Source organism: Thioalkalivibrio sp. ALMg13-2 (genome assembly GCF_000381185.1).
Taxonomy (GTDB): Bacteria; Pseudomonadota; Gammaproteobacteria; order Ectothiorhodospirales; family Ectothiorhodospiraceae; genus Thioalkalivibrio; species Thioalkalivibrio versutus.
The window spans coordinates 1-57671 of the sequence record NZ_KB906104.1 but is presented as its reverse complement, the minus strand read 5'-3'; the positions used below and the strand labels follow the sequence as shown (position 1 = coordinate 57671).

Annotated in this window: 46 protein-coding genes, 1 tRNA gene and 1 pseudogene; 20 read left to right on the top strand and 28 right to left on the bottom strand. The window is 66.4% G+C overall.

The features are described from left to right. Positions 1-110 precede the first annotated feature (110 nt). A complete protein-coding gene (ettA, locus tag F618_RS0104925; RefSeq protein WP_019567927.1) occupies positions 111-1778 on the bottom strand; it encodes an energy-dependent translational throttle protein EttA in 1668 nt (555 codons plus the stop codon). A gap of 369 nt (positions 1779-2147) precedes the next feature. Between ettA and F618_RS0104920 the strand changes: the two genes are divergently transcribed. After that, positions 2148-2795 (top strand): biliverdin-producing heme oxygenase, encoded by a 648-nt coding sequence (locus F618_RS0104920; RefSeq protein ID WP_019567926.1) that lies wholly within the window; start codon positions 2148-2150, stop codon positions 2793-2795. A 40-nt stretch (positions 2796-2835) separates the two neighbouring features. Beyond that, positions 2836-4863, top strand: coding sequence for a sensor domain-containing diguanylate cyclase (locus F618_RS0104915; protein ID WP_019567925.1), 2028 nt, complete (start codon positions 2836-2838; stop codon positions 4861-4863). A gap of 61 nt (positions 4864-4924) precedes the next feature. Here the strand turns inward: F618_RS0104915 and F618_RS0104910 are convergent, their stop codons facing one another. Then, positions 4925-7633 carry a cation-transporting P-type ATPase gene (locus tag F618_RS0104910; protein WP_019567924.1) on the bottom strand — a complete coding sequence of 903 codons (2709 nt, stop codon included), beginning with the start codon at positions 7631-7633 and terminating at the stop codon, positions 4925-4927. A 157-nt stretch (positions 7634-7790) separates the two neighbouring features. On the opposite strand from F618_RS0104910, the gene F618_RS0104905 reads away from it, so the two are divergent. Continuing rightward, the gene (locus tag F618_RS0104905) at positions 7791-8696 is read left to right on the top strand and encodes an alpha/beta hydrolase (protein ID WP_018168614.1); all 906 of its coding nucleotides are present in this window, start codon (positions 7791-7793) and stop codon (positions 8694-8696) included. 88 nt (positions 8697-8784) lie between these two features. Here F618_RS0104905 and F618_RS0104900 read toward each other — a convergent pair whose 3' ends face one another. From F618_RS0104900 to F618_RS0104810, 19 genes are all read right to left on the bottom strand, one after another. Beyond that, positions 8785-10503, bottom strand: coding sequence for a complex I subunit 5 family protein (locus F618_RS0104900; protein WP_019563275.1), 1719 nt, complete (start codon positions 10501-10503; stop codon positions 8785-8787). Then, positions 10500-12020: a complex I subunit 5 family protein gene (locus F618_RS0104895; RefSeq protein WP_019567923.1), complete on the bottom strand. Its 1521-nt coding sequence runs from the start codon at positions 12018-12020 to the stop codon at positions 10500-10502. Before F618_RS0104895 ends, F618_RS0104900 begins: the two co-directional genes overlap by 4 nt. Continuing rightward, positions 12020-13504, bottom strand: coding sequence for a complex I subunit 5 family protein (locus F618_RS0104890; RefSeq protein ID WP_019567922.1), 1485 nt, complete (start codon positions 13502-13504; stop codon positions 12020-12022). The genes F618_RS0104895 and F618_RS0104890 overlap by 1 nt, the downstream gene beginning before the upstream one ends. Continuing rightward, positions 13501-13923, bottom strand: a complete 423-nt coding sequence (locus tag F618_RS0104885) for a cation:proton antiporter subunit C (RefSeq protein WP_018649842.1) — start codon at positions 13921-13923, stop codon at positions 13501-13503. The genes F618_RS0104890 and F618_RS0104885 overlap by 4 nt, the downstream gene beginning before the upstream one ends. After that, positions 13920-14915, bottom strand: coding sequence for a hydrogenase subunit MbhD domain-containing protein (locus tag F618_RS0104880; protein WP_019567921.1), 996 nt, complete (start codon positions 14913-14915; stop codon positions 13920-13922). Before F618_RS0104880 ends, F618_RS0104885 begins: the two co-directional genes overlap by 4 nt. Then, positions 14912-15208 (bottom strand): monovalent cation/H(+) antiporter subunit G, encoded by a 297-nt coding sequence (locus F618_RS0104875; RefSeq protein WP_019567920.1) that lies wholly within the window; start codon positions 15206-15208, stop codon positions 14912-14914. Before F618_RS0104875 ends, F618_RS0104880 begins: the two co-directional genes overlap by 4 nt. Further along, positions 15198-15524, bottom strand: coding sequence for a monovalent cation/H+ antiporter complex subunit F (locus tag F618_RS0104870; protein ID WP_019567919.1), 327 nt, complete (start codon positions 15522-15524; stop codon positions 15198-15200). The genes F618_RS0104875 and F618_RS0104870 overlap by 11 nt, the downstream gene beginning before the upstream one ends. Beyond that, entirely contained in the window at positions 15521-16084 is a 564-nt protein-coding gene (locus tag F618_RS0104865) for a Na+/H+ antiporter subunit E (protein ID WP_019567918.1), read from the bottom strand. Before F618_RS0104865 ends, F618_RS0104870 begins: the two co-directional genes overlap by 4 nt. Before the next feature lie 43 nt (positions 16085-16127). After that, the gene (locus F618_RS0104860) at positions 16128-16697 is read right to left on the bottom strand and encodes an invasion associated locus B family protein (RefSeq protein WP_026289385.1); all 570 of its coding nucleotides are present in this window, start codon (positions 16695-16697) and stop codon (positions 16128-16130) included. Between the two features lie 177 nt (positions 16698-16874). Then, positions 16875-18005 (bottom strand): response regulator, encoded by a 1131-nt coding sequence (locus F618_RS0104855; RefSeq protein ID WP_019567917.1) that lies wholly within the window; start codon positions 18003-18005, stop codon positions 16875-16877. Then, a complete protein-coding gene (locus F618_RS0104850; RefSeq protein ID WP_026331152.1) occupies positions 17983-19824 on the bottom strand; it encodes a HAMP domain-containing sensor histidine kinase in 1842 nt (613 codons plus the stop codon). Before F618_RS0104850 ends, F618_RS0104855 begins: the two co-directional genes overlap by 23 nt. Further along, on the bottom strand, positions 19821-20387 hold the full coding sequence (locus F618_RS0104845) for a molybdopterin-dependent oxidoreductase (RefSeq protein ID WP_026331151.1): 567 nt from the start codon (positions 20385-20387) through the stop codon (positions 19821-19823). Before F618_RS0104845 ends, F618_RS0104850 begins: the two co-directional genes overlap by 4 nt. Positions 20388-20531: 144 nt before the next feature. Continuing rightward, positions 20532-23909, bottom strand: coding sequence for an autotransporter domain-containing protein (locus F618_RS0104840; RefSeq protein ID WP_019567914.1), 3378 nt, complete (start codon positions 23907-23909; stop codon positions 20532-20534). A gap of 143 nt (positions 23910-24052) precedes the next feature. Continuing rightward, a complete protein-coding gene (locus F618_RS0104835) occupies positions 24053-25570 on the bottom strand; it encodes a glycosyltransferase family 39 protein (RefSeq protein ID WP_019567913.1) in 1518 nt (505 codons plus the stop codon). After that, complete coding sequence (locus F618_RS0104830; protein ID WP_019567912.1) at positions 25567-26247, bottom strand: HAD-IB family hydrolase; 681 nt, start codon at positions 26245-26247, stop codon at positions 25567-25569. The genes F618_RS0104835 and F618_RS0104830 overlap by 4 nt, the downstream gene beginning before the upstream one ends. Positions 26248-26533: 286 nt before the next feature. Continuing rightward, positions 26534-27286, bottom strand: a complete 753-nt coding sequence (locus tag F618_RS0104825; protein ID WP_019567911.1) for an SDR family oxidoreductase — start codon at positions 27284-27286, stop codon at positions 26534-26536. Between the two features lie 5 nt (positions 27287-27291). Then, on the bottom strand, positions 27292-28590 hold the full coding sequence (locus F618_RS0104820) for an FAD-binding oxidoreductase (RefSeq protein ID WP_019567910.1): 1299 nt from the start codon (positions 28588-28590) through the stop codon (positions 27292-27294). Between the two features lie 213 nt (positions 28591-28803). Beyond that, positions 28804-29778, bottom strand: a complete 975-nt coding sequence (locus F618_RS0104815; protein WP_019567909.1) for a lysylphosphatidylglycerol synthase transmembrane domain-containing protein — start codon at positions 29776-29778, stop codon at positions 28804-28806. After that, positions 29775-30653 carry a decaprenyl-phosphate phosphoribosyltransferase gene (locus tag F618_RS0104810; protein WP_018168629.1) on the bottom strand — a complete coding sequence of 293 codons (879 nt, stop codon included), beginning with the start codon at positions 30651-30653 and terminating at the stop codon, positions 29775-29777. Before F618_RS0104810 ends, F618_RS0104815 begins: the two co-directional genes overlap by 4 nt. Before the next feature lie 123 nt (positions 30654-30776). On the opposite strand from F618_RS0104810, the gene F618_RS0104805 reads away from it, so the two are divergent. The 4 genes from F618_RS0104805 to F618_RS0104790 are packed head-to-tail and all read left to right on the top strand — an operon-like array spanning position 30777 to position 33667. Continuing rightward, on the top strand, positions 30777-31289 hold the full coding sequence (locus tag F618_RS0104805) for a hypothetical protein (protein ID WP_019567908.1): 513 nt from the start codon (positions 30777-30779) through the stop codon (positions 31287-31289). Positions 31290-31329: 40 nt separating this feature from the next. Next, a complete protein-coding gene (locus F618_RS0104800) occupies positions 31330-32220 on the top strand; it encodes a DMT family transporter (protein ID WP_019567907.1) in 891 nt (296 codons plus the stop codon). A 55-nt stretch (positions 32221-32275) separates the two neighbouring features. Then, positions 32276-32665, top strand: coding sequence for a hypothetical protein (locus F618_RS0104795; protein ID WP_019567906.1), 390 nt, complete (start codon positions 32276-32278; stop codon positions 32663-32665). Positions 32666-32698: 33 nt separating this feature from the next. Further along, positions 32699-33667, top strand: coding sequence for an arsenic resistance protein (locus tag F618_RS0104790; RefSeq protein ID WP_019567905.1), 969 nt, complete (start codon positions 32699-32701; stop codon positions 33665-33667). A gap of 125 nt (positions 33668-33792) precedes the next feature. On the opposite strand, the gene F618_RS0104785 is transcribed toward F618_RS0104790, so the two are convergent. From F618_RS0104785 to fdxA, 5 genes are all read right to left on the bottom strand, one after another. Then, positions 33793-34131 carry a hypothetical protein gene (locus F618_RS0104785; protein ID WP_019567904.1) on the bottom strand — a complete coding sequence of 113 codons (339 nt, stop codon included), beginning with the start codon at positions 34129-34131 and terminating at the stop codon, positions 33793-33795. Positions 34132-34159: 28 nt separating this feature from the next. Continuing rightward, entirely contained in the window at positions 34160-35035 is an 876-nt protein-coding gene (locus tag F618_RS0104780) for an STAS domain-containing protein (protein WP_019567903.1), read from the bottom strand. 2 nt (positions 35036-35037) lie between these two features. Continuing rightward, entirely contained in the window at positions 35038-36105 is a 1068-nt protein-coding gene (locus F618_RS0104775; RefSeq protein ID WP_019567902.1) for a hypothetical protein, read from the bottom strand. Beyond that, positions 36098-37069 (bottom strand): diguanylate cyclase, encoded by a 972-nt coding sequence (locus F618_RS0104770; protein WP_019567901.1) that lies wholly within the window; start codon positions 37067-37069, stop codon positions 36098-36100. Before F618_RS0104770 ends, F618_RS0104775 begins: the two co-directional genes overlap by 8 nt. 123 nt (positions 37070-37192) lie before the next feature. Beyond that, complete coding sequence (gene fdxA, locus F618_RS0104765; RefSeq protein ID WP_019567900.1) at positions 37193-37516, bottom strand: ferredoxin FdxA; 324 nt, start codon at positions 37514-37516, stop codon at positions 37193-37195. Between the two features lie 166 nt (positions 37517-37682). Between fdxA and F618_RS16570 the strand changes: the two are divergent. Beyond that, positions 37683-38311 (top strand): annotated as a pseudogene (locus F618_RS16570) (TolC family protein). Between the two features lie 15 nt (positions 38312-38326). On the opposite strand, the gene mutS reads toward F618_RS16570, so the two are convergent. After that, positions 38327-40924: a DNA mismatch repair protein MutS gene (mutS, locus tag F618_RS0104750; protein ID WP_026331146.1), complete on the bottom strand. Its 2598-nt coding sequence runs from the start codon at positions 40922-40924 to the stop codon at positions 38327-38329. 562 nt (positions 40925-41486) lie between these two features. Here mutS and F618_RS0104745 point away from each other — a divergent pair. The 12 genes from F618_RS0104745 (at position 41487) to F618_RS0104690 (ending at position 56863) form a co-directional block, all read left to right on the top strand. Beyond that, on the top strand, positions 41487-41789 hold the full coding sequence (locus F618_RS0104745) for a PilZ domain-containing protein (protein ID WP_018144308.1): 303 nt from the start codon (positions 41487-41489) through the stop codon (positions 41787-41789). Between the two features lie 7 nt (positions 41790-41796). After that, positions 41797-42321: a CinA family protein gene (locus F618_RS0104740; RefSeq protein ID WP_018937809.1), complete on the top strand. Its 525-nt coding sequence runs from the start codon at positions 41797-41799 to the stop codon at positions 42319-42321. 717 nt (positions 42322-43038) lie between these two features. Next, positions 43039-46359: a mechanosensitive ion channel domain-containing protein gene (locus F618_RS0104735; RefSeq protein WP_026331145.1), complete on the top strand. Its 3321-nt coding sequence runs from the start codon at positions 43039-43041 to the stop codon at positions 46357-46359. Between the two features lie 228 nt (positions 46360-46587). Continuing rightward, positions 46588-47634 carry a recombinase RecA gene (recA, locus tag F618_RS0104730; protein WP_018144305.1) on the top strand — a complete coding sequence of 349 codons (1047 nt, stop codon included), beginning with the start codon at positions 46588-46590 and terminating at the stop codon, positions 47632-47634. Continuing rightward, positions 47609-48088, top strand: a complete 480-nt coding sequence (locus F618_RS0104725) for a regulatory protein RecX (RefSeq protein WP_026313031.1) — start codon at positions 47609-47611, stop codon at positions 48086-48088. The genes recA and F618_RS0104725 overlap by 26 nt, the downstream gene beginning before the upstream one ends. Positions 48089-48427: 339 nt before the next feature. After that, positions 48428-48718: a GIY-YIG nuclease family protein gene (locus tag F618_RS0104720; protein WP_018950725.1), complete on the top strand. Its 291-nt coding sequence runs from the start codon at positions 48428-48430 to the stop codon at positions 48716-48718. A 468-nt stretch (positions 48719-49186) separates the two neighbouring features. Beyond that, entirely contained in the window at positions 49187-51796 is a 2610-nt protein-coding gene (gene alaS / locus F618_RS0104715) for an alanine--tRNA ligase (RefSeq protein WP_026331144.1), read from the top strand. Positions 51797-52081: 285 nt separating this feature from the next. Further along, positions 52082-53326, top strand: coding sequence for an aspartate kinase (locus tag F618_RS0104710; protein ID WP_018937806.1), 1245 nt, complete (start codon positions 52082-52084; stop codon positions 53324-53326). Between the two features lie 68 nt (positions 53327-53394). After that, the gene (csrA, locus tag F618_RS0104705) at positions 53395-53649 is read left to right on the top strand and encodes a carbon storage regulator CsrA (protein ID WP_018144301.1); all 255 of its coding nucleotides are present in this window, start codon (positions 53395-53397) and stop codon (positions 53647-53649) included. A gap of 95 nt (positions 53650-53744) precedes the next feature. Next, positions 53745-53835 (top strand) — tRNA-Ser (locus F618_RS0104700). Between the two features lie 1146 nt (positions 53836-54981). Continuing rightward, complete coding sequence (locus tag F618_RS0104695; protein ID WP_019567894.1) at positions 54982-55830, top strand: hypothetical protein; 849 nt, start codon at positions 54982-54984, stop codon at positions 55828-55830. A gap of 226 nt (positions 55831-56056) precedes the next feature. After that, positions 56057-56863, top strand: coding sequence for an ADP-ribosylglycohydrolase family protein (locus F618_RS0104690; protein ID WP_019567893.1), 807 nt, complete (start codon positions 56057-56059; stop codon positions 56861-56863). A 525-nt stretch (positions 56864-57388) separates the two neighbouring features. On the opposite strand, the gene F618_RS0104685 is transcribed toward F618_RS0104690, so the two are convergent. Beyond that, on the bottom strand, positions 57389-57671 hold a 283-nt coding region (locus tag F618_RS0104685), incomplete at its 5' end, for an IS3 family transposase (protein ID WP_019567892.1).

Here is a 57671-nt window from a genome sequence, read left to right as displayed (position 1 = left end):
CTCCAGCCGCGCAGGGCGCCAGATGAAACGGGTATTGCCTGTGAACGGATCGTGGCGTGTCGGGGCGCGGAAAGGCGAAGGCCCGGCGGGTGCCGGGCCTTCGGGGTGGATCAGGAGGCGAGTCGCTTGTACTTGACCCGGTGCGGCTGGTCGGCCGCGGCGCCCAGGCGCTTGTGGCGGTCCTCCTCGTACTCCTGGTAGTTGCCGTCGAAGAACACCACGTTGCCGTCTTCCTCGAACGCGAGGATGTGCGTGGCGATGCGGTCCAGGAACCAGCGATCATGCGAGATCACGATCACGGAGCCGGGGAAGTCCAGCAGTGCCTCTTCCAGCGCGCGCAGGGTTTCCACGTCCAGGTCGTTGGTCGGTTCGTCGAGCAGCAGGAAGTTGCCGCCGCTTTGCAGCAGCTTGGCCAGGTGCACGCGGTTGCGCTCCCCACCGGAGAGGTCCTTCATGCGCTTTTGCTGGTCGGTGCCCTTGAAGTTGAAGCGGCCGACGTAGGCACGTGACGGCATCTGGAAGTTGCCGACCTGGATGATGTCCTGGCCGTTGGAGATCTCCTCCCAGACGGTCTTCTCGTCCTGCAGGGCATCGCGGCTCTGGTCGACATACGCCAGCTGCACGGTTTCGCCCAGCTCGATGGTCCCTTCGTCCGGTTGTTCCTGGCCGGCGATCATGCGGAACAGGGTGGTCTTGCCCACGCCGTTCGGGCCGATCACGCCGATCAGCGCACCGCGCGGAACGGAGAGAGACAGGCCCTGGTAGAGCACGCGATCGCCGAAGTGCTTGGACAGGTTGTCCACCTCCAGCACCTTGTCGCCCAGACGCGGGCCCGGCGGGATGTAGATCTCCTTGGTCTCGGAGCGCTTCTGGTAGTCGGTGGAGGCGATCTCCTCGAAGCGCTTCAGGCGGGCCTTGCTCTTGGCACCACGGCCCTTCGGGTTGGAGCGCACCCACTCCAGTTCGGACTCCATCGCCTTCACGCGGGCCGCCTCGGACTTTTCTTCCTGCTTCAGGCGCTTTTCCTTCTGTTCCAGCCACTGCGAGTAGTTGCCCTGGAACGGGATGCCCTGGCCACGGTCCAGCTCGAGGATCCAGCCGGCCACATTGTCGAGGAAGTAGCGGTCATGGGTCACCGCAACCACGGTGCCCTGGAACTCCTGCAGGAAGCGCTCCAGCCAGGCCACGGATTCGGCGTCCAGGTGGTTGGTCGGCTCATCGAGGATCAGCATGTCCGGGTTGGACAGCAACAGCCGGCACAGCGCCACACGGCGGCGTTCCCCCCCGGAGAGGTTCTTCACGTCGGCATCCCATGGCGGCAGGCGCAGGGCGTCGGCGGCAACCTCCAGCTTGCGTTCCAGGTTGTGGCCGTCGGCGGCCTCGATCTTCGCCTCCAGCTCGCCCTGCTTGGCGGCCAGGGCGTCGAAGTCGGCCTCCGGCTCGGCATAGGCGGCATACACCTGATCCAGCTCGGCCAGGGCTTCCTTGACCGGGGCCACGGCCTCTTCCACGTTGCCGCGGACATCCTTGTTCTCGTCGAGCTGCGGCTCCTGCGACAGGTAGCCGATGTTGATGCCCGGCTGCGGGCGCGCCTCGCCGACAATGTCGGTATCCACGCCTGCCATGATGCGCAGCAGGGTGGATTTGCCCGCGCCGTTGTAGCCCAGCACGCCAATCTTGGCGCCCGGGAAGAAATTCAGGTTGATGTCCTTGAGGATGTACTTCTTCGGCGGGACGATCTTGCCCACGCCGTTCATGGTGAAGATGTACTGCGCCATGGTGCTCCTGCGACGAATTCGGTTTGGATGAGGGGGCGGGCCACTCGTGGCCCGCGCTGGGTCGGCACTTTACCATCCCAAGGGGGTCAGGGGCGTGTCTCGCGGCCTGCCAGGGTTCCACCGCGGGCGGTCCCCGCAACTCCGCGATCCGGGTAGGTGTGTGTCGAATGAAGCGATCAAGCCGTTCAACGAGCGGGTGGGGGGACTGGGCCGCCCTGGAAAGCTCGGGTCGTCCCATGAATCGGGGAGCGCAGCGGCCCTGCGACGGTGCCCCATGCGACTGCGTCTCCTTTCTGCCATCCGGGACTGGACCCGGAGGCATCAAGCCGGGGCTCGAGGAATATCGGCGCGAAAGCCCCAGTACTCGGAATGCTGGACGGCACAGGCTCGGCGCAAGCTGCTACCATTCATGCAATGAGAAGGTATCACCGGGGGCGCGCACACCAGGCCTTGCGCAGGGGCACGGCGCCCGCGCACAAGGCGCTGGATCAGCACCGGTTGATGCAGCAGCTGACCGGTCGCGCGCTTACCCGCGAGCAGTACGCGGAATCGCTTGCGGCGATGTGCCGACCGCATGCCCGACTGGAGCGGTGGGTTCATGCAAGCCGCCATCATGCGGAGTCGGGATTCGAGCTGTCACCACGTCTCGCGCGACTGGAAGCGGACCTGGTCGCGTTGGGCCAGCCCGTCCCTCCGGTCTCGCAGACGCCGCCGGACCTTTCGGATGGACGTGCGGCCTGGTGGGGCCGGGTTTACGTACTGGAGGGATCGCGTCAGGGCAGTGCGGTGATTGCCCGGTGCATCCATTCCAGCCTGGGCGATACGGTGCCTTGCCGTTTTTTCGGCGAGACCATCGTGCCCGACGACTTTGGTCGCTTGCTGGCGACGCTCGAGCGCGAGCTGGAAGTCGATGATGCTCTCGAGCAGGCGGTAGCGGGCGCCCAAGAGGCGTTCGCCGACTACCAGGCCGAGCTGGATGCTTTCGACAGCAGGGAACGCGCTGTCGAAATGCGATAAATTCACTGCCCGCTGTCACTCCGCGAAGGAGATGAAGGATATGGACGAGCCGGAACTGGACGCCGCGCTCGAGGCTTGCGAGCGCGAGCCGGTGCATATCCCGGGAGCGATTCAGCCGCATGGTGCGCTGATTGCCATGGACGAGCAGCTCCAGGAGGTTCGCCAGGTTAGCGCCAACCTCGAATCCATCCTCGGTATGCGGGTGGCGGATGCGTTGGCCATGACACCCGAGCGGCTGTTCACGCGCCGCTGGCTCGATCAGATCCGCACCCAGCTTGAGTCCCCGAACCGTTACGGTGCGATGATCGTGTCGCTGCGGATCCGCGGCCGGTCACAGCGGTTTCGTCTGCTCTCGTATCGCAGCGGTGCGCGAGTGGTGGCCGAACTCGAACCGATTTCCGGCAATCCCGAGCGCTGGCTGTTTGGCGCCATGGCCGACTGGCAGACGGAGCTGTCCGGTCATACGACCCGTGACGGGCTGCTGCGGGCGCTCACCGCCCTGGTGCGCGAACTGGCCGGCTACGATCGGGTGATGATCTATCGGTTCGACGAGGACTGGAACGGCAGCGTTGTCGCCGAAAGTCTGTCCGCCGGGGCCGATAGCTACCTCGGCCACCACTTTCCCGCCAGCGACATACCGGCCCAGGTGCGTCAGCTCTACAGCATCAAGCACGTGCGTGACATCCCGGATGCATCGGCCGCAGCCGTGCCGCTCGTCCCCGAAAGCGACCCGGCCGATGATTCCGCCCTGGACCTGTCGCGCGGCATCCTGCGCGCGGTCGCGCCGATCCATGTCACCTATCTGGCCAACATGGGCGTGGTCGCCTCGATGTCGATTGCACTGCATCTGGATGGTCGGCTGTGGGGACTGCTGGCCTGCCACGCGGCTTCGCCCAACATCCTGTCGCCGGCGCTACGTGATGCCTTGCGCGCCATGGTGCAGACGGCCTGTTTCCAGCTGGAACTGATACAGGCCCGCGACGACGCCGTGCTGATTCAGCGCGCCAATGAAAGCCGCGACGTCCTGGTCGACGAACGGGGTGAGTTTCCCGAGCCGGAAGAACTGCTGGAGCGACACGGCAAGGACTGGCTCCAGGTGTTCCGGGCGAGTGGTGCGGTGCTGGCCGCCGGCGATCAGAGTGCCGGCGTGGGCACTGTGCCGGATGCCGAGTCGATCAATGGCATTGTCGCCTGGTTGAACAAGCATCGCACCGGCGAGCTGGCCTGGTCGTCAAGCGAGCTCGGCCGGACCGGGCTGGGGGCGTTCTGCCAGCCCGCCCGGGCCGCGGGCTTGCTGGCGGTACCGTTGCCGATTCGGAATGCACGTCACGCCTGGCTGCTGTTCTTCCGGTCGGAGAAGGCCGAAACCCGTATCTGGGCCGGCAACCCGGAAAAGACCATCGACCGGCAAACCGGCCGATTGTCACCGCGCGAAAGTTTCGCTTCCTGGAAGGAAACCGTGCGCGGACAAAGTGCCCGCTGGCTCTCGGTCGAACTGCGCGCGGCGACCGACCTGGCCAGCGATCTGGCCGTGCTGATCGCGGCCGGCGAGATCAGCAAGCTCAATCAGCGGCTCGAGCGCCTGGCCACCCGCGACCATCTCACCGGCCTGTGGAACCGCTACCGCATGGAGGAAACGATCGACCAGGAGATCGCCGTGGCCGAACGCTACGGGCGACCTTGCGCGCTGGTCATGTTCGATATCGACCATTTCAAGCGCTTCAACGATACCTGGGGTCACGATGCCGGGGACGAAGTGCTGGTGACGGTGGCGCGGACCGTCTCGACCTTCATGCGCGATGCCGATCTTGCGGGTCGCTGGGGCGGTGAAGAATTCCTCGTGCTGGCCGCCAACACCGGTCTCGAGGGTGCGACCCGCCTGGCAGAACGGTTGCGCGCGGCGATCGCGGGCCTGGAGATCCGTGACTACGGCAGTGTGACCGCCAGTTTCGGCGTGGCGGTATACCGCGAGGGTGATCAGAGACGTGGCATCGTCAAGCGCGCAGACCTGGCCCTGTATGCCGCCAAGGAGGGCGGGCGCAACCGGGTCGAAGTCAGCGCGGGTTGAAGCCGCAATCCTTCCAGCTCGGATTTTCCGTGGTGATGGCATTTCTGTGCAGCGGCCCGACTTACTGGTGCGGGTTGAAGCCGCGGTGGCGCAGGAAGGCCTTTTCCAGCTCGACGAAGGTGAACAGGACGATCCCGAACACGAGGATGCGGCCCCATTCCTCCAGGCCGATGGCGGTGGTGCCGAACAGCAGCTGCAGTGGCGGGGCGTAGGTAAAGAGGCTCTGCAGTACGATCAGGATCCCGATTGCGACCAGGGCCGGTCGGCTGGCGACGAGGCTTGCATGGCTGAGAGCAGGCGCCAGAAGAGAACGGCTGGTAAGCATGAAGAACAGCTGCCCCATCACCAGGGTGTTGATGGCCACCGTGCGGGCGAACTCGTGTTCCGCCCCCTGCTGCTCCAGCCACAGGAAGTGGCCAAAGGCGCCGGCGACCAGCAGGGTGGACACGAAACTGACGCGCCAGAGCAGGAAGCCGGACAAGATAGGCGAATTGGGCGGGCGAGGAGGGCGTTGCATGACGCCCGGCTCGGTAGGTTCGAAGGCCAGCGCCAAGCCGAGGGTAACTGCGCTGACCATGTTGACCCATAGCACCTGCACCGGAGTTAGCGGCAGGGTCAGACCCAGCAAAATGGCAGCGACGATCGTGAAGGCCAGCCCCCCGTTGCTGGGCAGCAGGAACATGATCGCCTTTTTCAGGTTGTCGTAGACAGTTCGGCCTTCTTCGACCGCATTGGCGATGGAGACGAAGTTGTCGTCGGCCAGTACCATTGCGGAGGCCTCGCGTGCGGCCTCGGTGCCCTTCAGCCCCATGGCCACACCAACATCGGCGCGTTTGAGTGCAGGGGAGTCGTTTACGCCGTCACCGGTCATGGCCACCACGTCGCCGTGGCTCTGAATCGCGCGCACGAGGCGTAGTTTGTGCTCCGGTGTGGTACGGGCGAATACGTCGACGCGCTGGACTATCGCCTTGAGGTCATCGTCCGAGGTGTTGTCCAGTTCGTGGCCGACCACCACACCGCCTTTGGTGTTGATGCCCAGTTCGTCGGCGATCGCCCGTGCGGTGACGCCGTGATCGCCGGTGATCATCTTCACGCGGATCCCGGCTCCCTGACAGTGAGCCACCGCTTCGATCGCCTCTTCACGCGGCGGGTCGATGATTCCGCAGACAGCGACCAGGGTGAGCCCCCCGTTCTCGATGTCGCCAAACTCGAGCTCTCGACGGAGCCCTTCCATGCGCCGGGTAGCGAGAGCGAGCAGGCGCTGACCACGGGCGGCGACATCATCCATCCACTGTTGCCAGTGTTCGGAGTCCAGCGGTTCATCCTCATCTTTAGTGCGCTGGTGGCTGCACAGGGACAGCACGCGTTCTGGCGCGCCCTTGAGGAAGAGGAAGGCGTGACCCTCATGATCGTGGTGCAGGGTGGCCATGAACTTGTAGGACGATTCGAACGGGATCACGTCGTCGCGCACAAATTCCTTGTTCACGAGCTTCGGGTCCAGCCCGCCCTTCATCGCCGCGGTGATCAGGGCCCCCTCGGTGGGGTCACCCTCCATGGTCCAGGCGTCGTCCTTCGGGTAGACCTCGGCATCGTTGCACAGGAGGATGCCGCGCAGGATCTCCGCGAGCAGCGGGTCGGATTCCGGATCGGCCTCCTGGCCGTCGCGGGTAATCCCGCCGTGCGGCTCGTAGCCCACCCCGGTCAGCTCGTACTCCGCCGCGGTGGTGACGATGCTCTTCACCGTCATCTCGTTGCGGGTCAGGGTGCCGGTCTTGTCCGAGCAGATGGTGGTGACCGAGCCGAGGGTCTCCACCGCGGGCAGGCGGCGGATAATCGCGTGGCGCGCGGCCATGCGCTGTACCCCGATCGCCAGGGTGATGGTCATGATCGCCGGCAGGCCCTCGGGGATCGCCGCGACTGCGAGGCTGACCGCCGCGAGGAAGGTCTCCACCAGGTCGTAGTCGCGCACCCAGAAGCCAAAGGCGAAGGTGGCCGCGGCCAGTATGCCGATCGCCACCGACAGCCAGCGGCCGAACTGCGCGATCTGGCGCAGCAGCGGCGTCGTCAGGGTCTCCACCTCGCCGATCATGGTGGAGATGCGCCCGATCTCCGTATCGGCCCCGGTGCCGATCACCACGCCGCGCCCCTGGCCGAAGGCGACGAGTGTGCCGGAATACGCCATCGAGACGCGGTCGCCGAGGTCGGCCTCTGGCTCCACCGGGGCGGTCTGCTTCTCGCTGGCGACCGATTCGCCGGTCAGCGCGGCCTCGTCGATGCGCATGTTGTGCGCCCCGGTCAGGCGCAGGTCCGCCGGGACGCGGTCTCCCGCCTGCAGGTAGACGATGTCGCCGGGGACCAGCTCTTCCGCAGGGATACTCCGGCGCTGGCCGTCGCGCAGCACCTGCGCCTTCGGCGAGAGCATCTGGCGGATTGCATCCAGCGCCTTTTCCGCCTTGCCCTCCTGGATGTGGCCGATGATCGCGTTGATCAGTACCACCCCCAGGATCACGCCGGTATCCAGCCAGTGCCCGAGGAAAGCGGTGCCGATGGCCGCGGCGATCAGTACGTAGATCAGCACGTTGTGAAACTGCAGCAGGAAACGCCGGATGGGTCCGGTGCGTGCGGTTTCCGGCAGGCGATTGGGGCCGACGTCCTGCAGCCTTTGTTCGGCATCCGGAGACTTGAGCCCGTGCTCGTCCACCTCCAGGCGCTTGAGGACCTCGCCGGTCTTCAGGGCGTGCCAGTCGAGGGATGGGTCACGATTGCTCATGCGTCTACCGTCAAGGTGGCGGCGGCGGGGCCGTTCCAGATTTGCCTATCATGCGCTGCGCAGGTCGCGCTGTCAGGACTACGCCCGCCCGTTCGGGCGGAATTTTCCCACCGCTACTGAGTCTATTGGATCACGCTAACCACCCAGGAGGTTCCCCATGTCCCGTTGGATCGCCACGGCCGCCCTTGCGGCCGCAGCATTGTTGGTGGCCCCGGCCGCTCAAGCCGCGGAGAAGGTCACGCTGGAACACGATGATCTGACCCTGGTCGGGCACATGAAGGAAGGCATGGGGGCGAGTCCCTCCGACGGTGTGGTGCTGATGCTGCACGGCACCCTGGCGCACGGGCGCATGGAGGTGATGGCGGGGGTCCAGGACCTGCTAGCCGAGCACGGACTGAACTCCCTGTCGATCAACCTGAGCTACGGCATCGATGCGCGTGAAGGGATGTTCGAGTGCGACGCCCCGGTGCGTCACGGGGTCGACGATCACCTGCAGGAGGTCAGCCTGTGGCACGAGTGGCTGCAGGACGAAGGCTACGGCCCGGTCACCCTGTTCGGGCACTCCCGTGGGGCCAATCAGGTCGCCCGCTACCTGACCGAGCACGACCCGGACGGCATCCGCGCCCTGGTGCTGGTGGCGGCTTCCACCTTTGACGAGGATGAGGCTGCGGCGGATTTCGAGGAGCAAAGCGGCCTGCCGCTGCAGGTGATGCTGGATCGTGCCCGCGAACTGCAGCGCATGAACCAGGAAGAGACCCTGATGGAGGACGTGCGCTTCCTCTATTGCGAGGAGCTGGACGTGACCCCGCGCGCCTTCCTTGGCTACTACGAACCGACCCGCCAGAACGATACCCCTTCGGTGATCCGCGGGATGCAGATCCCGACGCTGGTGATCGTGGGCTCCGAGGACGACGTGGTGCCGGATCTTCCGCAGAAGGTCGAGGCGGTGAAGGACAGCGGCGACATCACCCTGATGACCGTGGACGGTGCCGATCACTTCTTCCGCGACTTCTTCGCGGATGACGTGGCCGATTTCACCGCGGACTTCATCGATCAGAACTGATCGGTAAGCCCTCAAGAAAAAGTCGGCGCTAGTGCAAGGCCGGCCCGGGAATTCCCCGGGCCGGCCTTTTTCGTGCCCGTGTTAGGGGCTATCCGACCAGCAGCGTCAGGTAGAGCCCGAGCATCGCGGCGGAGAACAGCAGCCCGATGGTCTCCCATCGGGTCAGGACGCGTTCGGCGTCTTCCAGGCGCTGGCGCAGGTTCAGGCGCAGCATGCGCAGGCGTGCCGGCATCCGGCGCGGCCGGGGTGGTGGCGGGGCCAGGTTTCGGTGGGTACGGCGGGCGGCACTCCAGGCGGCCTCGGCCAGGACGGCCAGATCGCCCTCCGGCACGCGCGGGGTCTCGCGGTCACGGATCAGCCGGTAGGCGATGCCGGCGAGGACGAGCCCCAGGGCGATCGGCCACAGCAGGGCCAGGCCATAGAGGTCCCGCGGCTCGACGGGCAGGCCGCCGGGCCCGACGACCAGGACCCTGAGCGGGAGCAACAGCCCCATCAGTGCAAGACTGCCCCAGGCCCACCACCGTTGCCGGTCGAGGCCGTCGGCGGATGCTCGCAGTCCGGCCTGCCAGCGCCACAGGAAACGCAGCAGCAGCACGCTGGTGCCCGCTGCGGCGAGGCTCAGCAGCAACTCCGTATGCGCCAGCCAGCCGGGCAGGGCGTCGGGGGCCAGCGGGCCCTTTAGCGTGTTCTTGGCCAGCGCGCCGCTGGTGAAAGGCAGCCCGGCCAGGGCCAGGGCCGGCAACAGGGTAAACAGGACAAACGCGGCCCGGGCCAGGCGCGTACCCGGCCACTGGTTCTGCATCCCCGCCGTCAGGAACAGGGCCCCCTTGGCCAGGCCGTGATGCACGGCGTACAGCGTGACGGCGGCCAGCAGCCAGCCGCGCGCCTCCGGCAGCAACAGGGCCAGGCCTATGCCGACCGTCATCAGTCCCATCTGCGAGATGCTGGAGTAGGCGAGGATGGTCTTCGGTCGTACCTGCAGGACGCCCACCAGGACCCCGAGGAAGGCCGCTGCCAGGCCCAGCAGGACCAGGCTCTCGCCCAGCACTGCATGCCCGGTGGCGTCGAGCGGCAGCAACCGCATCCAGCCCAGCAGCCCGGCCTTGATCATCGCCCCGGACAACACGGCGCTGGCCGGTACGGGGGCCGCCGGGTGGGCCAGAGGCAGCCAGAAGTGCAGCGGCAGCATGCCGGCCTTGATCCCCAGGCCTACGACCAGCAGTGCGAGCGCCCAGCCCTCGGGGCGGGCGGCTGCCACCGCCGCCAGGCTGGATTGCCCGGCGGCGTGGACGGCCAGGAGCAGGCCCGCGAGCAGCAGGACCTCGCCCAGTACCGCGAGGATCAGGTACACCCGCCCGGCGCGCCACGCCTCCGGCTTTCCGGAGTGGACCACCAGCCCGTAGGCGGAGAGGCTCATCAGGGAGAAAAACAGGTAGAACGATGCCGCGTCCTGCGCGAGGACCAGGCCCAGATTCCCGGCCAGGGCCAGCAGCCAGAACACGTAAAAGCGCACGCGCCGGGCGTCGTCACGCCGCTCGCCGAGGGCGAATAGTCCGGCTGCCAGCCAAAGGCCTGCAGTCAGGGCCAGAAACGCCTGCCCGGTTGGGTCGACGGCCAGGTGGGTCCCCATCAGCAGGCTATCGAAGGTCGCCTCCAGCCCGGTCGGGGCCAGGGCGGCGAGCAGCAGCCCGGGGAGCGCGGCCCAGGGGACCAGGCGGTTCAGCCGCGCCTGCCCCGGGCGCAGGCCGATGAATACCGCCAGCAGTAACGGCAGCAGTGGGACGGCGAGCAGGAGGATGCTGCTCACAGCCCGAACTCCGGCAGCGAATAGTCGCGTCGCACGATCAGGCTGACCCAGCCCAGCGGGCTCAGCCCCAGCCCGGCGAAGAGTCCCACCAGCAGGCCCAGCGCAGCGGTGAAGACCACCGGAAACAGCAGCATCCAGTGGGTCTCGAAGCGGGTCGGCCCGGCATGCGCCTGCAGCGGTTCATGCCACGGCTCGCGGCGCTCACCGAGCCAGCCACGGATCACCGGCGGCAGGAAATAGGCGGCGTTCAGCAGGCTGCTGAGGACCAGCACGCCCAGCACCCAGGGCATGCCGGCCTCCAGCGCCCCCAGCCCGAGGTGCCACTTGGTCACGAATCCCGCCAGCGGTGGCAGGCCGATCATGCCCAGCGCCCCGAGGGTGAAGGCGAGCATGGTCAGCGGCATGCGCCGGCCGACCCCGTCGAGCTCGCTGATGCGGTGGATGCCGAGGGTCTCGGCGAAGTTGCCGGCGCAGAAGAACAGGGTGATCTTGGTGATGCCCTGGTGCACCAGGTGCACCAGTCCGCCGATGATCCCCAGCGGCCCGGCCAGCGCCACGCCGAGGATGATGTAGGAGACCTGGCTGATGGTGGAGAAGGCCAGGCGCTGTTTCAGGTCGTCCGTGCGCAGGGCCTGGATGGAACCGTAGACAATGGTGATCGCCGCCACCACCAAAAGCCCGGCGGTCAGGCCCAGTTCGATGGCCAGCTCGGTTCCATAGACGTCGTTGACGACGCGGATGATGCCGAAGGCGCCGGCCTTGACCACGGCCACGGCGTGCAGCAGCGCGCTCACCGGCGCCGGCGCGACCATCGCGATGGGCAGCCACGAATGCAGCGGCACCAGCGCCGCCTTTACCCCGAAGCCGATCATCAGCAGCACGAACAGGATCTGGAGGGTGGTCGCGTGCGTCTCCGCGAGACCGTCCAGGTACCCGCCCGGGGTGAAGCCCTCGGCTCCGGCCAGGAGCGTGAGCCAGACAATCGCCGTGAACAGCACCAGTCCGCTGGTCAGCGTGTAGGCGAGATAGAGCCGTCCGGCCCGCAGCGCCGCCGGCGTACCGCGATGGACCACCAGCGGCCAGGTCGCCAGCGTCAGGATCTCGTAGAAGATCAGGAAGGTGATCAGGTTGCCGGACAGGGCAATGCCGACCGTCGCACTGACGCACAAGGAGAAAAACCCGAAGAAGCGGCTGCGCCGGGGCGAACCCTCCAGGTAGCCGATCGCGTAGACGGTGGTCACGAACCACAGCACGGCCGAAAGACTCGCGAACAGCAGCGACAACGCATCGGCGGCCAGGACCAGGTCGATGCCCGGCACCAGCGGCAGGCTGAAGCGGTATTCGTCGCCGCGCAGCACCCCGGCCAGCAGGACTCCGACCAGTGCCAGCTTGGTGCCGGCGCCACCCAGGTTCAGCGCGGTACGCAGGCCCTGGCGATGCTCGGGCAGAAAAAAGATCGCGATCCCCGGCCCGAGGGAGCTGAACAGGATCGCGAGCAGCAGCCAGCCGCCGTCCATCAGGGGGCCCCCGGCGTCAGCGCGAGCGTGTTGAGGGTCAGCGTCCCGGCCAGCCCGGCGAGCGCCGCGACAGTCGCCAGGCCCAGCGGTACCCAGTCCATCCACGGCGAGACCGCCTCGCCGGCATCTTCGTGTCCGCGGTGAAAGGCCGGGGCCACCATCCGGAATATGTAGGCCGCCGCGAGCAGGCCGCCGCCGGCGATCGCCAGCACCCACAGCACGCCGATGACGCTACCGGCCAGGACCGTGCCCAGGCCGGCCTCCAGGAGCAGGTACTTGGCGATGAATCCGCCGGTGAACGGCAGCCCCATCAGGCTGACGCCGGCCAGCCCCAGGGCGAAGACCGTGCGCGGCCGCGCCCGCAGTACATCGCCCAGGTCGGCTAGCCGATCATGCCCGGCGGCGTGCTGCAGCGTGCCCGCCGCGAGGAAGACCGAGGCCTTGGCCAGCGCGTGGACGACCGCGAAGAACACCACCACCCGCCAGGCGCCCGGGTCCACCAGCATCAGCGGGAAGGCGATCAGCAGATAACCGAACTGGGCGACGGTGGAATAGGCCACGATCGATTTGAGGCGCCCGGCGCGCAGGGCCTGCAGCGAGCCCCAGACCAGCGCCGCCACGCCCAGCATCCCGACGAGGATGCCGAAGGCCGGGGTGGCCAGCGGGGCGAACACGCCCATCCACAGACGCAGGATCAGATAGAACGACCCGGTGACCACCAGCCCTGAGAGCACCGCGCTGACCGGCGCCGGGGCCGAACCGTGGGCCGGCGCCAGCCAGACATGCAGCGGGAACAGCGCAGCCTTGAGCATGAGCCCGGCGGTCATCAGTACGGCAGCCATGCGTTCTGTGGGGCCCGCTTCGGTGCGGGCCTCCAGCAGCACCAGATCGAGGACCCCGTGCTCCCCGAACAGCAGCACCACGCCCATCAGGAAGCTGAGCGAGCCGAGGATGTTGACCAGCAAATAGCGCACTGCGCCGGAGACCGCGGCGGCCGTTCCGGTGAAGGCGACCAGCGCCACCGCGGACAGCGAGACCACCTCTAGCGTGATGTACAGGTTGAAGGCATCGCCGGAGAGAAACAGCATGTTCAGGCCGGCCCACAGCCAGAGCCACAAGGGCCAGAATTGGCGCCGCTCGATGCGATCATGCACATAGCCCAGGCTGTAGAGGCTGGTCGCAAGCCCCACGACGGCCGTCAGCACCAGCAGGGTCATGGACAGTCCGTCCAGATGCAGCATCAGGCCCAGCGGGGCCTCCCAGCCCCCCAGTGCCACCCTTGTGGCCGCGGCGTCCGGATCCGGCCCGGCGTTCAGGAACAGCGCACTCAGACCGAGCACCCAGGCTGTGATGGCGAGCGCCCCCAGCAGGCCGACGCGATGGGCCTGGCGCGGCCAGGCCGTCGCCAATACGGCCACTACCAGCGACAGCGCGACCAGCCCGGCGATCGCCGCCGGGAGCCACTCGGCATTTGCCGGGGTCACGAGGGCCGATCCTCGTCCGAGGCGGCGGGGCCGCCGTCGGCGTGATGTTCGCCGCGCGAGATGTCTTCCACCGGGGCGTCGTCGTCCGGTGGCCCGGGGAGCATCACTGCATGGCCCGTCAGCCGCGTCAGGTGCACCACCAAAGCCAGGGCGAAGGCGGTCGCGCTGACCGCGACCACGATGCCGGTCAGGGTCAGGGCCTGCGCCACCGGGTCCGGCGGGCCCTCGCCGCGGGCGGCCACACCCAGCAGCACCATGAACACGCCCGAGCCCATGATGTTCAGGGCCAGGATGCGCAGGACCAGATGGTGCCGGCGGATCAGCCCGTACAGCCCCAGGGCGAACAGGATGGCCCCAGCGGTGGGGTACAACAGGCCCGGTGCCAGCGTGTGGGCCAGTGTTTCGGCCAGGCCGTTCATGCGTCGTCCCCGGCCGGGCGCCCGGCCACGAACAGGGCCACCAGGGCCAGTGCGATGGACAGCGTCGCCGCGATCTCGATCAGGAGGATCAGCGGGTAGGCCCAGGCGTCCGCATAGCCGAGAAAGCCGTGTCCGGCCACGAGGCCGTACAGCCCCACCAGCAGGAACAGGGCGACGCCGGCGGTCAGGCCCAGGCGCAGTGGCACCCCCGGCGCCATTGGCAGCTGGCGGGGTCGCGCCAGGACCAGCAGGATCCCGGCCGCGCCGAGGATGGCCCCGGCCTGGAAGGCCCCGCCGGGGGCGTGGCTCCCGGCCCACAGCACGTACACCCCGGTGACGATCGCGACCGGGACCAGCAGGCGCAGGGTGCCGGGCAGGATCGGGCCCGGGGCCGGACGCGCCGGGATCAGGTCATGTCGCCCCAGCGACCACGCGCCCAGCAGTGCGATCAGGACAATCGCCAGCTCGAGGAAGGTGTCGTAGGCGCGGAAGTTCAGCAGCACCGCGGTGATCGGGTGATCGACGCCCGAGACGTCCATGTGCGCATCCACTACCGGTTCCAGCCCGGTGGACTGCGGCTGGTGCCACAGCGCGGTGACCAGCAGGCCGCCGACCACCAGGGCAAAGGTCAAAGCGGGCAGGAAGGTCCGGCGTTCGGGCGGCGGGTCGTGCAGCGCCCGCAGCAGGGCATGCGGCCCGGTGGGGTCGGGCGGGGGCGTATGCGGGCGGCCACTGCGACGTTCCGCCATGATGCTGCGCAGGCGTTCCAGCGTGACCAGAAGCAGGGCCCCGGTGATGCCCGCGCCGATCGCGGCCTCGGCCAGCGCGATGTCCGGGGCCTCCAGCCGCACCCAGGCCAGCGCCAGCAGCAATCCGAATGTAATGAACAGCACCACGGCCCGGAACAGGTCGGTACTCGCCAGGCAGCGCCAGGCCACCCCGACGATGCCGGTCAGCAGGACCAGATCGAAGAGGACCAGCAGCCCGTTCATCGATCCGACTCGAACTCCCCGTGGGTCCAGGTTCGTTGCGCCACCATGTGCGCGGCGGTGGTCCCCGCGGCCAGGACCAGAAGCCAGATCAGCAGCAGCTTGAGGATGTCCGCCGGCCCGGCGGCCTGAAACATCAGTCCGAGCACCACCAGCCCAAGCCCGACGTTGTCGGCCTTGGTCAACGCATGCAGGCGCGAGTAGACGTCGGGGAAGCGCAGCAGCCCGGCGGTGCCGGCGGCAAAGAACACAAGCCCGGCCAGGACCAGGAGTACGGTCAGGGTATTAGCGATCATCGTTCGACTCCCTTGATTCCGTGGACTCGGGATGCTGGCGGTGGGTCGGGGTATCCGGCGGTTCCGGCAGGCCGTGCTGGCGGACGAAGGCCACGGCGGCGACCACCGCCAGCAGTGCGAAGACCAGGGCTACGTCCACCAGGGCGGACTCCTCCAGCGTCATCGACAGCAACAGCAGGATCGTCACCCCGGTGGTGCCGAATAGTTGCGCGGCCAGCATCCGGTCCCCGGAACCCGGCCCGCGCAGCACGCGAACGAGACCCAGCAGGATGGTGCTCAGCAGGAACAGCGCCGCAGCCAGGTAGAAGACGCTCACGAGTTTTGCCCGTTGCGTTTGTCGCGGTGGTCACGCGGGTCGCGGAAGGCGGCCCGGATGCGTCGTTCCAGAGCGATCAGCGCCGCCCGGGTGTCGGCGTCGCGATCCAGCACATGCAGGGTCAACAACCGGCCCTCCAGCCGAATGCTGAGCGTGCCGGGCAACAGGCTAATGACCGCCATGAACAGGGTCAGCGGCGGCCCATGGGCCAGTTCGGTTCGGTAGGTCACGAACGCCGGATGGATTGGCAGGCGCGGATCCAGGGCGCGGCGCGCGACATCCAGGCCGCCCAGAAACGAGTTGCGAAGAAAAAAGCCCAGCAGGTCGGGCAGGGCGCGCAGGCGTAACGGGAGCGGCCGGCCGGTCGGCAGCAGCAGGCTGGCGCTACCGGCCAGAACGATCGCCAGCAGGGCCAGCGGTTCCAGCAGGGCCTCGTGGCCCGCGAGTACCCACCACAGCAGCGCGGCCGCGGCCGCAGTCCCGATCGCCCGCCTGCCACGTGACCGCGCGCGGCCGGGGAAGCCGGGGTTCGGTTGCGAGGAGCGAGACGCGGGCGTCATCGAGTCGCTGACTGGCGGAGGTGCCGAGGTGATCCTGGCGCTCTTATCTCAGCTCGTTGCTGGCGTCGGTGAACCCCATCAAGGACACGTCAAAGACGAACGGTTGCTCCTGGTGCAGGGCGCGGAAGGCCACGGTCAGGGCCTGCCCGCCTCGGAGCGCGCTCATCTGCTGGCTGTTCAGTTCGCGTCCGGCGACACAGCCCTGCTGCACGCAGGTCACGTAGCCGGCGTCCATTTCCTCGCCCGCGTCATCGACCTGCATGCGGATACCGGGTCGCAGATCCACGCCCAGCGGCACCAGCACCTCGATCACATGCTGGTCACCTTCACGGCGGATGGTGGCCTGCAGAAACAGTCCCTGCGCCTGTTCGTCCTGAATCTGCAGGGTCTGCTGCATCTGGCAGCGCTCGCCGTTCGGGGTGTCGATGCAGGCGACCTCCCAGTCCTGGTAGACGGTGGTTTCCGGCTCCTGCTGCACGGGCTGCTGCGGTTGGCCGGGTTGTCCCATGTCCTGCGCCGCCCCCGGGGCGGCGAGGCCCGTGAGCAACAGCGCAACAATGGCAACGAATGGGCTGCGGCGGACGTGTCGAAAAGACTGGATGGCCATAGGCATGATCAGGGTGGTCTCCGATGTTGAAACGTGGTCCTACTCTAGCGCGCCAGGCAAGGGACTGCTTTGAACCGGTCTCGGTTCCGGTGGTGCCCGCGTAGCCTCTCATGGCCCGGTCGTATAGCGGTCGACAAAGCCGCGGCCCTCGGCGAGGCTCCACTCGACGCCGCGGATGGTGACCTAGCGTACGCGCACCTCGTCTTCCTCGCGCTCGAAGGCGAGGGTCAGCGATCCGGCCAGCACCAAGGCGACCAATTCGGCTTGGCGATGGGTGTCGGTCTTCTGGAACAGGTTGCGCAGGTGGAAGGTGACGGTGGTGCTTGAAATGTCCATCTCGCGCGCGATGTCCGCAGGGCGCAGGCCGTCGGCCAACGCCAGCGCGATGCGCGCTTCGGTGGGGGTAAGGTCGAAAAGCCGTGCGAGGGCGTCTCCCGGTAGCCGGGCGCGTTGTTCGGGATCGGACAACAGGATGACAGCGGCAGGATCCTTGTCACCGTGGGTGTCGTTGCCATCGCCGTGGTTGTGGGGAAGAGGGTAGATCATGGCCAGCAGGTCACGTTGGTGGCCATCACGTGTCAGGCGCATGCATTCGATGGCGTCGCTCGAGGTCTCGCCGGCGTCAAGGACCTGCCGCAGGGCTTGGCGCAGGCGGCGAGCATCTTCGGCATGCGCCGGCTCTGGAGTTCGTCCTTCAGTAAGCGTCATTGTTTGGCTGGCCATGCGTTGCGCGGCGCGGTTGGCGAGCAGCATGCGATTCTCGCCGTCGACCAGAATGACGCCGGGTGCCACCGGGTCCAGGGCGCGCGCGGCGATATCGAGGCTCGTGCGACTTTGCCTGTGCCCGAGTTCGTTGAGGGTGCGCCGCAATTGGGCGAATTCGTCCTCGGTCTTTTCGCGCATTCGGCGGACCTGGCGCAGGCGCGCCTCAACCGTCGCCAGCAGGAGGTCAAAATCGACGGGCTTAACCAGATAGTCGTCGGCACCCGCACGCTTGCCGTCCACCACCTCACGTGGGTCGGATAGCGCAGTGAGGAATACGAACGGCGTCTCGGCCAGATCCGGGCCGCGGGCGCGAACCTCGGCCAGCAGCTCGTAGCCATTTCTTCCGGGCATGTTGATGTCGCAGAGGATCAGATCGGGGCGCACAGCGTCGATCTGTTCCAAAGCTTCGACGCCATGAGCCGCCTCGATAGCGACAAAGCCGGCTTCGCTCAATTCCTCGCAGATGTCCCGCCGCAGTAGGGGTTCGTCCTCGGCACAGAGGACGCGCGCAGCCGGGATGGATGTTTTATTCGATGTGAAGTTGCTCATCCTTATCCTGTCCTCGCGGGAGTTCCAGCGAAAATGTAGACCCTTCGCCTTCTTCCGACTGCATGGTCAGGTCGCCACCCTGGATGCGTGCCAGTTGGCGCGCGATGCCGAGGCCCAGGCCAATGCCGGTGTGGCGCGCGGCATTGCGGGCCCGAAAGAACCGATCGAACAGCTGGATCTGGTCTTCCGCGGGTATGCCTATGCCGTGATCGATGACGTGGCAGACGACCTTGTCCGGGGCGGCGCGCAGCTCGATCTCGATGGGTGCGGTCTCGGGGGAGTATTTGCCGGCGTTCGAGAGCAGGTTGGCGAGGATCTGTTCGACCAGCGCACGGTCGCAGCGGGTCCATATCGGACCTTCGGGTTCAATGCTCAAGTGCACGGGGTTGTCCGGAGTGATCTGGCGCTGGGTCTCCACCGCTTGTTCAACAAGCGGTCGCAGGTCGCAGGTGCCGGCTTCGGCCGCCACGTGTCCGCCTTCGAGGCGGGCGGAGGTCAGGGCGTTCTCGATCAGCCGGGTCATGTGCGCCACGGTGTCACGCAGCTGGCGATAACGTCCCTGGCGAGCGGTGTAGTCCAGGTCATCGCCACGGCGCAGCAGGCGTTGCAGGCCCGAATCGATGATGGCCAGCGGAGTGCGGAACTGGTGCGAGACCATGGCGGCGAAACTGCGGTAGAACTCACTGACGCCGCGTTCGCGTTTCAGTGAGCGTTCGAGATTGTGTGCGGCATCCTTGTAGCTGGTGATGTCCGCGAGGCGCAGGACTTGGCCGCCGTCGTCGGTGCGGCGCAGGGTCATCTGGACCCAGCCGCGTCCGGGAACTTCCAGGTCGTACTGGGCGCCGTCGTCGGCGCTGATGGCCTCCGGGTCGGCGTGTTCGGTATCCGGCCGGGTGACGGCACGGATCTGGTCCAGCAGGGATGCGAGCGACTGTCCCTCTTCGAGGGCGTCCTCGGGCAGTGGCAGCAGGCCGGAAAACTGCGGATTCAGCAGAGTGAGGCGGCCATCGGCGTCGAAAGCGGCGAATCCGTCCGGGGCGGTATCGATCGCATCCACTACGTGCCGGCGTTCGGCCTCCAGGTCGCGGGTGCGCCTGTGCACCTCGATCTCCAGTCGGTCACGGTGCGCGGCGAGGGCTGCCTGGGCGTGCCGGCGCTGACGGAGGGCGATCATCAGCAGGGTCGTTAGGATGATCCCGCTAACGAGGATTCCGACCATCATGATGATGGCCTGGATCAGGCTGGCGCGATGTTCGTCCAGCTGATCCCCCGTGGTCTCCCACTCCTCCATCATCACGGGATTCGCGATGCGATTGAGGGCCGACATCAGCGGCTTGAGCTCGGCGTAGACGGTATTCGCGGCCTCGGTGTTGTCTTTGGCGACATCGTCGACGAGGGGTTCCAGTTGGGCCAAGTGTTCGAGACTGCGGTCCAATCGTTCTTCTTGATTGAGGCGCCGCAGGTACCGCCGCTGCGGCCCGGCATCCAGCAGGGCCAAACGGCTGGTGAGCACGTCGTAACGCAGCCGGGGCCGGGCATCCACATCGCCGAGAGTGAGCCGGTGGACCTCTTCATCCAGCCGGTGGCTGGCGACCTGTGCCTGGGTGATGACCCAAAGCATGTTCTCGTCCACGTTGCGGCGCATGTCCTGCTCCACGTCGTGCAGTTGCACCAGCGATATGCTGAGGAAGGTCGCAAAGGTGACCACTGCCAGTAGTGGGAGGGCATACGTGGAGACACGGCGCAGGCTGCTGATGGAGCCGCGGCCGGGCGCATGCCCGACTGCCGCTCGTTGCTCGCTGGCTGGCTGGGCTGTCATCGCACCTTTAGATATTGCAACTGCCACACCCAGCGATAGTCGTAGCGGATGTCGTCCAGCGCGGCGTGATCGTCGCGTGGGTAGACGATCCACAATGGGCCCTTGTCGCGCCGGGTTAGCGTGTCGCCATCCTGAGTATGGGCGATGATCACGTCATAGTCGTGGAAGTCCTCCATTGGGATGTTGACGATGTAGTCGTTGAGGGCGACGGCGACCACTTCTGTCCCGTTTGCGCCCAGTGCTTCCAGTAGATCCCGCATCAGGAAGCCTTCGAAATGGTTGACCCCGTCAGTGACCACCGTGGTGGTCTTGAGGTCTCTTTGCGGCAGAAGGTCCAGCATCGCGCGGTCGAGTAAGGCGCCGTCCCCATCGTTGGCATGCTGGATCGCTCCTTCGACTCGAAGGATGACCTCGCCTTCGGGTTTGGCCATCGGATCGAACCCTCCATTCGTCACGCCGGAATTTCCGGCGAACGCGCCTGCTGGAAGGGCGATCAGGATGGCCAGCAGTGTTGGAACGCAGAGCGCGCGTCGACATGATTGATGAATTCGAATGACGGACATAAAAGCCTCCGGAAGGTGGGACTCACCCGTTCGGAGGAGTCTCTCGCGAAAGGCCCCTGCTATGAAAGTTCGGACCATGCCTCGACGTTTATAGCAAGCGGATAAGACTCGGCCCCCGTCAGGGGACCGAGCCCGTGGGGCCCTTTACCAGGTACGTCGGAAAGATACTCCGACCGCGTGGAGGTCATCCGACCCGGCGATTTCGCCCTGGTAGCCGACGTTGAGGAAGGAATCCTCGTTGAGGCGGGCATCGAGTCCGACTGCGATGCGGGCGCGATCGCGGTTGAGCCGTGGGCCTTCGATGGTGAAGCGCGCGGCCGTATCGGTGGCGAATGCGGTGTCCATGCGGCTCGCGCGATCGCCGTGTTCGTGGACCCAGGCGGCCTCGGCGTAAGGGGCGACCCAGCCTCCCGTGGTCTCGAAGGACTGATCCAATCGCACGCCGACCTGGCTGCGGAGCGAGTATTCGCTCTCACTACCCACGTCGAGATTGCCGGCACCCGCCCCGGATTCGGTAAAGCTGTTGCGCCGCAGGTACTCGTAGTCCAGCCCGCCGAAAGGCGTGAGTCGGGCGGAATCGCCGATATCGACGACGTATCCAACCTCGGCGCCGGTACCGATGCCGCGGGCCGAGTAGTCAGTCTTGGCGGTCTGGTTCAGCGTCGTGACAAGGCGCTCGGAGTCGGCCCGATGGTAGCCGACGCTAACGCTACCGCGCGCGTACAGGGCGTCCTGCTGCCAGCCACCGTAACCGGCAACATGGAAGGAATCGACGTCCAGATCACCGCTAGCGGTGGAGGCGCGATTCCGGGTGTAGCCCAGGGCCGCTCCGACGAATGTATTTTCGGCGATTGGCGTGTCGAAGCCGACGCTGAATCCGCCAAAGTTGTAGTCGGCCCCGGAGGCGTTGGAGGTGTTGTCGATGTCGCCGCGACCGCCCTCGGCGTTCACCCACCAGCCGCGGTTGGGGAGCGTGTTTTCTTCCACCAGGCCGCGGGCCTGGCCGGCGGAGGCCAGCTGTATGCCCATCAGTTGTTCGAGACTGGCCATTTCGCCGGCGGCCGGTCCGGCGCTGCGCCCGGTCATGCGGCTGTTGAGGCCAGCGCGGAAGCGCTGGGCGCCGCGCAGGCCAATCTGCTGGGCGTGGGTGTGCTCGACCCCGGAAAGGTCATCCAGTGCGGCGCGGGCGCGATCCTCGTCCATCGTAATGATGGCGTTGGTGATGTCGTCCATGGCCGGATTCTGCAGCTGTCCGTCCAGCGTGTTACTGACCGCACGCTGGTTCCGTGTGCGAGCGATATCGGCGAAGTCGGCCACCTGGGTTAGCGTCAGCAAGACATCATCGTCGCTGTATTCAAGCGACGTGGTCAAAAAGGCGAAATCATCGGTCACTGTGGAGAATTCACCGTCTACTTCCTGTTCCGCGCTGAGGATGGTGTAGGTGGTCTGCGGCGCATAGGTGGAGCCGTCGTCGGTGCCGCTTTCCGATGTCACGTGAAGCGTGGACCCCTCCTCGATGAGGATGTCACCCTCTACGGTGACGGAATCGTTGTTCACCCCGGCCTCGTCACCGCCGTCGTTGACCTCGACGCGATAGATGGAACCGTCAGCGAAGGTAAGATCACCATCCACCACCGACAGCCCCCCGATGGAGTTGCCCGGGGCGATCATGCCCTGCACGGTGGTATCACCTCTGACCACGCCGTCACCCCGGAGGATGCCGCCGGCGCCTACATCGATGCCGTCACCGCTGACTAGTTCGCCATTAACGGTCACCTCTGCGGCGGAATCTTCTCGTAGCGCTATCGAGACCTGTTCTCCGGCAATGACCGCCGCACCATGGCCCACCTGCAGCAAGCCATCACCACGGCTGCCGACATCAATGTCGCCATCCACCTCCCAGCGACTACCCTCGCCGGAAACCCCAACCTCACCGACACTCCCGCTGGCATCAGCGATCGTCCCACTCCGACTGGTTACAGTCGCTCCCTCTTCTACGAAAAGGTAGCCCTGGCCGGGAGTCGCGTTGGTGTTGGTTCTCAAGCCCAGTGTGATGTCACCAGTAGTGTGTAATTCAGAGTTGTTTACGATCACCGTGCCGACGGATTCTTCGACCTTTCCGATGTCTAGATCACCACGGGTCGCTTGGTCACCAACGATCACCTCCCCGCCGTCTTTCACGTGCAGAAGGCCTTGTGCGCCACCAAGGACCGATCCACCGACGGTCAAACCTTCATCAACCTGCCAGTTGCTGCCTTGGCCGGAAATCTGGACCGTTCCGTCCGCGCCAGGATTACGGCCGATGGTGGCAAAGCCGGAACTCGAGGTTGAGCCGCTGGTGACCAGGCTGGCACCGCCGGAAACCGTGAGTGTTCCCTGACCGCTGGTCCCCACTGAGATGCTGTCGGTAGTCAGACTGGAGCCATTTCCATCAACGGTAACCTCGAACGTTGAATTTTCCTGCGAACCGAGGACAGTGCTGCGGGCGTCAACAGTGGCACCATCCGCAATAGTCAGTCGACCCGCACCACCTCGACCTATGAACAGGCTGCCGGCGCGGTCGCCGGCCCTGGTCTCTTCCCAGTGGGAGCCGCTACCGGTGATGATTACCTCGCCGGATGAACCTTCCTCAGAGCCGAGGCGGCTGGCTTCGGTGGTTTTCAACTGAGCACCATTACGGATTTCCAGTACACCATCGCCCTCGTCACCAACGAACAGGCCGCCTCCAACGTCGATCTCGGAGTCCGATCCATCGGCGATGGCAGTACCCGAGGACTGGGGGTTCTCGCCGATCACAAGATCCTCAGTGGTGCTCACCTCGCCACCGGACTCAATGGTGAGGTTCCCCGTACCGTCGCGACCCACCTCAAGGTCGCCACCGACGATGCTCCACTCGGACTGATCTTTTACTTCGACCGTGCCAACACTTCCGGCACCAAGGCCGATACTGGCTCCTACCCCCGTTGTTACTGTCGCACTGTCTTGGATTTCGAGTGTGCCGGCCGAACCCTGTGCGGAGCCCACGAGCAGCCCGAGCCCCCCGGTGTTCCATTCCGAACCATCACCGGAAACCGTGACGAACCCGCTGCCGACGGTGATGGCCCCCCCTTCGGAAACTGCGGAACTTCCGATCCGGCTGGTGTCACTGTCGAGCGTGCCGCCGTCCTCGATCGTGAGTGTCCCGGCGCTGTTCGTGCCGATGCGCAGGGTTCCAGCATTTGCGTTTTCATCAGCGCCGATTACAGGTTGATTATCGCCCTCATCAATGTTCGTCCGAGTAACAGTATCCTGATCACTGGCAACGGGGATGCCTCCATCCCAGTTGCCGTCCTCGAACCACTCGTCGTTTTCAGCGCCTGTCCAGGTGATGTCGCGAGTGTCGGCAAAAACGCCGCCGCTACCGATAACGAGGACGGCCGGTGCAAGCACGCCGGCGACGAGTGGCGGAAGAGGCCAGCGGCCGGGCTGGTGCACGATGGAGCGAATGGCGCGGTAGACAGGCTTGTGGCGAAAAACGGGCATCACGGTTCTCCTTGCGGAAGCGGAGGCTTGAGTGAATCGTCCTCGGCCCCATGGGAAATGGCGGGAGCCATGCTGCCAAATCGCTTTCGCGGGACGCCCCCTCCATTTGGAGGGGGCGCCAGAAGATCGTGCGTTAGAGGGGGCTAGCGGTGTTCGGGGTTCGCGTAGCGGTCGGTGAAACCGCAGCGGCCCTCGGGCAGCCAGTCCGGGAAGTCGTAGTAGCGCGCGAGCACCGGCTGCAGCACCAGGTCGTGGTAGGCGGCGTAGTCGAAGCCGCGGCCCTCGGCGAGGGTCCAGGCGACGCCGCGGATGGTCACTTCGCGTACGCGCACCTCGTCGAAGAAGGGCTCCACCTGCGCCGGATCCAGCTCGCCGCGGGTGGGGACGTAGAGCAGGTTGGCACCGTCCAGCGCGCGGAAGTCGGTGAGCAGGTCGTCCTGGCGGCCATAGTGCGAGCCAGGGCCGAACACCCCGACCTCGCGGCCGGCGTAGTAGCCCAGTACCGCGGAGCGCGAGTAGCTGCGGGTGAAGACGTGCCAGTCCGCGTCGTATTCGCCCACCACCCCGGCCACCGATTCCGGGGCCAGGTAGAACACGGCGTCGGCGTAGCGGTCCTGGCCCTTCAGCCATTCCACCGGCATCAGCGCGAGGGTCAGGATCGCGACGGCGTGCAGCATCGCAAGGGTCCCGGAGAGCCAGACGCCGAGCGTCAGCGAGCGCCGGGCCAGGAACAGCGCGGGCAGCAGCAGGAAGGGCGCGAAGGCGGCGAGCCAGTGCAGCCCGATGCTCTTGAACGGGGCGAGCAGGGCAAACAGGATCAGCGGGATCAGCCCGGCGGACAGGAACACGCCCAGCTGGTGCTCGCGGATGCCGGCGGCCAGGGCGCGCCACTGGCGGGCGTAGAACCACAGCAGCCAGGGCGTGAACAGATAGACCAGCAGGATCGCATAGGTGAGCCAGTTGCCCGGATCGAAGCCGCCGTCGCCATGCCGGTTCACGACGTTGAACATCACGTTGTACCAGCAGTTGTCCCAGTTCCAGTACAGGTTGAGGGCGACCGCCGGTACCACGCCGAGGATGATCAGCAGCAGGCCGCGCCAGTGCTGCCGCGCGAACAGCAGGATGTGCAGCCCCAGCGCGATGCCCAGGAGCACCGCGAAGTACTTGGACAGGAACGCCAGCCCCAGGGCCAGCCCGGCGAGCAGGAAATAGGCCGCGCGCCCGGTGCGCAGCGCCAGCCAGGCGAGGCCGGTGGCGAGCAGGGCGAACAGGATCAGCGGGGTGTCCGTCGCGGTGATGACCGCGATGAAGAACAGCGGCATGAACAGCGCCAGCAGCGAGACCAGGCGCGCCCGGACCGGATCGGTATGTCGCCACCAGAGAAAGACCGCAAGCGCCGGGGCCATGGAGGCGAAGATGCCCAGCGCGCGGATCGCCAGCGGGTGGTCCGACAGCGGCAGGATGGCGCCGAGCCACCAGCCGATCATCGGCGGGTGGTCGTAATAGCCCAGATCCGGGTGATGGCCCCAGATGAGGAAATAGGCCTCGTCGCCGGTGATCGGCAGCGCCCATGCCATGCCGATCTTGACCAGCAGGACGGCCAGCAGGATCGCGCCGTAGTGGCGCGCGAGCCACGGCCACGAGTTGGGTGTCGGTCTCACTCGGGGGCACCCTCCAGGGCGGGTCCGTGGACGCGCCGGAAGCGGCCCCGACGCAGCCGGTAGCCGCTGCGGGCCAGCTCCAGCATTGGCTGGTCGGCGTCGCTGTCGCCGTAGGCCGCGACCAGGTCCACCGGCTCCTCCGGGGGCAGGGTCGCCAGCCAGGCGGCGATGGCGGCCGGCTTGGCCGCGCCCCGGCAGTTGGTACCGTCGAGGCGCCCGGTCACGCGTTCGCTGTCATCGACCGCCAGGCGCGAGCTGACTACGCCGGCAAGGCCGTGGCGCTCGGCCCAGGGCTGCAGCCAGAGATCCAGCGAGGCGGACACCAGCACGCAGTCATGGCCCGCGGCCTGGTGGGCCTGGAGCGCGCGCATGCCCGCCGGGCGCAGCAGCCGGTCCAGGCGGCCCTCGGCGAACTCGCGGCCCTTTGCCTGCAGGTGGGCGAGGGTCTCGCCGGCCAGCATGCGGGTCAGGACGGCCTCCTTCGCGTCCTGGTTGGAGAGGCGCTTCAGCGCCAGGCCGGTCAGGGCGGGGAGGCAGTCCGGCAGGCGGCGCAGGAATTCCACTGTCCCCAGTGCGTGGCGCAGGAAGGGGAACAGGCTGTCGCGCCGGGTCAGGGTGCCATCAAAATCGAACAGCACGATCTGCCGCGCGGGGCCGGGCCGGGTGGGGGCGGACATGGCTAGGGAAACACGAATCCATGTACACGCTCGCGCTCGAGTCGCTTTTGCGTGCAAACAAGGCGCGGTGACTGCCGTGCAGTCATTCTGCACAAGGGAACCGCAACGCCGTTCCCACGCAAAAGCGGCCGAGCCCCTGCATTCAATCGCTTGTGGGGTTGGCACCCCAGGTTCCCCGATCCTGCGTTGCGGCCCTTGCCGGTAGAACCACTACCGGCTGCGCACCGCGCCTGGTCTCGGCAAACCTGGGGTTCCAACGCGAGTGTGTACATGGATCAGTGTTTCCCTAGAGCTTGAGGCGCTTGAACAGGTATTCGGGGATCAGGCGGATGATGGTCATGATGACCCACCACTTGCCGGGCAGGTAGGCCACGTCGCGGCCACGGTGCATGGCGCGGACGATGCCCCGGGCGACCGTTTCCGGTTCGGCCCACAGGGCGCCGGCGCGGTTGAAGCCCTCGGTCATCGGGGTGCGCACGAAGCCGGGCTTGAGCGTGACCACGTCCACGCCGCTGAAGAACAGCCGGTTGCGCAGCCCCTGCAGGTAGATCGCGAGCATGCCTTTCGCCGTGCCATAGGCGTAGTTGCTCTGGCGCCCGCGGTCGCCGGCGACCGAGCCGATGGCGGCGATCACGCCCCGGCCGCGGGCCTCGAAGTCCGGCGCGATGCGGGCGAGCAGGGCGATGGCGCTGGTGCCGTTCACGTGGATCGCTTGCAGGGTCTCGTCCACCGAGGCGTTGCAGGCCGCCTGGTCGGGCAGGGTGCCCCAGGCCAGCAGCACGCTGTCCACCTCGCCCAGGGCCTCCTGCGCCTGTTGCCAGATGGCGGTGTGGCCGTCGACGTCGGCCAGATCCGCCGTGGCGCCGAGGATGCGGGCGCCGTCCGGGTCGTCGCCACGCACCCGCAGGTCGGCCAGCAGGGCCTCCAGCGCCTCGCCGTCGCGGGCCACGCAGAACAGCCGGGCACCGGTGTCCACCAACTCCCGCGCCGCCGCGGAGGCAATGGCCGAGGTGGCACCAAAGAGGACAACGTTCTTCATTGGGTTCATGCAGTCACCCTGCGCCAGAAGCCGGAGGAGAATTCGGGGTCCACATACTCGGCGAAGGCCTCCCAGCGGGGGAACCCCTGGCGGAAGACGTCGGCCGGCATGCGTGCGTCCTTCGCAGGGTACAGGGCACCGCCGGCCTCCTGCACGATCGCGTCCAGGCGCGCGAACAGGCGTTCGGTGTCGCGGCCCTTTTCCGGGAAGTCCAGCGCGAGCGTGGCACCCGGGCGCGGGAAGGACAGCAGGCCCGGGGCGGCGCGGTCGCCGAAGGTCTTGAGCACCGCGAGAAACGAGCCCTGGCCACTGGCGGCGATGGCATCCAGCAGGGCCTGCACGCCGTCCTTTGAAGCCGCTGGTGGGAGCACGCACTGGTACTGGTAGAAACCGTTGTGACCGTAGATCCGGTTCCAGTGCCGGATCGCGTCCAGCGGGAACAGCCAGGGCAGGTGATGGACCGCGCGCGGGGTCGCGTGCACCGGCTGGCGGTAGTAGAGGTGGTTGAACGCGCGCAGGGTCAGGCGGTTGACCAGCGACACCGGCGGGTCCAGCGGGATGCTGCGGCGGCGTTCGTGCCAGGCGTCCTTGCGCGGCGCGGTGGTGGCATGGCGCCCGCCGCTGTAGATGCCGCGACCGACCCGGCCGCCGGCTCCCGGGTTCAGGCAGTCGATCCAGGCCACGGTGTAGGGCCACTCGCGCTCGGACTGGGCGTTCAGCTCCCAGAATGCGTCCAGCGAGTCGAAGCGCTGCGACCAGGCGCGCATCCAGGCGCTGCGGATCGGGGCCAGTTGCAGGGTCACGGTCTCGATCAGGCCGGTCAGGCCCAGGCCGCCGACGGTCGCGGCGAACCAGTCGGGTGTGTTCTCGGGGGTGACCTCCAGCACCTGGCCATCGGAACGACGCAGGGTCAGGGCGCGTACATGGTCGCCGAAGCTGCCGGCCTGGTGGTGGTTCTTGCCGTGCACGTCATTGGCGATCGCACCCCCCAGGGTAACGAAGCGCGTGCCGGGCACCACCGGCGGAAACCAGCCGCGTGGCACGGCGAAGCGCAGCAGCGCATCCAGCGATACCCCGGCCTCGGCCGTGAGCTCTCCAGTGGCGGCGTCGAAGGCCACGAAGCGATCCAGCCCCGGCGTGTGCAGCAGCGAGGCCTGGGGATTCAGGCAGACGTCCCCATAGCTGCGCCCCAGCCCGTGGGCGAGCAGCGGGCGCGGCACGTCGGGCAATGCCCGCCCGCGGCGACCGAGCGCGACCTCGGCCGCGTGTTCCACCCGAGGGATGCGGTTCCAGCTGGCGGTCATGCCCTGGGCTCCACGCGCCCAATGTCCCCGTCATTGCGAGGCCCCGCAGGGGCCGCGGCACAAAAGCGCGTAGCGCGTTGAACGGCCGCAGGCCGGCCCGACGGGCGAGCGCAGCGAGTTATCGCCGTCTCCTGCCCCCAACGCCCGGAACAGCTTCGGGAGATTGCCACGGCCCCTGCGGGGCCTCGCAATGACGGGATTGGCATGGCGAGCCTAGCCATGGTGCGGGTCCGGGAGTTCGCGGCCGCGGGCCTCGGGGTTGGTGCCCAGCGCGATCAGGCCGAGGATCACCGCGAACCACAGCGTGGTGAAGCGGATCAGCATGGTCGCCGCGACCGCATCGGCCGGTGGCATGTCGGCCCATAGCAGCAGGGCGATCATCACCGCCTCGGTGCCGCCGAGCCCCCCCGGCAGGAAGCTCAATGCGCCCGCCAGCATGGCCAGGGCGAACACGAACGCGGCAAAGGCGAACGTGGCCTCGAAGCCCATGGCGTTGAGGATCCACCAGAAGGCCAGGGCCTCCGCGCTCCAGGCGAGCACGCTGAGCACGGTGGCGCCGGCCAGCAGGGCGGGCCGGTGGCAGCGCCGCGCCTGCAGCAGGACGGTAACCAGATGGTGCAGGGTGCGCCACAGGCGCTGCCCCGGGCGGTCGCTCACGGTTTGCAGCCACGCCAGCGGCCGGCGCCAGGCGAGCACCACCAGCGCGGCCAGGATGCAGGTGGCACCGATCAGGATCAGCCAGGTGCCCTGGGCGACCAGGGTCAGTCCCAGCATGGACAGCAGCACCACCGCGATCAGGTCGGACAGGCGTTCGGAGACGAACGCCGCGAAGCTGTCGGGGTAGGGTACGTGGCGGCGTTTCAGCAGCACCCCGCGTAGCGCCTCCCCGGCCTTTCCGGGGGTGGTGGTCAGGGCAAAGCCGGCCACGTAGATGTGCAGGCTGGCGCGGGTCGGGACGGCATGGCCCAGGGTGCGCAGGTACAGCTGCCAGCGGGTGAAACGCAGGCTGTAGTTCACCAGTGACAGCGCCAGGGCCAGCAGCAGTCCGCCGAAGCCCACCAGCTTGAGGGCGCGCCAGACCTCGTCCGCACCGGCCCACAGGGCGACCCCGAGATACAGGGCGACGGCCACGATGAACGAGAACATCACCGCGCGCAGGCGCCAGCCGGAGAGCCGTACCGTGCTCATGCGAGCACGGCGATGGTGACCCCCAGCCACACCGCAACAGTGGCCAGCAGGTGGGGGTCGGTGACCAGGTCGCGCGAGGTGTCGTTGCCGCCGCCGCGGGCGTGCAGCAGGAACAGGTAGCGGAAGATGCCGTAGATCACGAACGGCAGGGTGTAGATCAGCCCGTCGGTGCCGTGCAGGGCCATGGTCTCCGCGCTGACGGTGTACAGGCCATAGGCGAGTACCGTGCAGGCGGCGCTGATGGAGGTGAACTGATCGAGCAGGCTGAGGCTGTAGTCGTCGAGTACGCGCCGCGGCCGATCGGCGTTGCCGCGGCGTTCGATGGTGTCGTCGGCCAGCTCCGCGCGGCGCTTGGCGAAGCCAAGAAACAGCGTCAGCATCAGGCCGCACAGCAGCAGCCACTGCGAGGGCTCGATGCCCAGGCCCAGGGTGCCGGCGAGGATGCGCAGCATGAAGCCGGCCGCGATGCTGAATACATCAAGGATCACGATGTGCTTCAGCGACCAGGAATAGGCCACGTTCAGCACCAGGTAGGTCAGGATCAGCGCGATGACCCAGGTACTGACCATCGCCGCGAGGACCAGCGCGAGGATCGCCGCGGTGGCGAAGATCGCCCAGGCGGTGGGTACGCTGATCGCACCGCTGGCGATGGGGCGGTCGCGCTTGGTCGGATGCTGGCGGTCGGCCTCGACATCGACGATGTCGTTCAGCACGTACACCGCGCTGGCGATCGCGCAGAAGGCGAGGAAGGCGAGACTGGCCGCCAGCACCGTGCCGGGTTCGCCCCACTCGTGCGCGAACACCACACCGAGGAACACGAACCCGTTCTTGATGTACTGGTGCGGGCGCAGCAGTTTGATCAGCGAATACAGCATGCAGGCGTCGGTCGTGAAGGTCGTTGCAGTCTACTGACGCACTCGATGCGTTACCATCGGCGGCGCTAAAGCTCGCCCGTGCTGCGCGCTCGATTCCATGTTCTGACTCGCAGGAGAACTGTCATGTCCCGTATCGCCCGATCCTTCCTGCCCGCCGTCCTGCTGGCCGCGGCCGGGCTTGGCGCCGGTTGCATGTCCGGCGGTGGCCCGGAGCCCGAGTTCGCCGAGGGCCAGCCCTTTCCCGAGCGCACCCTGAACGACCAGCACGGCAATCCGGTGGAGCTGCCGGGCGATGCCCGCGTGATCCTGAAGACCGTGGAGGCCGCGCCGGCTGGTGTGGCCAATGCGGTGCTGGATGGCATGGGCGCCGAGGCGCGCGATGCGCTGGGCATCATCTACATCGCCGATATCCACGAGATGCCGGCGCAACCGATGCAGAACGTGGTGCTGCCGCGGATGCAGGCGCGGGACTATTCCATCGTGGTGACCTCCAGCGAGGCCGATGCCGGCTTCCTGCCGCATCAGCGCGAGCAGGTGACCGTGATCCTGCTGGACACCGAGGGTGTGGTGACCGGCGTCGGCCATGCCGGTAGCGAAGAGGCCCTGCAGGAGATGCTCGACAATGCCCGCGACTAGGCGCTGCGCGTGACGGGCCCCCGTCGGGCACGGACCTGACATGGCCTTCTTCCTCGGGCTGCTGACAGCCCTTGGATTCGGCGCCGGGGACTTTTTCGGCGGCCTGGCCTCGCGCCGCATTCCGGCGCTGGTGGTCGCCTGCTATTCGCAGATCCTTGCGACCATCGCGCTGCTGGTGATTGCCCTCCCGCTGGCGGGGCTGCCCGGCACCCAGGCCCTGCTCTGGGGGGGTGCCTCGGGGCTTGCCCTGGCCCTGGGGCTGCTGGCCTACTACCACGGCCTGGCCGAGGGTTCGATGGGCCTGGTGGCCGCCGTGACCGGTGTGATCTCGGCCCTGGTGCCGCTGCTGGTCGGGCTGGTGATGGGCGAGCAACCGGGACCGCTGGCGCTGGCCGGGATCGCGGCCATCGTGGTGGCGATCGGGATGATCTCGGGCGGGTCCCGCAAGGCCAGCCCGCGACGCCTGGACGAACCCGTGCGCGGCCTGATGGCGCTGGCCCGGGGCGAGCACCCGGTGCGCGGACTGGTGGACGCAACCATCGCCGGGGTCTGCTTCGGCCTGGTCTTCGTGTTCCTCAACGAGGCCGAGGCCGGCTCGCCGCTGTGGCCGGTGGTCGCGACGTCCGCCGTGGGTGCGCTGGCACTGCTGGTGGTGATGCTGATCCGCCGTCCGCAGACGGGGATGAGCCGGTCCACGCTGGTGTTGCTGTCGCTGGCCGGGCTGTTCCAGGCGGCGGCGACGGTCGCGTTCGTGGTGGCCGTGCGCATGGGGCTTTTGTCGATCATTGCGGTGGCCGGCGCGCTGTCGCCGGCCCCGACCGCATTGATGGCGCGTTTCTTTCAGGCCGAGCGCATGTCTTGGGTGCAGCTGACCGGCTTCGTCTTCGCCCTGGGGGGCATCGTGCTCATCGTGCTGGGCGGGCCCGGGTAGTCAGCGGACAAGTCTGCTAAGTTGGCCGCGTGAGCCAATCCACAGGAGGTGCCAGGTGTCGGAAGATCCAAAACCGGAAGTCGTGCGCAGTGAGGTGAGCGAGCCCGCGGCCGGGCCGCGCAAGGACGTCACCATGGTGACCGTGGTCTACGTGCTGTATCTGGTGAGTTTCCTGACCGCGCTGACCGCCATCGCCGGCCTGATCATCGCCTATATCAAGCGCGGCGAGGCCGATACCGTCAGCGTCTCCCACTTCACCTACCAGATCCGCACGTTCTGGATCGGGCTGTTGTTTGCCGTGCTGGGGGCCATCACGACGCCGATCGGCATCGGCTTCGTGATCTTCCTCGCCCTGGTGATCTGGCTGCTGGTGCGCTGCATCAAGGGCCTGCTGGCGAACAACGACAACCGCGCGATCGAGCAACCTGAAACCTGGCTCTGGTAAACGCCTTGTGTCGTGCCCGAGCCGCGTTCGCGGATGCGTGAGCGGCTGGAGCAGTATCAGGTACTGATCTACCTGCTGACGATCGCCCTGGGGCTTTTCCTGGGGGTGGCCGCGCCAGGGGCCAGCGAGTGGCTGGAGGTGGTGCTCTGGCCCGTACTCGGGGTGCTGCTGTACGCCACCTTCACGCAGACGCCGCTGCTCCACCTGGGCGAGGCGTTCCGCGAGCCGCGTTTGCTGCTGGCAGCGGTGATCGGCAACTTCGTGGTGATCCCGCCGCTGGTCTGGACGATCCTCCAGGTGGCGCCGGGCGATCCGGCGATCCTGCTGGGGATCGCCCTGGTGCTGCTGGTGCCCTGCACCGACTGGTTCATCACCTTTACCCATCTCGGCGGCGGCGATACCCGCCGGGCCATCGCGTTCTCACCCATTTCGCTCCTGCTGCAGCTGGCCCTGCTGCCGCTGTACCTGTGGCTGTTCTTTGGCGGCGAGTTCACCCTGGCGCTGGCTGGCGAGCACGTGCTGAAGGCCTTCGCGGGGTTGATCCTGGTCCCGCTGATCCTTGCCTATCTCACCGAACGCTGGGCCAACGACGACCCCGGCCGCGGACACCTGATCTCGGGTCTGGCCTGGCTGCCGGTCCCGTTGCTGGCCGTGGTGGTGTTCATCATCGCGGCCTCGCAGGTCAACACGGTGCTCGAAGGAGTCGGTGTGCTGTTCCCGCTGCTGCTGATCTTTGCCGGTTTCCTGGTGGTCGCGGCCCTGCTGGCGCGGGCCCTGGCCCAGGTGTTCGGCCTGCCGATAGCCGAAGGGCGAGTGCTCGCCTTCAGCCTCGGGTCGCGCAACTCCTTCGTGGTCCTGCCCATCGCGCTCGCCTTGCCGCAGGGGCTGGAGCTCGCCGTGGTCGTGGTGGTGTTCCAGTCCCTGGTCGAGCTGATTGGTATGGCCCTGTACCTGTGGTGGATCCCCCGCCACCTGTTCCCGGATCAATCGCCACCACCTTGAGTTTCAGAGGCCCGTGGCGCGATTCCCCGCGTATGGGTTGCGTTCTACGGACATCGAGGTGTTGTCGTGGAGGGGGGCTCGGATGGGTTTTGACGCTCGATGCCTGAGCGTGACCGCGGAACGCGTCAGCGGGCGCGATCGACGTTGAGTGCGCAGTCGAAGGGCGGGGTCTCGTTCAGGGTGCTGGCCAGGGCGTAAGCGGTGGGTGGGCTCATGCTGGCGACCACCATGCGCACGCCGCAGACAGCGCTGACCGCGTAGACCTTTTTGAGCCAGTCATAGTAGAGCGGGTCGATGACCGGCACGCTGGAAAGATCGTAGATCAAGCGCCGCGCGCCGGCCCGCTGGAGGTAGGTGGCCAGCGGTGCCAGGTAGGCGTCCGGTTCCCCGGGGTCCAGGCCTTCGCCGGGCTCCAGCAGGACCGTACCCCCGCCGATCTGAGTCAGATGCATCCCCTGGACCATGATTTCGCGCTCCGTGCCGAGAGGCTTTTCAGCCCTTGTGGTCCACATGGATGTCGAGGTGAATGAAGGCCTCTTTCAGTCCCTCGGACAGGGTCGCCCGGGTCGTGACGTCGCCCAGATCAATATTGAGGCTGGTCAGGGCCCGGGCGATTTCCGGCCGGATGCCGGTCAGGACGGCACGGGCGCCCATCAGGCCAACCGCCCGGATCATCTGGATCATGTGGTGCGAGACCTGCGAGTCGATCGCCAGAACGCCGGTGACGTCCATCAGGACGACGCGTGCACGGTCTTGCTCGATACGGCTCAGCAGCTTTTCCATCACGACCATCGTGCGCGATGAGTCGAGGGTGCCGATGATGGGTAGCGTCAGCACGCCGTCCCATATCTCGGTGATCGGCGTGGAGATCTCGCGGAGCTCTTCTTGCTGAGCCTGAATCGTGCTTTCTTTCTGTTCCAGGTAGACGCGATAGACGTCGAGGATGATGTCGTTGAACACACTGGCCAGGAGCAGGAGGATCTCGCGGGTCTGCGCGGCCGTGAGATCGGAGGTGGTGGCGAGATCCTCGATCATGACTTCCTGCATGAACTGGATGTAGCGAACGAACTCTTCCATGTTCCCGCCCCGCACCTGGATCTGCTGGGACATGGTGGTAAAGAATTGCCGCAGGGCCTTGAACTCGGGGCTGCGCCGGTCCGGCTTACCCTCGTTCTGCAGGAGCATCACGAACAGCTCCATGAACTCGACGCTGTTGTCGTTGATCTCGTCGCGAGACAGGATGTTCCCCTGGACGAAGATGTTCTGGGCCTTTTCTTCGATAACCCCCGATATTTTTCCGACCTTGACCATCAGCTGTTCGATCAGGACCTGGTTCGCGGTCTTCTTGCTGTTTGCTTGTCGTGCCATCCCTAAGCTCCTCTGCCCAGTGTCTTTCTAATCGTGAATAGCGACTTGTCGTCATTGCTACGGCCCAGAACCTGGCCCAGCAGCAGCGCGATGAATTGCGGGTGCAGGCGCCACAGCGATGGAAACTGGCGCAGTGTCCAATTGCGGCGAATGCCATCGGAGCAGGTCAGCAGCAACGCCTGATCCGGGAAGGCCGGTTCGGCGGCCTCGCAGCGGCGATGGGCGTGGCCCAAGACGCCGGGCGCGAAGCTGATGTTGTGGCGTTCGCCATTGGCGATCACATAGCCGTTCATGTCGCCCACGCCGACGATGCGGGCAGTATCCTGTGTGGCATCCACCTCGCCGACCAGGCCCACCGCGCCGCGGGTGCCGTTCATGCGTTGGCTCAGCTGTTCCAGCACAACCTTCAGCTCGCCGCCTTCGGTATTGACGTTGCAGTGTCCGTTCACTGCGCCGGCGGCCTCGGCCCCGTGACCCAGTCCGTCCATGTGTAGCCAGCGCAGGACCGAACCGGTGGCGTGCATGCCCATGCAGTCCCCGTTGTATGGGCTGTCGGCGTAGGCGCGCATGTAACGGCCGATCTGGAAATGTTCCTGCTTGGGTTCCGGGCGTACGTGAAAGCGGGCCCATGCCGCCATGCCGTGCCACGGCGCATCACTGGCGACCCCCCGGGGGACGGTGTAAAACTCGGATTCGCTGGCCAGCCGGCGAATGGCCCCAAGTCCCTTGCCCATGGTGCCGGACGTTGTATAGCCGTCATCCATTGCGGCCGGAAGATTGGGGATGCCGGGGCCAAAATCCATTGCGAACAGATCGATGGTAGGCCTTGGCTGGCGCACTTCCCATACCTGCACCAGTCCCGAGCCCTCGGCGTACTTCATCTGGTTGCTGACCATCTCCTGGCAGACCAGACCCATGCGCTCGCGTACGACCTCGGGGAAGCCCATGCGGCGCGAGACGGCTCGCAGTTTCGACAGCAACAGTACCTGGGCACTGCTATGGCAGGGTGCCTGTTCGGTCAGCAGACAGATGTCAGCCGTGTCGGAGGCTTCGCTATCGAACTCAGCCATGCACGGGTGGGTCGTCGTGGGCCGCTTCCGGAGCCAGTTCGATGGGGTCATGCTCGCTGCAGGCAATGCGCCCGCGCCCGCGCCGCTTGGCGTCGTACAGGGCGGCGTCCGCGCGCGCGATCAGGGTATCCACGGTGTCCCCTTCACGAAGCTGTGCCACACCAATGCTCACGCGCTGGTTCACGCCCTTCAGCACGCGTCGGGCGACTTCGTTGACCACCCGGTTATCCCCGTAGACAAGAATCGCGAACTCGTCGCCACCGATGCGGCAGGGCTTGTCGACATGTTCGCGGATGGAGGCGCGCATGGCCTCGGCCATTTGCTGCAGATACTGGTCGCCGTACTGGTGACCATGGGTGTCGTTGACCTCCTTGAAGAAGTCGAGGTCCAGCAGAATCAGACCCAATGGCTCGCCCTGGCGACTGCATTGGAGGACGCCCTCGCGCAGGCGGCTGTCAAAGGCCCCGCGATTGAACAGGCCGGTCAGGCTGTCGGTTTCTGCCTTGCGGATGGAGGATTGTAGCTCGCTCTTCTTGTGTTCGAGATCGGCTTCCAACTGCGCCATCTCCTGAGCGGCCCGTTCCTTGGCCTTCTCCAGATCGGACTCGATCTGCTGATTGCGCCGGCGCAGGAGTTCGGGGTCGGCGGACTCGCTGACCTGGCGCAGACGGTCGGCAAGAGCGTCCAGGGTCTTGGCGGGAGGGGGGGAGGGCAGTCGGCTCAGGATGTGCCTGGCATCGGCCCAACCCAGCACCACAGCCCCATCGTGTACAGCCAGACAGGCATGCGTGCTGGCGTCGGTCAGGCAGGCGGCCTGCCGCAGGGTCTGAAGCGCGGTGGTCAGGACAGCGGTCGCCGAGAACGCGCTTCCACCGAGCGCGCGCACGGCTTCGACCGCGAAGCGCGCCAGACGCCGGCGATCCGGCTCCACGCTGATGGGTAGCTCCAGCAATGTGCGGTCCATCCACCGCCCCTCCGTGTTGGCAGCCCCGACTGCCCGATTGTGCCCCAGTGCGTGTTCGGCGTCATTTTGGGGGTGCGGGTACATGATCGGGGGGAGGCACGCCCGGGCGGGCGAAAGCGGCGTCTACCGCTCGAGGTACTGCAGCTTGTCCTCGACGCCATCCCACTCTTCCGCGTCTTCCGGTGGATCCTTGCGCGCGGTGATGACCGGCCAGGTGCGGGCGAGTTCGGCGTTCAGTTCGATGAACTGCAGCTGGTCTTCGGGGACGTCGTCCTCCGGCACGATGGCTTCGGCCGGGCATTCCGGCTCGCACAGGGTGCAGTCGATGCATTCGTCGGGGTCGATGGCCAGGAAGTTCGGTCCTTCATGGAAGCAGTCGACCGGGCAGACCTCGACGCAATCGGTGTACTTGCACTTGATGCAGTTATCGAGAACGATGAAAGCCATGCTTGTCTCCCTTTGAATTCAGTCAGTTGACCGGGGTTTTTGAGGCCCGGTCATGGTCGCGGCGGCACGTGTCCCTGGCCTTGCCGACGGGTTATTGCGGCATTGTAACGCCTCCATCGCGGGAGTCGTGAATCCCGGGCGCGGGCCGGCGTCATTTCGGGATCCGATGGGCCGCAACAGCCTTTACGGGATGGGTCGGTGGCGTCCCCGTGTGGCCCTCGTGCTGGCGGGCTGTGCGGTGGGGCCGGACTACGAGCGCCCGGAGGTCGCCCTCCCAGAGGCGTGGCCGGAGGCGATCGGCGAGCAGATGGACAAGGACTCCGCCGATGCCGAGTTCTGGTGGGAGAGGTTCGAGGACCCGCGGCTCGACCGCCTGGTGCGCGACGCCCTGGAGAACGACCTCGACGCCGAGATCGCCGCGGCCCGTGTGGTGCCGGCGCGGGCCGAATGGTTGCCGAGCCTGAATCTGGCGGCCCTGTTTGGGCAGGAGGTGAGCGGGTGGAGGCACGCCAGCGCGAGATGCGTGCCCGGATCGAGGTCCTTGACCTGGCGGAGCGGCGCTATCTCGGCGGCTTCGTGGGCTATCTGGAGGTGCTGGACGCGCGTCGCGCCCTGCTGGATGCGAGCCTGACCCTGACCGCGGCCTCGCGCGATCGGCTGGCGGCCACCGCGACGCTATTCCGTGCGCTGGGTGGCGGCTGGGACAGCGCGGCGATCCCGTCGGATGTGCTGGAAGATGGCGATCCGGACGATGCCAAGGAAGAGGCGGTCACGCCCGCGGATCCGGACGACTGACCCCCGACGCAGCGGCTACTTTTCGCGCAGGGCGTCTTTCATCCGATAGAGGGCATCCAGGGCCTCGCGCGGGGACATGTCGTCCGGATCCAGCGTGTCGAACAGGGCCTTCAGGGCGCGTGCCTCCGCTTCGTACGGCTCGGGTTCGGGTGCGGCCACGTTGGCCGGGTCGGGTTTGGGCGTGAACAGCCCCAGTTGCGGCGAGTCGCTCTCGGCGGCGCGGTCCTCGAGCTCGCGCAGGTGCTGGCGCGCGAGCTTCAGGACATCGGCCGGTACCCCGGCCAGTTGCGCTACCTGCAGGCCGTAACTCTGATTGGCCGGCCCCTCGCGGACCTGGTGCAGGAACACGATGCTGTGCTCGTGTTCCATGGCATCCGTGTGCACGTTGGCGACCGCGGGCTCGCGTTCGGCCAGCGCCGTCAGCTCGAAGTAGTGCGTGGCGAACAGGGTCAGGGCGCGATTGTGGCGCGTCAGGCATTCGGCGCAGGCGAGCGCCAGGGCGAGGCCGTCGAAGGTGCTTGTGCCGCGGCCGATCTCGTCCATCAGCACCAGGCTTTCGGGGCCCGCGTTGTGCAGGATATTGGCGGCCTCGGTCATCTCCACCATGAAGGTGGAGCGCCCGGAGGTCAGGTCGTCGGAGGCCCCGATGCGGGTGAAGATCCGGTCCACCGGCCCGATCTGCGCGCGCGCGGCTGGCACGAAGCTGCCCATGCAGGCCAGCAGCACGATCAGCGCGGTCTGGCGCATGTAGGTGGACTTGCCGCCCATGTTGGGGCCGGTGATGACCAGCAGCCTGCGCTCTTCGGGGTCCAGCTCGGTGTCGTTGGCGACGAAGGGCGCATCCAGGCCGGCCTCCACTACCGGGTGGCGGCCCTGTTCGATGCGGATGCCGGGCGTGTCGACCAGTTCCGGGCAGTGCCAGTCCAGGCGCCTGGCCCGCTCGGCCAGGCAGGCCAGGGCATCCAGTTCGGCCAGCGCGTCCGCAATCACGCGCAGACCCGGGGCGCGACCCTGGAGCTCGGCGATCAGGCCGTCGAACAGGGCGCGCTCGCGGGCCATGGCCTGCTCGCGGGCGGAGAGGATCTCGTCCTCGAAGCGTTTGAGTTCCTCGGTGGTGTAGCGCTCGGCGTTCTTCAGCGTCTGGCGGCGCATGAAGCGCCCGGGCAGCTCCGCCGAGCGCGTGCGCGAGACCTCGATGTAGTAGCCGTGCACCCGGTTGTAGGCGACCTTGAGCGTGGGGATGCCGGTGGCCTCGCGCTCGCGCGCCTCGATCTCGCGTAGGAACGAGTCGGCATCGTTCTCCAGTGCGCGCAGACGATCCAGCTCGGCATCGAAGCCGGCGCGGATCATGCCGCCGTCGGTGACGCGCAGCGGTGGCTCCTCGACCAGCGCGGCGGCCAGGGTCGCGCTCAGCTCGTCTTCCGGGGCCAGGGCGTCGTACAGCGCCTGCAGGGAGGCCGCGCTGGCGGCCAGCGGGGTCAGGACCTGGTGCAGGGGCGGCAGGCGTTCGAGGCTCGCGAGCAGGGCGGTCAGGTCGCGCGGCCGGGCGCTGCCGAGGACGATGCGCGACAGGATGCGTTCGACATCCGCGCTGCCGGCCAGGGCCTCGCGCAGGGGCGCGGTGGCCCCCGACTCCAGAAGTCCGGTGATCGCGGTCTGGCGCTCGCGGATGATGGCGCGGTCGCGCAGTGGCTGGTGCAGCCACTGCAGCAGCCGGCGCGAACCCATCGCCGAGCGGGTGGTGTCCAGCAGGGCCAGCAGGGATCCGTGGCGTTCTCCGCCCAGGGTGCGGGTCAGCTCCAGGTTGCGGCGGGTGGCCGGGTCCAGCACCAGCATCTGGCTGCACAGTTCGTGCGCCAGGCCGGTGATGTGCGCGAGATCCCCGCGATGGCGGTTCTGCACGTAGGCGAGCAGGGCGCCGGCCGCGGCGATGCCGAGATCCAGGCCGTCGCAGCCGAAGCCGGAGAGATCCCGGGTGCCGAAATGAGTGGTGAGCACGCGCCGCGCGGAGACACCGTCGAAATGCCAGTCGGCGTGGCGCTGCGGGGCGAAGCCCTCGATCCCGGGGATGGGCGCGGCCTGGTCGGGGATCAGGCATTCCACCGGGTCCAGCCGTGCCAGCTCGGCGGCCAGTTCGGTCGCGTCGCGCACCTCCAGCAGGCGGAACTGGCCGGAGGCGAACTCCAGGCTGGCAATCCCGTAGCCCTCCTTGCGGCCCTTGATCGCGGCCGAGCCGGCGGGGCACACCGCGACCATCCGGTTGATGCTGCGGGCCTCCAGCAGGGCCTCCTCGGTGACCGTGCCGGGGGTGACGATGCGCACGACCTCGCGCTTGACCGGGCCCTTCTGTTCCCCGACGGCGCCGGTTTGCTCGCAGATGGCCACGCTCTCGCCCAGCTTCAGCAGGCGCGCGAGATAGCTCTCCAGCGTGTGCACCGGGATCCCGGCCATGGGGATCGGCTGTCCGGCCGATTCGCCACGCCGCGTCAGGGTGATATCGAGCAGTCCCGCGGCGCGCTCGGCGTCATCATGGAACAGCTCGTAGAAATCACCCATGCGGTAGAGCAGCAGCGTATCCGGGTACTCGGCCTTGATACCGAGGTACTGCTGCATCATCGGGGTGTGTGCGGAAAGTGGCGTCTTGTCAGTCACTTGTTAGCGGCTGTCCAGAAAATCGGGATTCGCAATCAGACATTTGTCCAATACTCGGCGGTTCGCCGCGCACGGTATCACGCGCGCGGATGCATCGGTTGGCAATCCCCCGTGCTCCCGTGCGGGCTCCGTACCCCAACGAGAAACGCCCCGGCCTCAGGGGGGGAGGCACGGGGCGCCGAGCACACAGGGGGGCGGTGCTCTTCAGTCACGCTATCCCGCGCCCATGCGGACCGCAAGCAGGCCAACTAACGCTCCATACCCCTGCCTGTAACGCCCTCAAGCAGGGGGCCGGCGCTCGCGCGGCTGGCATGGCCCTGTGGCGTGGTCTGCCCGCGATTGGCCCGGCTAATGCGACATCTCATCGGCGTATGGGCGGCGGCGCTCATCGGTCCGGCGGCGCTCGATTCGGGCAGATGCGCAGTATACGGATGCGGTGCCCGGCATGGCAGCTGGGTCAGGTGCGGGAGTTGTGCCACACTCGGGACAGCGCAAGTGACGCGATGTCAGGGAGGAGGCGAGCATGATCGGGGAAGAGGATCGGCGCGATCACCGGCGGATGCAGGTCAGCACGGCGGCGCGCGTGACCTGGCGCTCCAGTGGCGAGTCCATCAGCGTGCAGTTGGAGGACCTCTCCGCCATGGGTTGCGCCTTTGTGGCGCAGCGCGAGACCGATGCCGGTGTGGGCATTACGGTCTCGGTGCCTAGCCCGGACGGTCGCCTGGAGGGTCTTGAGCGCCACGGCCGCGTGGTGCGCTGCGCCCCCGTCGAGGGCGCATCCGGCAACGGCTGGCGGGTTGCGGTCGCCTTCGATCCGGAGGGATGATCGCCCCATGACGGCAGAATCGAGCACCACCCTCCTGACCCTCCGCGAGTCCGACGCCCCGAGCCTGTCGGCCCTGGTTTATGACCTGAGCGAGCGCCTGATGGCGAAGGGCGAACGCCTGTGCACCGTGGAATCCTGCACCGGCGGCGGCATCGCGCAGGCGATGACGGATATTCCGGGTAGCTCGCAGTGGTTCGAATGCGGCTGGGTGGCGTACTCGAACGCCGCCAAGACCGCGATGGTTGGCGTGCCGCCCGAGTTGATCGAGGAACACGGCGCCGTCAGCGAGGCGGTGGCCCGTGCAATGGTCGAGGGTGGGCTGGCCCGCAGCGGGGCGAATCACGCGCTCTCGGTCACCGGAATCGCCGGACCCGGGGGCGGGACCGACGCCAAGCCGGTCGGTACGGTCTGCTTCGGTTGGCAACAGCGAGGCCAGGATGCCCGTGTCGAGACCTGCCATTTCGATGGCGAACGCCACGAGGTCCGCCTGCAGTCCATGCTGCATGCCCTGAGCGAACTGCTGGCGCACTAGGGAAACCCTGATCAAGGGACCCGTTCGCGCGCGAGTCGGTCTTGCGTGCGAACAAGGCGCGGTGACCGCCGTGCAGTCACCCGGCACAAGGGAGTCGTAACGCCTGCACGCGCCGCACCTGGAGTCTCCTGGGCACACGGGCCCCGCCAGTGAAAACGCCCCGGCCTCTGGAGGCACGGGGCGTCGAGCACACAGGGGGGGAGGGGTGCTCGCAGGAAACGCTATTCGCCCCCTTTGATCCTCGCAAGCCAACTGGCTCACAGACCCCGAATTTCGCCCTGAACCCCGCGCCGGAACGTGTGCGGGGTCACGCCTGTGTGGGCCGCGTTCGGGGCGGGGGGGCCGATTGCGCGGGTGTGTGCCGGCGTCCGTTCCGCGGCGCCGGGGTTGCATGGCCGCCGGGATCGCGGTCGCGGATACCGCTGCGGGATTAACGCAGTCACAGAACCGGGCAGGCGAACCGGGGCAACGCGGTATACGGTATATGTTGTGCATACGGAGGTCGTATGCCCCGGAACGCGCGGAGTATGCCGGGCGGGGCGGGATCGCAAGTCGACGGCGGGCGGGTTCGCGGACAGGTAGATCATGAGAAGGATCGACGGATGCAACAAGTGCCGCCGGACGTGGCGGCTCGCGTTTCTTGGGATCGCCCTGTTGTTGGTGGTGGCCGGTCCACTGGCGGGGGCGGACGCGGATCCGGAGTCATCCGCGCCGGTGGTGGTCAGCCCGGCGGAAGTGGCGGCCCTGGAGGCCGATCTGGCCGTTTTCCGCGACCGTCTCCCCGAGCTTCTGGAAGCCGTGGATACCCAGCCGGCGGAGGAGTGGCTGGAGGCCAGTCCGCTGGACGAGCTCGAGGCGCGCAGCGCTGACGAGGACCGGGCGGAAGCGGAACGGGCACTGTGGGAGGAGGCCCGCGAGTACGAGCAGGCGGCCGTGGAGCGAGTGCGGGGAGCGCTGGACCGTGCGACCACCGCCCGGGAGGTGCCGGAGCGTCTGGGCGAGTTGGAACAGGGTCTGGACGGGGTCGGGGCATTCCCGGCCGGGCTGGGCGAAGAGGTCTCGATCCGCCGCATCGAGGATGAGCTGGAACGGGTGGGGCGCGACCGCGAGCGACTGGAAGCGGAACTCGATGACCAGCGCATCCTGCACGCGCAACTGGAAGAGCAGGCGGAGGTTCAGGCGGAGACCCTGGAACGCCTGCGCCGGGAGCGTCAGGAACTGGAGGACGGGCCACAGCCGCTGCCCGAGGAGGTCGAATGGACGGAGGCTCACGCAGCCGTGCAGGAGGCCCGGGCGCGACAGGCGGATGCTCGCCTGCTTGCGGCGCAGCTGGATGCCGTTTCGCTGCCGCCGCGGATGCAGGCGCGGGGCCTGCTGATCCGCGGTCTGGAGTTGGAGGCGCGCTGGCAGAGTGTCCTGCAGAGTCGGCTGGAGGTCCGGTTGACCGAACTGTCCAGCGAGGAACTGCAGGAACTGCGGGCGGAGCTGCGTACCCTGCTGGAGCGTCAGCCGGAAGCGCAGCTGCACCATGCGGAGGAAATCGAGGAACTGCATGCGGCGTTCGACCGCATCGCGGAGGCCCAGGCTCAGACCCGCACCCTGCAGTATGAGCGTGACCGGCTGGTCCGGGTCGAGCGGGAACTGGCGCAATCCCTGTCCCATGTCCACGAGCGTCTGGAGATCAGTGGTCTGACCGAGGCGCTGGGTGGGGTCTTCCTGGAGGAGCAGCGACGCCTGCGCGATCTTGACCAGGTCCGTTTCCAGCTACGTGATCTGGAACGGGAGCTGGCGCAGTCGCAGTTACGGACCATCAGCTTGCGCGAGCGTCTGGCTGTGCTTCCGGCGGACCCGGTGGCGGAATGGGAACCCGCGGCCCGTGCGGCCTTGCGCGAGCTGCGCCGCCAGACACTGAATGCGGAGCTGCATGCCGAGGAGGCGCGGACCGAACAACTGCGCCAGGCCGACCTGCGGCTGCGTGCGGTCGTCGATCTGGTGGCGGAGCTCGACCGGATCCTGCAAGAAGCGTTGCTCTGGTGGCCAAGCCATTCCCCGGTCGGGGTCGCGTGGTTCGAGCGGGCGCCGGCCGCGACCCTGGCGCTGCTGGACCCCGCCGCCTGGGCGGAGTTGCGGGAGACATTCCTGCGCCAGACGCTGCACCGGCCATGGTTCATCGGGTTCATTCTGCTGGTGGCGGGGTTGCTGTATCTCGCCGGGCGCAATGTCCACCGGCATCTGGAGCGTCTCGCCGAAACGACCCGTCACCGCTACACGGACAGTATTGCGGTCACCGTCCGGGCCCTGGGGTGGAGTCTGCTGCGCGTTTTACCCGTGCCGTTTCTGCTGCTGACTCTCGCATTCCAGTTGCATGCGGTCCCGGAGCCGGGTTTTGCGGTGGAGGTCCTGTCCCTGGCACTGATCACGGTTTCGGTGTGGTGGATGGCGGGCCACCTCCTTCTGCTCTTCATCAGCCGCCATGGGGTCGGGACCGTGCATTTCGGCTGGCCCGAGCCATTGCTGACGCGTCTGTATCGTCACTTGCACTGGTTTCTTCCGGTGCAGACCCTGCTGTTCCTGTTCGTGGCCCTGGCCTTCGGGCACCCGAGCGACGAGGTATTCGATCTTTATGGCCGTTTGGCACTCCTGGCGGTCATCGTGAATTTTGCGATGGTGGCCTGGCTGCTTCTGGCGCCGGTCCCGGACGGTTCGAAAGGCGGCACGCTGGACGAGCGCCGCCGGTTATTGCTGCGGGGGCTCGTGATCGTGATGGTGGTGGGCCTGGCGGCCCTTGCCCTGGCCGGTTATCTGTACACCGTGGCCGAGCTCCTGCGGCACCTGATCGGGACGGTGCTGGTGCTGATTGTTGTCGGTCTTGGTTACAGCCTGGCGGCCCGGTGGCTCGTCCTGGGAGAGATGCGGCTCGCGCTGCTCCGGAACCGTGAGCGGCGCGAGCAGGAGGCAGTCACCGAGGGCGGCAGCGGCGGCGAAACTGGGCTGGACGTCCCCGAGCCGCAGCTGAGCATGGAGGACGTCAATCTGCAAAGCCGCACGCTGCTGCGGGTGGCGGCGCTGGGCGGCACGGTAGTGGGGCTGTTGTGGGTGTGGTCGGACATCCTGCCGGCCCTGGCCTGGCTGGACGGGATCACACTGTGGTCGCGCACGATCGAGATCGGCGAGAGCGAGATCCTCACCAGCGTGTCCCTCCAGGATCTGTTGCTGGCCGGGTTTCTGGGGCTGCTGTTTCTGTTGTCGGCGCGCAACTTGCCGGGGCTGGTGGAGATCCTGCTGTCGCGCAGCACGCAGATGGATGCGCCCGGGCGCTACACGTTCACCATGCTCCTGCGCTATTTGCTGGCCGTGGTGGCGGTTATCGTGGTGTTTTCGCTTCTGGGCCTGCGCTGGAGCGAGATCCAGTGGCTGGTGGCGGCGCTGACCGTCGGTCTGGGTTTTGGTCTGCAGGAGGTCGTGGCCAACTTCGTTGCCGGGCTGATTGTGTTGCTGGAGCGCCCGGTCCGGGTGGGCGATACCATCACCGTTGGCGAATACAGCGGGACGGTATCGAAGATCCGGGGCCGGGCTACCACGATCGTCGACTGGGACAACCGGGAGATCGTCGTTCCCAACAAGACGTTCATCTCCGACCATCTGATCAACTGGACTCTGAGCGACACCACCACGCGGCTGGTGATCCCGGTGGGGGTCAGCTATGCGTCGGATGTCGATCTTGTCCGGGAGACCCTGCTGGAGGTGGCCCAGGAAGACCCGCACGTCCTGGAGGATCCCGAATCGGTGGTGTATTTCCTCCGGTTTGGCGATAACGCGCTGAATTTCGAACTGCGGGTGTTCGTCTGCCAGATGGCGGACCGGCTGGTCACGCTGAGCGGGCTCCACACCGCGATCATCAAGCGCTTCCGCGAACAGGGGATCGAGATCGCTTTTCCGCAGATGGACGTTCACCTGCACGACGACGAAACCCGGAGGCGTCGTGCCGTGCCCCCCGCGGCGGATCCCGACGAGCCCGGAAACCCCATGGATCGGTGACGGGTGCCCGGTTCGTTGGCCCGGGGCCGTGACCCGGGCCAACCCAAGCGTCCCGCCCGCAGGCCAGCCGGCTTGGCTCCGGTGCCGCGGGTGTCTTGGGCAAGTCCTTTGTCCCTGCACGATCACGGGTTGGGTCACTCCCCGCCCTGTGGGATACTGCGGCCCCGTATCCGCCCCGTCTTGGGCAACGGGTCGGAAACCATCGCAGCAAGTATCGGGAGGCATACCGTGGACGACAATCGCAAGAAGGCCCTGACCGCCGCACTCGGGCAGATCGAACGCCAATTCGGCAAGGGCGCGGTCATGCGCATGGGCGATCAGGAGGCGGTGGACGTCCCCGCGATCTCCACGGGCTCCCTGGCACTGGATATCGCGCTCGGCATCGGCGGTGTGCCGCGCGGGCGCGTGGTCGAGATCTACGGGCCGGAATCCTCGGGCAAGACGACCCTGACACTGCAGGTGATCGCCGAGGCGCAAAAGGCCGGCGGTACGGCTGCGTTTGTCGACGCCGAACACGCACTGGACCCGACCTACGCCGAGAAGCTGGGTGTGAACGTGGACGACCTGCTGGTCTCGCAGCCGGATACCGGCGAGCAGGCCCTGGAGATCTCCGACATGCTGGTGCGTTCCGGCGCGATCGACGTCGTGGTCGTCGACTCCGTGGCTGCGCTCACGCCCAAGGCCGAGATCGAGGGCGAGATGGGCGACTCCCACGTCGGCCTGCAGGCGCGGCTGATGTCGCAGGCCCTGCGCAAGCTGACCGCCAACATCAAGCGTTCCAACACGCTGGTCATCTTCATCAACCAGATCCGCATGAAGATCGGCGTGATGTTCGGCAGCCCCGAGACCACCACCGGCGGCAACGCGCTCAAGTTCTACTCCTCCGTGCGCATGGACATCCGCCGCATCGGCGCGATCAAGAAGGGCGACGAGGTCATCGGCAACGAGACCCGTGTGAAGGTCGTGAAGAACAAGATGGCGCCCCCGTTCCGCGAGGCCTATTTCGAGATCCTCTACGGCGAGGGCATCTCCCGCGTTGGCGAGATCATCGAGATGGGCGTGAAGGAAGGCCTGATCGACAAGGCCGGCGCCTGGTACAGCTACAACGGCGAGCGCATCGGCCAGGGCAAGGAAAACGCCCGCCAGTACCTGAAGGACAACCCGCACATCGCCGAGGAAGTCGAAAAGACGCTGCGCGAACGCCTGCTGCCCAAGCGCAACAAGGCCACGGTAGAGGACGTGCCGGTCGATGCCCCGGTCGAGGAGCAAGGCTGACCCGGCCGACCCCGAGGCTGCGCTTGAGGTGGGCCTGCGGTTGCTGGTTCGGCGTGAACACTCCGGTCTGGAACTGGCGCGCAAGCTCGGTGAGCGCGGCTTCGAACGGGATGCCGTGGACGCCGCGCTGGAGCGTGCGCGTGAGCTCGACTATCTGAGCGATACCCGTTACGCGGACTTCATGGCCCGCCACCGTACCGAGCAGGGTTACGGCGAACAGCGCATCCGTGCCGAACTGGCCCACAACGGCATCGGCAACGACACCGTGAACGCCGCCATCGATGCCCTGGAGATCGACTGGATCGACCAGGCCCGTGGCCAGCTCGAACGCCACTTCCGTCATCCGCCCGAGACCCGCGAGGACGAGGCCCGCTATCTTCGCCACCTCGCGGGTCGCGGATTCCCCGGCGGTGTCGCCCACCAGGCCCTCGCCGCCTGGAAAGACGAGCCCTGAGACCCAGTGTCATTGCGAGGAGCTCCGCGACGAAGCAATCTGCGTCCGGAACCACCTGATCCAGCCGCTGCGCGAACCGTCAGCGATTGCCACGGCCCCTTCAGGGCCTCGCGATGACGTTTCTCGAGCCCCGTCATTGCGAGGAGCACCGCGACGAAGCAATCTGCGTCCAGAGCCACCGGATCCAGACGTCGAACAAACCGCCAGTGATTGCCACGGCTCCTTCGGGGCCTCGCAATGACGTGCTGGTGTTGGGGGCGTGCTAGCGTCCCCGTAGTAAACGGCCGAAAGGATTCTCGGCCGGTGAGTACCCATGCCCCGTCGCCCAGGGAGGGAGCGATGAAACAGCCCTGTGTCTACATCATGAGCAACCGCCGTGACGGGGCGCTTTATGTCGGGGTGACCAGCAACCTTGTGCAGCGGGTCTGGCAGCATCGCTCGGGCGAGGCGTCCGGGTTCACCAGCCGTTACGGTCTGCATCGGCTCGTCTGGTTCGAATCCTGTGAGGAAATGACCTCCGCGATCGAGCGCGAGAAGCAGCTGAAAGCGGGTCCGCGCCGCAGGAAGGTCGCGCTGATCGAGCAGACGAACCCCGAGTGGCGCGACCTGTTCGACGATATTGTGGGTTGAGTATCGGTCAGGCGTTGGAGGGCTCCCGGGTCCTACGGGACCCGGCGATAGGCGACCTGAGTCGTGGTTCTTGCCTCGGGTGGGTGCCGATGGAGATTGCTTCGTCGCTGCGCTCCTCGCAATGACGTTGTTCTTGCCCCGTCATTGCGAGGAGCTCCGCGACGAAGCAATCTGCGTCCAGAGCCACCCGATCCAGCCGCCGCGCGAACCGTCAGCGATTGCCACGGCCCCTTCGGGCCCTCGCAATGACGTTTCTCGAGCCCCGTCATTGCGAGGAGCATCGCGACGAAGCAATCCGTGTCCATGGCACCGGATCCGGCGGCGGGGCATGTCCCAAACGATCGCTCCGGCCCCTTTTGGGGGCCTCGCAATGACTAGGAAGATGGCCGGAAGACGGGCCCGGCAATACGCGGGTGGGGCGCTTGCGTGATAGCATTCCGGGTTTGACCCCATTGCTATCGGAACCGCATGAAAAGCGCCGACATTCGCCGGAGTTTCCTCGAATTCTTTGAAGGGCACGGACACACGATCGTGCCGTCCAGCCCGCTAGTGCCCGGCAACGACCCTACGTTGCTGTTCACCAACGCGGGCATGGTGCAGTTCAAGGATGTGTTTCTCGGCCGTGAGAAGCGCCCGTACACCCGGGCCGTGTCCAGCCAGCGCTGCGTGCGCGCCGGCGGCAAGCACAACGACCTCGAGAACGTCGGCTACACCGCGCGGCACCACACCTTCTTCGAGATGCTGGGCAATTTCAGTTTCGGTGACTACTTCAAGCGCGACGCGATCCACTACTGCTGGCAGTTCCTGACCGACACCATCGGCCTGCCGCCGGAAAAGCTGTGGGTCACGGTCTACGAGACCGACGATGATGCCTACAAGGTCTGGGCCGACGAGATCAAGGTCCCGGCCGAACGCATCATCCGTATCGGCGACGACCCTGACGGCGGTTCCGACAACTTCTGGCAGATGGGCGAAACCGGCCCCTGCGGCCCCTGCACCGAGGTCTTCTACGACCACGGGCCGGAGGTCGCGGGTGGCCCGCCCGGTTCGCCGGACGAGGACGGCGATCGCTACATCGAGATCTGGAACCTGGTGTTCATGCAGTACGACCGCGATGCGGACGGCACGCTGAACCCGCTGCCGCGCCCGTCCGTGGATACCGGCATGGGTCTGGAACGCCTGGCGGCTGTGCTGCAGGGCGTGCATTCCAACTACGAGATCGATCTGTTCCAGGACCTGATCGCGGCCGCCGCACGGGTAACCGGTGCGACGAAGAAGGATTCCGCCTCGCTGCGCGTGATCGCGGATCACATTCGCTCCATCGCCTTCCTGATTACCGATGGCGTGCTGCCGTCCAACGAAGGGCGTGGCTATGTACTGCGCCGCATCATCCGCCGCGCCGCGCGCCATGGCTTCAAGGTCGGCGCGCAGGACGCCTTCCTCTACCAGACCGTGGGCGACCTGGTGCGCGCGATGGGCGAGGCCTTCCCGGAACTGGCCGAGGCGCAGGCCCAGGTCGAGAAGGTCCTGGAAAAGGAAGAGCGCAAGTTCCTGGAGACCCTGGACAAGGGCATGAAGATCCTGGAAGAGGACCTGCGCGATCTCGAGGGCAAGGTGATCCCCGGCGAGACCATCTTCCTGCTCTACGACACCTACGGCTTTCCGGTGGACCTGACCGGTGACATTGCGCGCGAGCGCGAGCTGGAGCTGGACATGGAGGGCTTCGAGTCCGCCATGGCCGGCCAGCGTGCACGGGCGCGTGCGGCCAGCCACTTCTCGATGGACGACGGCGGCCTGCCGCAGGTCGATGTCGCGACCGAATTCTCCGGCTACGAGACGGTGGACGACGAGGGCCGCGTGCTGGCGCTGTACCAGAATGGCGAGGCCGTCGATCGCCTGGAAGTCGGTGCCGAGGGGCTGGTGGTACTGGACCGCACGCCGTTCTATGGCGAGTCCGGCGGCCAGGTGGGCGATGTCGGTACGCTCAGCGGTTCCGGCGTGCGCTTCCAGGTCTCCGACACCCGCAAGCAGGGTGCGGCGCACATCCACGTAGGCCAGGTCCGCGCCGGCACACTGGAGCGCGGCCAGACCCTGCAGGCCGCGGTGGAAGGCCCCCGCCGCGAGAACATCCGCCGCCACCACTCGGCCACTCATCTCCTGCACAAGGCGCTGCGCGATCAGCTGGGCGACCACGTGCAACAGAAGGGATCGCTGGTGGACCCGGATCGTTTGCGCTTCGATTTCACCCATATGGAACCGCTGACCGAAGAACAGCTGCGCTCCATCGAGGCCCAGGTGAACGCCGAGATCCTGGCCAACGAGGCCACCGATACCAACGTCATGGACATCGACTCCGCGATGGAGTCCGGCGCGGTCGCGCTGTTCGGCGAGAAGTACGGTGATCGCGTACGCGTGCTGAAGATCGGCACCTCGGTGGAGCTGTGCGGTGGCACGCACGTGGATCGCACCGGCGACATCGGGTTGTTCCGCATTACCTCCGAGGGCGGGGTGGCCGCGGGTATCCGGCGTATCGAGGCGGTTGCCGGCGAGGTCGCCCTGCGCTGGGTGGACCAGCAGATCGGCCACCTGGACGCGATCGCCGATCGCCTGCGCGCCGGGCGCGGCGAGGCGGCCGACAAGGTTGCCCAGCTGCAGGAGCGCACCCGCGAGCTGGAGAAGCAGGTCACGCAGCTGAAGGGCAAGCTGGCCAGCCAGGCCGGCGACGACCTCGGCTCGCAGGCCAAGGATGTCGACGGCATCCAGGTGCTGGCCGCCAAGGTCGAGGGCGTGGAGCCCAAGGCCCTGCGCGACATGGTCGACCAGCTCAAGCAGAAGCTCGGCAAGGCTGTGGTGGTGCTGGGCACCGCGACAGGCGAGGGCAAGGTCAGCCTGGTGGCCGGTGTGACCAAGGCCGAGACCGGCCAGTTCAAGGCTGGGGATCTGGTGGGCCATGTTGCTACGCAGGTCGACGGCAAGGGCGGCGGCCGTCCGGACATGGCGATGGCCGGCGGCCAGAGCCCGGACAAGCTGGACGCGGCCCTGGCCTCGGTGGAGGCCTGGGTGCGCGAACGCGCCTGATCGATCGTCCATCCCCGTCATCGGGAGGCGCGTAGCGCCGCGGCGATCTCCGCGGGCAGCCCCGGTGCCGGAGGGTTCGGCGGGATCCGGTGGTTTTGGACGGAGGCTGCCACGGCCCCGGCGGGGCCTCGCAATGACGGGGCCCTGCGCGGGGTTCGCCGGGGCGGTGGGCTTTAATGCGGCGGCCAGTTGGTGTTTAATGCCCGCTTCTTAAGTAAACGCTAATGGATGGGGTGCGCCCTGTCCGGACGGTCGCAAGGACCGGGCACGGAACGGAATCTTGAAATGGCGTTGCTGGTACTCAAATTTGGCGGCACCTCGGTGGGCTCGCCCGAACGCATCCAGGCGGTGGCGGAACGCGCGCTGAAGCTGCGCGAGGAAGGCCATCAGCTGGTGATCGTGGTCTCCGCGATGAGCGGCGAGACCGACCGCCTGCTGGGCCTGGCGCACGCACTGAATCCGCGCGCGGACGGTCGCGAGCTGGATGTGCTGCTGTCCACCGGGGAGCAGGTCACCATCGCGTTGCTGTCGATGGCGCTGGAGGCGCGGGGCTGTGATGCGCGGTCCTACACCGGGGCGCAGGTGACCATCCGTACGGATAGTGCGCACAACAAGGCCCGTATCCGCAGCATCGACGATGCCCGGGTGCGCGGCGATCTCGAGGCCGGGCGCGTCGTGGTCGTGGCCGGTTTCCAGGGCGTGGACGAGGAGGGTGCGATCACCACCCTGGGCCGGGGCGGATCGGATACCACCGCGGTGGCGCTGGCCGCGGCGCTGAAGGCCGACGAATGCCGCATCTATACTGATGTCGACGGCGTCTACACCACCGATCCGCGGTTGGTGCCGACGGCCCGCCGCCTGCAAAGCATCACCTTCGAGGAGATGCTGGAGATGGCCAGCCTGGGCTCCAAGGTGCTGCAGATCCGCGCGGTGGAATTTGCCGGCAAGTACAACGTCCCTTTACGAGTGCTGTCCTCGTTCGAGGAAGGCCCGGGAACCCTGATTACCACGGAGGAGGATGCGCAAGTGGAACAGGCGCTGGTTGCGGGTATCGCGTTCAATCAGAACGAGGCCCAGCTGACGGTTCAGGGCGTCCCCGATCAGCCGGGGGTCGCGCATCGCATCCTTGGCCCGATCGCGGACGCCAATATCGAGGTGGACATGATCGTGCAGAACGTCGGGGCGGATAATTCCACCGACTTCACGTTCACCGTCCATCGCAATGACTACGACAAGGCCCTGGAGATCCTGCAGGCGGCCGCGAAGGCGCTGGGCGCCCGCGAGGTTTCCGGGGATACGCACATCGTGAAGATCTCGGTGGTCGGGGTCGGTATGCGTTCGCACGCGGGCATCGCCAGCAAGATGTTCGAGGCCCTGTCGCGCGAAACCATCAACATCCGGATGATCTCCACCTCGGAGATCAAGATCTCCGTGGTCGTAGATGAGAAGTACCTCGAACTTGCAGTGCGTGCATTGCACGATGCGTTTGAACTCGAACAGACCCCAGTCGGTCAACAGGAGGACGGTTAAGGATGACAGACCGTAAAACGGTTACCGGACGACCGACTCCGTCCGACACAGGCACTGCGGAGAAGAGCATGCTCATTTTGACTCGGCGTGTGGGCGAGACCCTCATGATCGGCGATGATGTGTCCGTCACCGTCCTGGGGGTCAAGGGCAATCAAGTCCGCATCGGCATCAACGCACCCCAGGACGTCGCGGTCCATCGCGAGGAAATCTTTCAGCGCATTCAGCGTGAAGCGAACGTCGCCAGTGGTGAGGGCGGCGGCGAGAACTCCAGTGGCGGTGGTACTGGGGCGGGTGGTGCCGCGGCAGGCGCACGCGACGACTGAACCTCCCGTAAGGAAAGTGAAAGGCCCGGAGGCTGCGATCAGCCTTCCGGGCCTTTCATTTGAAGGCCCAAGGCCTTATCCTGTGCCGCGTTTCCGGAGAGTTGGCCGAGTGGTCGAAGGCGCTCCCCTGCTAAGGGAGTATGGGTCAAAAGCCCATCGAGGGTTCGAATCCCTCACTCTCCGCCATTTTCAGAATTAAGTCGCTGATTGGAAAGGGAAATTCTGTTCAGCGAGTTAGTCAGTCCCCCAAGTAGTCCCCCAATTGATTGGCGTAAGAGTGGTTGCTCCGTGCGCCAGCCAACCATGCGCGATGGGAGGGCGAATTGCTCGAAGCATTATTCTTCGCGGGGATCCCACTCGGATTTTCCTTCCATCACCAGGCGCCAGGCCGCAGGATCACCCTCTACGAATCCTGGTAGTACGCCGATCTTCGCGGCATATCCGTATTGGCGTGCTCCTGCACTCTGGAGCACTCCCTCTTCGTATAGCTCCGCGAATGACTTGCAACTGAAGCATTCCGGAAACGGCGCAAGCCCGTCCCGGTTCCACCCTTCATCATCAAGTCCCTCCTGCGTAACCGGCATATAGTGATTTCCTCTTCTGTACTGCCAAGCCTATGTCTCTTGGGCGAGCGCTCGGATCCATCGGCACTACAGAGTTGAGTTGGTATGTTGGATCGCTTGCACACAGGGCACCGCCGGTGGCATTTTCACCGAGATCGCTGCGATGATCTCGGCGTTTGGCTGACCGTGCCGAACCATCCTGTTGGAGCTCGGAGGAGGACGCTTTGATTGCCTGGGTGCCCACCTATACCGCTAGTAAGCGGCGGACAACGATTCAGTTTAGCGCCGGGTGAATGGTGAGTATGTCTGGTACGACCAGCCGGTATTCCTGGTCCCACATCGCCATACACTCAAAGGGGGCGGTGGCAAGACGCGATCGGAAGTTTTCACCCGGCGCCTTCCCTTGCTGACGCACGATATTACGCTGAACGGCACCAACTGAACGATGGAGCCCTGTCGTGATGACAGCCTTGACGAACAGCTATGCGGCCGACTCCACGAAATGGCGCAGCGGAATAATTCAAACGATTGGTGCGAGGTGCGGACCGAGGGAGACCTCTGGTGGGCCGCGGGGTCAGATCCGGCCCCTTGAGCCAAAGCTGGCCAGGCAGGACAAAAGGCAAGATCTAACGCGGTTGACGGATCTCGGGACTATTACGAGAAATAGAACAGGCTGTCCGACGGCTCCACGCTTCGTTAGAGCCGGTGGGCGACACGAAAAAGGGGGGATTCGTCGGCGGAGTGCCCCCGCTGGGACAAGGGGAGTGCGATGACGGAGTTCTACGTTCTTGTGACGGCCGCACTGGCCCCTATCGTTATCCTGGCCGCCCTGCTCTGGAGTCGGGGCCGTGCTTTGCCGATATGGGCGATACTTCTGCTGGCGATCCCGTACATGTTGGCCGTAATGGCCGCGCTGCAGGTGTATGGGTTGCCAGGCAATGGCCCTGTAGTCATCGCCGCATTGGCGGGTGTGCTGGGAGTGCAAATCCTTTTGGGCTTCAGGTTCATCCACTTCATTCGTTCACCGAGGCGGCGCTTTTTCTCCTCCCGCAGGTCTGCGGACTCCGAACCACGGGAATCCGTGGTGGATCGGCAGGCGCCGGAGGAACCCGTGAACGAGGGGATCATCTATTACCGGCTGCCGGGGGATGTAGCGCTGCATAGCTGGCCTTACGCCACCGCACGCCATGATGTCGCCCTCGCGTCCTTGCTGAATCAGCACCCTGACGCTGACATCGAAGAGGACCTTAACAAGGACCTCGACGCGCCGGCTATCGCACCAAAAGAAAGCCCGTCTGTTAAGGAAACCCCGAGTCCCAGCGAGCGCTACCCCGCTGCCGGGGTTTTTCGAGGGCCAGAGGTTCCAGGTTGCATCATCCGATCAAATCTCGGTTTGGTCGTCGCGGAGCACCACAAGTCCCCGGATGCAGTGGGCCAGGGGGAAGAGCCTTATGAGGCGGCGACTAGAGCACTTATGCGCGAGGTGCGTGACCGAGGCGGGACTCATGTTGTCCGGGCCGAGATCCAGCCGGTCATGTCGGAAGGGGTGGTTATTGGTTACCTGCTCAGCGGCGAGGCCGTGCACGCCGAACCCAGCCCGCAAACGAATCCCGCCTGATAGGCGATCGCAGTAAACCTTTATGGAGTGGAAATCCCTCTGAGCGATCACGACGCCATCTCACTCGTTGGCCAGGATGCGTGGGTGGCGCGCCCCTTCCCCCCTCGGGGAGGCAAATCCAGCGTGGCATCGTCAGAAACCGGGTACGCTTTTTACGGTGTTCGCAGGCCTGGAGATTCAGGCCCTGACTTTGCATTGACCGATCTGTGAAAAGGAGAGAGGCCCCATGCTTGGCGCGATTGTCGGCGACATCGTGGGTGCGCCGTGGGAGCTCCGACGTATAACCACGAAGGATTTCCCGCTGTTCAATGATCGGAACGGAATCACCGACGACAGCATCATGACCGTCGCCGTTGCCGATTCTCTACTGCATGGGAAGGGCTCGGCTGAGGCGATGCGGGAATGGGCGCGCAAGGTTCGGCCGGCAGCGCATCTGGGTGGCTATGGCAAGAAGTTCTTCAGTTGGCTAGCTGCAGCGGAGGTCCAGCCTCCCTACGGCAGTTTGGGTAACGGAGGCGCTATGCGGGTATCTCCGGTTTCATGGCTCTCATCTTCGCTTGACGAGAGCTTAGATGCGGCCCGGAGGGTCACCGCGGTCAGCCACGACCATCCCGAAGGACTCAGAGGGGCGCTTGCAACAGCCCATGCCGTCTGGCTGGCCCGCCATGGTGCCGAAGCGGCGGCGATTCGGGCGGCGCTGGAGTCCGAATACGGCTACGACCTAAGCCTCAGTGTCGGCGAGCTCCGCGCAGTCCACGAGTACAACGAGACCGCCCAGGGGACCGTGCCGCCTGCGATCGTCTGTGCGTTGGAGTCCGAGAGTTTCGAGGATGCGCTGCGCAATGCGGTGTCACTAGGCGGTGACGCGGACACGATAGCCGCCATTGCTGGGAGCGTCGCGGAGCCTTTGCATGGAATTCCGGATTTCATCTTCCAATTGGCCTTGTCGCATATTCCCGCCGTTATGCGTGACGTGATTGATGCCTTCGAGGAAACTGCTTGGGGTACTGAATCACCCCACCCAAGCCGCTGATTCAGCACGTCGGGCGCATCTGGGTACGAGGGGGGGGGGGAGGCTCGACTGGTTGTTGATCCGCTTAATGCAGGGACCCTCAGCGACAGCCAGAGTGATAGGACGGCGTATGTGCCCCCAAGTATAGGCTTGAATTTTTTACAGGCCCTACACGCGCGCGCCCGCGCGCGTACTGGTCGCATAACTCGAAGTCCTTGCTGTCCATTTGCTCCTGGTTCTCTGTCGGAGTGCCACTCGGGCCAGCTTTTTTCGGGATATCCGTGCGTACCTCGAAGGGCGGACGCAAGGCTTGAAGCCCGAAGGTAGCGTTCTACGGACTTTCTGTCTTGTAAAGCTGACTGCGGGGAATGTCCGGCTAGGGTGCGCGTTCATTCATCAGACGGATCGTGAGGGCAATCCGTGGCTCCCATTGCAGAGCTTATGAGTTTGCCCCGTCCGGTTTGTGTCCGGTTTCGCGTCCGGTCCATCCGGTTTGCACCGTCCATCCGTCCGGTTTCCCTAAGAAACCGGACGGATGGACGGGTTCTACCCCGTTTCGGCGGACGGTTTGGAAAGGGCTGAAAACTTCAGATCCTGAATGGCGATGCGGCGCCGCATCCTTGGATTGTGGAACCGCTCAATGTAGCCAAACAGATCGGCCCGTGCTTCGTCTCGTGTCCGGTAGCGCCGATGGTGTACGCGTTCGCGCTTTAGGACGCCGAAGAAGCCCTCGCAAGCCGCATTGTCACCGCAGTGGCCAACGCTGCTCATGCTGCACAGCAGCGTATTCCGCCTCAGGAAGCGCTGATAGTCACCGCTCGTAAATTGG

What these genes read in the sequence shown, in the direction of transcription:
- ettA (WP_019567927.1), bottom strand. Translation starts at nt 1,778, where the DNA reads ATGGCGCAGTACATCTTCACCATGAACGGCGTGGGCAAGATCGTCCCG.
- F618_RS0104920 (WP_019567926.1), top strand. Translation starts at nt 2,148, where the DNA reads ATGCTGGACGGCACAGGCTCGGCGCAAGCTGCTACCATTCATGCAATG.
- F618_RS0104915 (WP_019567925.1), top strand. Translation starts at nt 2,836, where the DNA reads ATGGACGAGCCGGAACTGGACGCCGCGCTCGAGGCTTGCGAGCGCGAG.
- F618_RS0104910 (WP_019567924.1), bottom strand. Translation starts at nt 7,633, where the DNA reads ATGAGCAATCGTGACCCATCCCTCGACTGGCACGCCCTGAAGACCGGC.
- F618_RS0104905 (WP_018168614.1), top strand. Translation starts at nt 7,791, where the DNA reads ATGTCCCGTTGGATCGCCACGGCCGCCCTTGCGGCCGCAGCATTGTTG.
- F618_RS0104895 (WP_019567923.1), bottom strand. Translation starts at nt 12,020, where the DNA reads ATGGACGGCGGCTGGCTGCTGCTCGCGATCCTGTTCAGCTCCCTCGGG.
- F618_RS0104885 (WP_018649842.1), bottom strand. Translation starts at nt 13,923, where the DNA reads ATGAACGGCCTGGCCGAAACACTGGCCCACACGCTGGCACCGGGCCTG.
- F618_RS0104880 (WP_019567921.1), bottom strand. Translation starts at nt 14,915, where the DNA reads ATGAACGGGCTGCTGGTCCTCTTCGATCTGGTCCTGCTGACCGGCATC.
- F618_RS0104875 (WP_019567920.1), bottom strand. Translation starts at nt 15,208, where the DNA reads ATGATCGCTAATACCCTGACCGTACTCCTGGTCCTGGCCGGGCTTGTG.
- F618_RS0104865 (WP_019567918.1), bottom strand. Translation starts at nt 16,084, where the DNA reads ATGACGCCCGCGTCTCGCTCCTCGCAACCGAACCCCGGCTTCCCCGGC.
- F618_RS0104860 (WP_026289385.1), bottom strand. Translation starts at nt 16,697, where the DNA reads ATGCCTATGGCCATCCAGTCTTTTCGACACGTCCGCCGCAGCCCATTC.
- F618_RS0104855 (WP_019567917.1), bottom strand. Translation starts at nt 18,005, where the DNA reads ATGAGCAACTTCACATCGAATAAAACATCCATCCCGGCTGCGCGCGTC.
- F618_RS0104850 (WP_026331152.1), bottom strand. Translation starts at nt 19,824, where the DNA reads ATGACAGCCCAGCCAGCCAGCGAGCAACGAGCGGCAGTCGGGCATGCG.
- F618_RS0104845 (WP_026331151.1), bottom strand. Translation starts at nt 20,387, where the DNA reads ATGTCCGTCATTCGAATTCATCAATCATGTCGACGCGCGCTCTGCGTT.
- F618_RS0104840 (WP_019567914.1), bottom strand. Translation starts at nt 23,909, where the DNA reads ATGCCCGTTTTTCGCCACAAGCCTGTCTACCGCGCCATTCGCTCCATC.
- F618_RS0104830 (WP_019567912.1), bottom strand. Translation starts at nt 26,247, where the DNA reads ATGTCCGCCCCCACCCGGCCCGGCCCCGCGCGGCAGATCGTGCTGTTC.
- F618_RS0104825 (WP_019567911.1), bottom strand. Translation starts at nt 27,286, where the DNA reads ATGAAGAACGTTGTCCTCTTTGGTGCCACCTCGGCCATTGCCTCCGCG.
- F618_RS0104820 (WP_019567910.1), bottom strand. Translation starts at nt 28,590, where the DNA reads ATGACCGCCAGCTGGAACCGCATCCCTCGGGTGGAACACGCGGCCGAG.
- F618_RS0104815 (WP_019567909.1), bottom strand. Translation starts at nt 29,778, where the DNA reads ATGAGCACGGTACGGCTCTCCGGCTGGCGCCTGCGCGCGGTGATGTTC.
- F618_RS0104810 (WP_018168629.1), bottom strand. Translation starts at nt 30,653, where the DNA reads ATGCTGTATTCGCTGATCAAACTGCTGCGCCCGCACCAGTACATCAAG.
- F618_RS0104805 (WP_019567908.1), top strand. Translation starts at nt 30,777, where the DNA reads ATGTCCCGTATCGCCCGATCCTTCCTGCCCGCCGTCCTGCTGGCCGCG.
- F618_RS0104800 (WP_019567907.1), top strand. Translation starts at nt 31,330, where the DNA reads ATGGCCTTCTTCCTCGGGCTGCTGACAGCCCTTGGATTCGGCGCCGGG.
- F618_RS0104790 (WP_019567905.1), top strand. Translation starts at nt 32,699, where the DNA reads ATGCGTGAGCGGCTGGAGCAGTATCAGGTACTGATCTACCTGCTGACG.
- F618_RS0104785 (WP_019567904.1), bottom strand. Translation starts at nt 34,131, where the DNA reads ATGGTCCAGGGGATGCATCTGACTCAGATCGGCGGGGGTACGGTCCTG.
- F618_RS0104780 (WP_019567903.1), bottom strand. Translation starts at nt 35,035, where the DNA reads ATGGCACGACAAGCAAACAGCAAGAAGACCGCGAACCAGGTCCTGATC.
- F618_RS0104775 (WP_019567902.1), bottom strand. Translation starts at nt 36,105, where the DNA reads ATGGCTGAGTTCGATAGCGAAGCCTCCGACACGGCTGACATCTGTCTG.
- F618_RS0104770 (WP_019567901.1), bottom strand. Translation starts at nt 37,069, where the DNA reads ATGGACCGCACATTGCTGGAGCTACCCATCAGCGTGGAGCCGGATCGC.
- fdxA (WP_019567900.1), bottom strand. Translation starts at nt 37,516, where the DNA reads ATGGCTTTCATCGTTCTCGATAACTGCATCAAGTGCAAGTACACCGAT.
- mutS (WP_026331146.1), bottom strand. Translation starts at nt 40,924, where the DNA reads ATGCAGCAGTACCTCGGTATCAAGGCCGAGTACCCGGATACGCTGCTG.
- F618_RS0104745 (WP_018144308.1), top strand. Translation starts at nt 41,487, where the DNA reads ATGATCGGGGAAGAGGATCGGCGCGATCACCGGCGGATGCAGGTCAGC.
- F618_RS0104740 (WP_018937809.1), top strand. Translation starts at nt 41,797, where the DNA reads ATGACGGCAGAATCGAGCACCACCCTCCTGACCCTCCGCGAGTCCGAC.
- F618_RS0104725 (WP_026313031.1), top strand. Translation starts at nt 47,609, where the DNA reads ATGCCCCGGTCGAGGAGCAAGGCTGACCCGGCCGACCCCGAGGCTGCG.
- F618_RS0104720 (WP_018950725.1), top strand. Translation starts at nt 48,428, where the DNA reads ATGAAACAGCCCTGTGTCTACATCATGAGCAACCGCCGTGACGGGGCG.
- alaS (WP_026331144.1), top strand. Translation starts at nt 49,187, where the DNA reads ATGAAAAGCGCCGACATTCGCCGGAGTTTCCTCGAATTCTTTGAAGGG.
- F618_RS0104710 (WP_018937806.1), top strand. Translation starts at nt 52,082, where the DNA reads ATGGCGTTGCTGGTACTCAAATTTGGCGGCACCTCGGTGGGCTCGCCC.
- csrA (WP_018144301.1), top strand. Translation starts at nt 53,395, where the DNA reads ATGCTCATTTTGACTCGGCGTGTGGGCGAGACCCTCATGATCGGCGAT.
- F618_RS0104695 (WP_019567894.1), top strand. Translation starts at nt 54,982, where the DNA reads ATGACGGAGTTCTACGTTCTTGTGACGGCCGCACTGGCCCCTATCGTT.
- F618_RS0104690 (WP_019567893.1), top strand. Translation starts at nt 56,057, where the DNA reads ATGCTTGGCGCGATTGTCGGCGACATCGTGGGTGCGCCGTGGGAGCTC.